We start from the raw sequence: 57178 nt of genomic DNA, 5'->3' as shown, positions 1-57178 counted from the left end.
GACACCTGGGCCTGGCTCCAGGACATCGGCGGCACGGCACCCCGGCGCGCGGACCGGACGGCGAAGGGGCTCGACCCGGAGGTGGAGGCCAAGGTCCTCGCGGGCGGGGGTGTATCTGGCACCACCCCCTGACCGGGGTGTTCGGCCCAGTGCTCCACTTCGCCGGTTCGTCCAGACTGATGCCATGACCATCACAGAGACGACGAGCAGCAGCGGGAGCAGGGCACGGGGCATGGTGCTCGCGGGGGTGCGGGGACTCGGGCTGGCGCTGGTGGTGCTGCCCGGAGCGGTGCTCTGCTTCGTGCTCTCCCTGGTGTCCATCGCGCTGATCCCGATCGGGGTCGGGATCGTCACGACGCCGTGGGTGCTCACGGGCGTGCGGGCGTTCGCGGATTGGCGGCGGGTGCTGGCCGCCCAGTGGGGCGGGGTGCGCATCCCGTCGGCGTACCGCCCGATACCGAAGGACGCCAATCCCTGGGCGCGTACCTTCGGGATGCTCCGCGACCCGGCGACCTGGCGGGACCTGAGGTGGCTGCCGGTCGACATGACGGCGGGGTTCGTCACCGCACTGCTGCCGGCCGTGCTCATCGTGTACCCGCTGGAGGGGTTCGCGCTGGCGGCCGGGCTGTGGCGGACCATGACGGGCGGGCCGTATGTCGAGTACGGCCCGTACTGGTACGGGTTCGTGCCGGTCAGGGACCAGGCGTCCGCACTCGGTGCCGGCGCGCTGGGTGCCGTGCTCCTGATCGTCGCCCACCGGTACGCCGTGCGCGCCTTCCAGCTCCATTTCCAGCTGACCCGCGCCGTCCTCAGCCCCAGCCAGACCGAACTCTCCGAGCGGGTGAGGGTGTTGACGGAAACCCGCCAGGACGCCGTCGACACCTCCGCCGCCGAACTGCGCCGTATCGAACGGGATCTGCACGACGGGGCACAGGCGCGGCTGGTGGCGATGGGTATGGATCTCGGGACCATCGAGATGCTGGTCGACAAGGACCCGGAGAAGGCCAAGCAGCTCGTCGCGCACGCCCGCCGGTCCTCCGCCGACGCCCTCGACGAGCTGCGCGACCTCGTGCGCGGCATCCACCCTCCGGTGCTCGCCGAGCGCGGACTGGGCGACGCCGTACGGGCGTTGGCGCTGCGGCTGCCGGTCGCCACCGAGGTGAACGTGGAGCTGCCCGGGCGGGCCGAGGCGCCCGTGGAGTCGGCGGCGTACTTCGCGGTCAGCGAGGTGCTCACCAACGCCGTCAAGCACGCGGACGCCGACCGGATCTGGATCGACCTGCACCACACGGAGGGCAGGCTGCGCGTCACCGTCACCGACAACGGCAGGGGCGGCGCGGTGATCGGGACCGGTTCGGGGCTCGCCGGAATCGAGCGGCGACTGGGTACATTCGACGGCGTCCTGGCCGTCAGCAGCCCCGCGGGCGGTCCCACCATGGTCACCATGGAGATCCCTTGCGCGTTGTCCTAGCCGAAGACCTGTTCCTGCTGCGCGACGGCCTGGTCCGGCTCCTTGAGGCCTACGACTTCGAGATCGCGGCGGCCGTGGAGACGGGCCCCGAGCTGGCGCGGGCGCTGGCCGAACTGGAGCCGGACGTCGCCGTCGTCGACGTACGCCTGCCGCCGACGCACACCGACGAGGGGCTGCAGTGCGCGCTGGAGGCCCGCCGGAAGAAGCCCGGTCTGCCGGTGCTGGTTCTCTCGCAGCACGTGGAGCAGCTGTACGCGCGCGAGTTGCTCGCCGACGGCAGCGGCGGGGTGGGATATCTGCTGAAGGACCGGGTCTTCGACGCGGACCAGTTCGTGGACGCCGTACGGCGGGTCGCGGCGGGCGGCACGGCGATGGACCCGCAGGTGATCCAGCAGTTGCTGTCCCGGCGCGCGGCCGACGACCAGCCGCTGGCGCGGCTCACGCCCCGTGAGACGGAGGTGCTGGAGCTGATGGCTCAGGGCCGCACGAACGCGGCGATCGCCGAGCGGCTGGTCGTCACGGAGCGGGCGATCGCCAAGCACACCGCCAACATCTTCGCCAAACTGGGCCTGGAGGTGTCGGACGACGACAACCGTCGCGTGCTGGCGGTTCTCGCGTATCTCGACCACGGCCGGTGAAAACGGACGCAACTATTCACCCGCCGTGCGGGATCAACAACTGCCGGTATTTCAGAGGCGGTTGAGCACACAGCGTTCTCACGAATCTCTCAACAATTTCCGGGACGGCTGAACACCCCTGGGACGACCTCCGTATCAAAGGGAGCCGCTTCACTCCTGTCGGGCGCCCTCGATGCCCCCGAAAAAGGAAGTCAGAGGAGTTCCATGGGACGCAACACAAGAAAACGCCGTACGCCGCTGGCCACCAAGGCCATTGCCGCTTCGGCAGCCCTAGCGCTCGGTGGGGGCGGGCTTGTATGGGCCAACTTCTATGCTTCGGCGCACGAGGACAACTCTGGGTGGAACCAGACGAAGTCCGCGAATGCCCGGGTCGCGACGATCAACTGCCCTGATGTCGGCCAGAAGCTGACGAAGGTGCCGAGGAGCGCGCGCAGGGGCGTCGCCAAGGAGCTGGCGCTGCTGGACAGGCAGGTCACGGACGCCTACAAGCGTCTCGCCGAGACGCGGCAGGCCCAGGCGGGGGACGCCAACTACGTCAACAACGCCATCCTCAGCCCGCTGAAGTCCAAGCGCGTGGCCACGCTCGACCGGATCGGTATCAACATCAACCGGGCCGGCGGCCAGCGCCCTCAGAACCTCGACCAGCTCGCCCAGTGCCAGGGCGTCCCGGCCGAGCAGCCTGAGACCAACGACGGCCAGCAGGACGGAGACCAGAACCAGGACGGTCAGGACCAGAACAACGACGGTCAGGACCAGAACCAGGACGGTCAGAACAACGACGGTCAGGACCAGGGCGGACAGGACGGCGGCGGGCAGGACCAGGGCGACAACGGCGGACAGGCCGGCAACGGTCCGTCGGCGGATGACTTCGTCGACATCACGCAGGTCCAGGCCAACGCCCAGCTGGGCGTCGGCGCGAACGGCCTCCCCGCGAACGGGGACAGCGGTTCGACCGGTAGCTTCACCTCGAACTGCGGCGTCAACGAGAACGAGAACCGCAACTCGGACAACGTGATCGTCGCTCCCGGTGTCAGCAACGGTGCGCAGCACCAGCACGACTACGTCGGCAACCAGGCCAACAACGCTTTCGCGAGCGACCAGGACCTGGCGAACGGCGACACCACCTGCCAGAACCAGGGTGACAGGTCGTCGTACTTCTGGCCGGTGCTGCGAGTGCAGGACGGTCAGAACGACATCGACGCGGATGCCCCGGGCGGCGGTCAGGACGGCAACGTCGGCACGATCGTCGAGGCCAGCGAGGCGCAGCTGAAGTTCGTCGGCAACAAGACGAGCGATGTCGTCGCGATGCCGGAGGCCCTGCGCATCATCACCGGTGACGCCAAGTCCTTCGTCAACGGCAACGCCAATGCCAACGCCAACTGGAGCTGCACCGGCTTCGAGGACCAGGTCCAGCTGCACGACAAGCTCCCGATCTGCCCCGAGGGCAGCTCCGTGGTGCGGACGTCCAACTTCCAGAGCTGCTGGGACGGTCAGAACATCGACAGCGCCAACCACCGCACGCACGTGGCGTTCGTCCAGGGCGACGGCACCTGCGCCAACGGTTTCCAGGCGATTCCCCAGCTCCAGGTCCGCCTGGTCTACGACGTTCAGGCCCCGCAGATCCAGGACGGACAGGTCCAGAACGCCTTCGCGGTGGACTCCTTCCCGGACCAGCTGCACAAGGCGATCACCGACCACAACGACTTCATCAACTTCTTCGACGAGAACACGATGAACGAGATGGTCGACTGCATCAACAGCGGCCAGAACTGCCAGTAACAGTCCTGAACCGGTAACGAAAGCCGGCGGTGGGAATTCCCACCGCCGGCTTTCTGTCGTCCGGGTCCGCGCGGTCAGCTGTGGTGGCCGCCCTTGTTGTGACTGCCACCGGGGTTCATGTGCGCGGAACCCTCCTCCATGGTCCCGCCCAGCTTGCTCTGCAGCGTCGTGACCGTGTTCTCCTGGCCCACGGCGACCCACTTGCGGCCGACGAGGTAGTAACCGCCGTAGTCCTTCGCGCCGCTCAGCCACTCGGCCTGGCCGCGGTCCGTGGCGAAGGTGGCGAGGATGTATTTCTCCTTGCCGGTCTTGCAGATGGCCTGGCGGAGCTCGTCCGCGTCGGTCTGCATGTTCGGGTCGCACTTCGCCATGGCCGCCAGATGCTCCAGGCTGCCGGTCGCCGTCTTCGGCACCTCGGCCTCCTTGTCGCCGCCGGAGCCACAGCCGGCCAGCGCGAGCACCGCCACCGCGCCGGTCAGCGCGAGCATCGGTCGGGTCAATGTCATCGGTTCCTCCGGTCCATGCCGCACAGAGCCCCGACGAGGGCCCTCGTCTCCCATACGGCTGTGGTGGGCGATGCGCTCAAATCAGAGGCTCTCACGGGCACGGGTGTGCGAGTGTGACGCGATGAACCAGGACTGGGAAGATCGCGTGACCGCCGCATGGGCAACCTTCGACAGCTACCCCGAGGAGTCGGCCGCCGACTTCCGCGCCGTCATCGACGTCCTCGTCGCCGAGCTGCCGGACGGCAGCCCGCTGGGCCCCTTCGAGCAGGCGTGTGCCTGGGACTCGACGGGCCGTTCCGACAAGGCGGTGCCGCTGTACCGGGAGGCTCTCGCGGGCGGGCTGAGCGGCTACAAGGGCCGGCGTGCCAAGATCCAGATGTCCAGCTCGCTCCGGAACGTCGGCCAGGCGGAGGAGGGCGTCAAGCTGCTGACGCCCGAGCTGGACGCCCCCTCGGACGAACTGGACGACGCGGTACGGGCGACGCTTGCGCTGTGCCTGTCGAGCCTCGGACGTGATCGCGAGGGCCTCTCCCTCGTCCTGGCCGCCCTCGCCCCCCATCTGCCGCGCTACCAGCGCTCCATGGGGAACTACGCCCGCGCCCTGCTGGAGTCCGACGACTGAGCCGACACGGCCTCGCCTCGGCATCGCGCGGGGCGGTGTCGTGCGGCGGTGACCAACCGACGATTCGCTCGTTCTGCTGAACGTGCAGTCACAGGATGTCGCCCCGCGCCCCGCACCCGCCCCGGCCGAGCCGGTCGTCGACGTCGAGCGGGCGGAGGCCGCGCTCGTCGAGCACTATCCGAGGCTCGTCCGACTCGCCTACCTGGTACTGCCGCCGAGCCTCGGCCGCAACCGGCGCGTGGTGACCGCGCACTCCCTCACCCAGCGGGCACTGCCCCGCGGCCGGACGGCGGCGACGCCCGCGATCCCGGCCCAGTCGACGGGCCGCGACAGCGACCCCGGGTACGCCTTCCTTCGGCTCCGGGTCCTGCGTACGGCGCTGGAGGCGGGCCTGCCGCTGCGACGCCCTGCCTGGCCCAAGCGCTCCCAGCTGCCGCCCCTGCTGCCCCAGATCTGGGGCCTGCGCCTCTTCCCCCGGTCGGGCGGCGCCGACGAGCTCGCTCTGGACCAGCAGTTGTCGGCGCTGTCCGGCCCGGCGCGGGCGGCCTATGTGCTGCGCGGCCTGGAGAAGCTCGCGGACGGCGAGGTGCGCGACGTCCTGACGGCGGCCGGCGTCGAGGACGTGGATGACGCGCTGGAGGAGGCCGACACGGTCCCGGCGCAAGCCGCGCTGCTCGACTCCCCCGAGTTCGACCCCTGCTCCCTCCAGGCCCGGCCCACCGACCTGATGCGGCGCAGGCAGCACACGAAGGCCGCGCTCGCCGCCGGGGCCGCCCTCCTCGTCTGCGGGGCACTGCTCGGCCTGCCGGGCGAGGGCTGGGGCCCCGACGGCCCCGCCGCCCCCTCGTATGCGCAGAACCCGGCGGCCGAGGCCGCCCTCGACCCGGCCCAGCTGACGAAGGTTCCGCCGCTGGCGTGGCAGTCGGCCGCCCGCACCGACTTCTCGGTGTGGCCCGCGCGCGGCGATCTCACCGGCGACTCGGCCCTGCTGCGCCGGGCCCTCGCCGTCTGGGCCCGCCCCGGCGAGAAGGTCACGGTCTCGGCGACGCCCGGCACCCCGTCGGGCGGCCCGGCCGGAGCGCCGCAGCTGCTGTACGCGGGGACCGTCGACACCGCGCGCGTGGTGATCCTCTACGACGGTCTGCGCATCGCCCGCTACGCCGAGCCCACGGACGGCATGGCCGGTGCCGCCCTGGACTTCTCCCGCGTCGACAACGCGACCAGGGCGGAGGCGAGCGCGGTGGTGCTGAGCCGCGCCGACGGCAACGTCCGCTATCTGATGGCGCCCTGGGTGAAGGGCACAGCCGAGCGGGACCTGCTGAAGCCGGGCGCGGGAGCGATGGACCTCACCGTGACCGAGGGGGTCACCTCGCCGATGGCGAGCCCCACCGCCCAGCAGGCCGGCGCGTGCTCCTCGTGGAACGCGCTGCAGGTCACCGACAGCGCCGGCACCCGGCTGCTGACCGACCTCGCCGAACTGGTCCCGGCGCGCCTCACCACCGGCCGCCCCGGGGCGACCAGGGACGTGACCGGCGCGCAGGCCCTGCACACCTGGGCGCCGTACTCCTGCTGGCTGGGCGCGCTGCGCTCCGCGGGCGTGCGGACGGTCAACGCCTGGTCGTTCGCGCAGCAGACGCTTCCCGACGGGACCGGCACGGCGGACTGGGTGTGCACGCGTGCCGAGACCTGGCGGGGCGGCGGGGAGCGGGTGCTGGCCCAGTTCCGGACGCCGGGCACACCGCAGGCCGCGGTGGTGGCGAAGGCCCAGAACGTGCCGGCGTGCGGTCAGCGCGATCCCCATGTGCTGGCCGGTGTGTTGTGGAAGGCGCAGGCGGGCGGCTGGTATCTGCTGGCGGCGGGCACCCGGGACACCGAGTCGATCCGGGCCACGGGCGGGGTCCGCGGCAGCGCCGAGGGCAGCCAACTGGCCGTGCGGACCAAGCAGGGTGCGCAGGCCGAGCTGAAGGGCACGCTGGAGAGCGGGCGCTCGATCAACGGGCTTCAGTGAGCTCCCGGTGAGAAGACCCCCGTGCGAACCGCCTTGCTGACAGAAATGTAAATAGGGCCGTGCACAAGGGTTCACCCTGGCCCTACCCGTCAGTACATTGACGCCATGTCCAACACGCAGGACCGGATACCCCTCAAGGCCCGCAAGGTGTCCTTCTCCTGGGAGGCCACCCCGCTGCACTGGGTGCCCGGCGATCCGTTCACCACGCACACCATCAACGTGCTGCATCTGCTCCTGCCCGCCGGTGAGCGGTGGTTCGTGCACGTCTACAAGCAGGTGCTGCCGTACATCCGGGACGAGCGGCTCCGCGAGGACGTCATCGGGTTCATCGGGCAGGAGGCCATGCACTCGCAGGCCCATGACGAGGTGCTGCCGCACCTGCGGGAGCAGGGGCTCGACCCGACGCCGTACACCGCGCAGGTCGACTGGTTCTTCGAGAAGCTGCTCGGCGACCGCATACTGCCGCCGGGCCGCGCACGCCGCTGGTGGCTGATGGAGCGGGTGGCGCTCATCGCGGCCATCGAGCACTACACCGCCTTCCTCGGCGACTGGGTGCTCAACGCCGGGGAACTGGACCGGCGGGGCGCCGACCCGACCATGCTGGACCTGCTGCGCTGGCACGGTGCCGAGGAGGTCGAGCACCGGTCGGTCGCCTTCGACCTGTTCATGCACGTCGACGGGAGCTACCGGCGACGGGTGCGGACCTGGGCGACGGCGTTCACCGCTCTGGTCTTCCTGTGGCAGCGCGGGTCGCGCTTCTTCATGGAGAACGACCCGACGCTGATGGACGGCCGGGCAAGCTTCAAGGACTTCTACGTCGGCGGCAGGCGGGGCACGCTCCCCTCGACCGGGGACATGCTCAGGTCCATCCCCCGCTATCTGAGCCGGACCTACCACCCCTCCCAGGAGGGCTCCACCGAGCAGGCCGTCGCCTATCTGGCCTCCTCCCCGGCCGCGCTGGCCGCCGAGACAGCCGAGAAGTCCGCGAAGGGTGCCGCCTGATGCCGAAGCTCCGTACCCTCGCCGTCGTCGCCGGTGCCGCCCTGCTGGCCCGGCGGGCGATGCGGCGCCGGATCCAGGTCTCGCCGCTGTGGCCGATGCCCGCCCTGGAGGAGCCGACCTCCGGGCGGCCCCGGTCGCGGGCGCTGCGCCTGCTGGTGACCTCGCACGAAGAGGTCGCCGACGGGGTCGTACAACTACGGCTGGAGGGGCACGACTTGCCGCGCTGGGAGCCCGGCGCGCATCTCGACGTCGTGCTGCCGTCGGGGCTCGTGCGGCAGTACTCACTGTGCGGCGACCCGGAGGACACCTCGTCGTACACGGTGGCGACCAGGCTGGTCCCGGACGGGCGGGGCGGCTCGCGCGAGGTCCACGAGCAGGTGCGGGAGGGGATGGAGCTGGAGGTGCGCGGGCCTCGGAACCGCTTCCCGCTGGTGGCCGCCCCGTCGTACGTGTTCGTCGCGGGCGGCATCGGGATCACGCCGATCCTGCCGATGCTGCGGGCGCTGCCCGACGGCGTGGAGTGGCGGCTGCTGTACTGCGGACGGGACCGTGCCTCGATGCCGTTCCTGGAGGAGATCGAGAAGCTGGGCGGCGGGGACCGGGTGACCGTCGTCGAGGGGCCACCGGATCTCGGCGTCGTTCTCGCGGAGGTGCCCGACCGGGCCGCCGTCTACTGCTGTGGTCCGGAGGGGCTGATGGCCGCGGTGGAGGAGCGGTCCCCGGGCGTCCACCTGGAGCGGTTCGCACTCCGCTCCTCGGCGGGCGGTGCCTTCGAGGTCGAACTCCGGCGCAGCGGGCGGACGTTGACCGTGCCCGCCGGCTCGACCGTACTGGCCGCCGTTCGCGCGCAGCTGCCCGACACCGCCTACTCCTGTGAACAGGGCTTCTGCGGGACCTGCCAACAGCGGGTACTGGAGGGTGAGGTGGACCACCGGGACGAGCTGCTGACCGATGCGGAGCGGTCCGACTCCATGCTGATCTGTGTGTCGCGGGCCCGAGGCGACCGGCTCGTACTGGATCTGTGAACGCCGGCGATCGGTCCGGTCCGTTCGGGGCCTGATTCGATCGGTAAGGTGTTCGCATGACTACCGGGGTACGCCGAAGAATGGGAGTCGAGGAGCGACGGCAGCAGTTGATCGGCGTCGCCCTCGAACTGTTCAGCCAGCGCTCGCCCGACGACGTCTCCATCGACGAGATAGCGTCGGCCGCGGGCATCTCGCGCCCGCTGGTCTATCACTACTTTCCCGGCAAACTCAGCTTGTACGAGGCCGCGTTGAAGCGTGCGTCGGACGAACTGGCGGGCCGTTTCGTCGAGCCGCCGGACGGTCCGCTGGGGGCGCGGCTGCTGCGGGTGATGCGCCGGTTCTTCGACTTCGTCGACGAGCACGGACCCGGTTTCTCGGCGCTGATGCGGGGCGGTCCTGCCGTCGGCTCGACGGCGACGAACGCGCTCATCGACTCCGTGCGGCAGGCCGCGTATGTCCAAATCCTTTCGCATCTGCGGGTGGAGGATCCGCCCGCGCGCCTGGAACTGGTCATCCGTTCCTGGATCTCGCTCGCCGAGTCGACGGCGCTGATCTGGCTGGACGGCCGCCGCATCCCGCGCGGCGAGCTGGAGGTCCAGCTCGTGCACGACTTCGCCGCGCTCGCGGCGGTGAGCGCGGCGCACGACGAGGAGATGAGCGGGCTGCTGCGCCGCATGCTCAAGGACGAGCCGGGCGACGGGCCGTTCGGCGACCTGGTGACCCGGCTGATCGCGCTGGCGTCCTGAGCGGATCCCGAGCCGATCTTGAGCGGCGGCTCAGCTCTCGAACTTGCGGTAGGAGGGGTCGAGGTCGCGCACCTCGGCGGACACGTGCAGCGCGAGCCCGTCGGCCGGCTTCAGGTGCTGCCGCACCAACTCCAGCACGGTCTCGGTGAGCCGGGCCTTCGTCTCGTCCGTACGACCGGCCAGCAGGCCGATGGTGACGTGCACGACGCCGTGTCCTTCGATGTCGTCGCCGACCGTGGTGTGCTCGGTCCTGCGGAACTGCGTCTTGCACGCGGGCGGCTTCGCGGCCGCGAGCTCGACCACGGCGGCGTGCAGCCCCCGGGCGAAGCCGGGCCGGTCGAAGTCGTCCGCCAGCTGTTCCGAGTAGTCGACGGTGATCTGCGGCATGAGCACTCCTGTTCTGGGTCGGCAGCGCTCACCCTAACCGCAGTGCCAGCATCGCGATGTCGTCCTCCTGGTCCCGTCCGAAGTGGTCCAGCAGGGTGTCGCAGAGTGCGTCCACGCCGGGCGGGGCGTCGGCGGCGGCCGTGCGGAGCTGCTTCAGGGAGACGTCGAGGTCGGTGCCGCGGGTCTCGACCAGGCCGTCGGTGACCATGAGCAGACGGTCCTCCGCGGTCAGCAGCAACTCGGTGGGCGCCGGCCGCTGAAGGCCGAGGCCGAGCAGTGGGCCGTCCACGGGGACGTACTCGGCGTCGCCTCCGTCCCGCACGAGCAGCGGCGGGATGTGTCCCGCGTTGGCGATACGGCCGCGTCCGGTGCCGGGGTCGACCAGGGCCAGGCAGACCGTGGCGGTGACGTCGGGGTGGTAGTGCACGAGCATCCGGTCGAGCCGTTCGGCGAGCGTGCCCGGGTCGCTCTCCTCGACGCAGTAGGCGCGCAGCGCGTGCCGGATCTCGACCATGACGGTGGCCGCGTCCAGCGAGTGCCCGACGACGTCCCCGACCGCCGTGAGCACCCCCTCCCGGGTGCGCAGGGCGGCGTAGAAGTCCCCGCCGATCTCGGCCTGCCGGGACGCGGGGACGTACCGGACGACGACCTTCACGCCGGGCAGCGCGGGCAGCCGGTACGGCTGGGGCAGGAAGCTGTGCTGCAGGGTGAGCGCGATCTGCCGCTCCGCCTGGTACATCAGCAGCGGCTCGGCGGCGAGCGCGGTGGCCTGGGCGAGCCGGGCGAGGAGGTCGTCGGCGGCGGGGTCCGGGGCGGGGACCGGGGCGGTCGGCGGGCGCCGCGCCGCAAGCGGGTCGTATGCCGGCATCGGTGGGGCGGGTACCCCGTTGTGCGGGCGCCGGGGCGCGAGGAGGTCGTACGCGGGCATCGGCTCGGCCGGCAGTCCGGGCTGCGGGCGATGGTGCGCGAAGGGGACGTACACCGGAAGCGGCTCGGCGAGCACCCCGGCGTGCGGGCGGCGGGCCGACGGTGGGGACGGCGGTACCGGCATGGCCACGCACACCGACGTGCGGCCCTCGTCGGTGAACGCCAGGACCAGGCGGGCGTCCTCCCGGACGCCGGGCCGAAAGAAGCCGGCCGGCCACAGTGAGGCGGGCACGGTCGTGCTGTGCACCCCGGTACGCCCGGTCCGGCCCTCCGCGATCCGGGTGATCAGGCGTGCCGCAGCGACCTGCGGGGCGGTGTCGGGCAGTGCGGTGGGGGTGCCCGCCGGACGGGCGAAGCCGTCGCCGCGGGGCAGGCGCAGCGAACTGCCCCAGTGCGGCTCGCCGCCCGGGCCGATGACGAAGACGACGGCGGGCGTACCGGTGAGCCGGGCCGTGCCCGCGGCGGCGGCGTCGGCCAGCTCCCCCAGGCAGCGCGCGGTCTGCACGGTGACGATCGCCTCCGACAGCAGCGTCAGCCGGTGCGCGAGCACCTCGGCCGCGCTGCGCAGACGCGCCCCGCGTACGGCGGCCCGTACGACGGCCTCGATCTCGCTCGGCTCGGCGGGCACGGTCAGGTAGGCGTCGGCGCCCGCGTCGAGCCCCCGGCACCGGTCTCCCGGGTCCATGGCCATGGCGGAGAAGTGGACGACGGGCAGTACGGCCATGGACGGCCGGGCCTTGACCATGCGGCACAGTTCGAAGCCGCTCATGTCCGGCAGCCCCACGTCGACGAGCGCCACGTCGGGCAGGGTGCCCGCGCGAAGCCGTATGTCGAGTTCGCTCAGGGCCTCCCCCGCGCTCGCGACCGGTACGACGTCGTGGCCCGCGCGGCGCAGCACGGCGCCCATGGCGAAGCGGTTGGTAGAGACGTCGTCGACGACCATCACGGTCGTGCCCGACTGCTTGCCGAAACCGTCCATCGTCGGGAGCCCTTGGATACGCACGAGTGGGGCGGGCCCGTGACCGGGTCCGCCCCACTCAACCTAGTGCGGTATCAAAGGGCCCGTGAGAAGACGGCGACAGTACGACCCGGAACGGCGAACGTGCCGGATTCGCGCTCGTAGGACGAGGACTTGACGATAGGGTCCGCGCCCGAGGCCTGCACCGGATGCAGTCGATAGCCCTCGCCGGCCAGCGAGGCGATCCGCTGCTCCTGCTGCTCGGGGGTCGCGTTGAAGACGACGACGAGGTCACCGAGCCGCATGGTGATCACGCCGGGCGTCTCGTCCTTCCCGGACAGCGGGAAGGACAGCTTCGACTGCACCTGACCGGCCGTGCCGAGGGAGAAGGCACTCTCCGTCGAACGGATGCTCAGCAGGTCCCGGTACGCAGCCGAGGTCCCCTCGATCTGCTCGCACCCCACCTTCACGGTGCTCAGCAGGGGCTTGGCGTAGGGCCACTTGGACTGGTTGTCGGCGGCCGGCGGCAGCCCCCGCCCGAAGCCGTTGCCGTCGGCGCAGTTCCAGTGGATGGCGTTGAACCAGTCGCCGCTGTCGTAGGAGTTGCGGTCCAGCGACTTGGAGCGCAGCAGGTCGGTGCCCGCCTGGGAGAGCGCCGGCCCCTGCGACAGGGTGGCCGTGGCCATGGCGAGGACCTGCATACGGGCCCGGTCGGCGGCCGACGTGTCCTTCGGCAGCTTGAAGGCGAGCGCGTCGAACAGCGACTCGTTGTCGTGCGCGTCCGCGTAGGCGAGGGCGTCACCGGGGGCGTCCGCGTACCCGGCGGGCCGGCCGTTGTAGTCGACCTCGGCGCCGGTGACCTCCTTGCCGGCCGTGTCGGTGAACCGGTACTGGGCGAGGTTGCCGGACAGGCCGACCTTGATCAGGTCCTGGTAGTGCAGCAGCCGGGCCCTCTGCTCCTCGGAAGTGCCGTTGTTCTCCGATGAGTTGGGGTCGGTGAACAAACCGGACGCGAAGCCCTGGACACCGGGGTCCTCGTCGAAGGGCCCGCCGCCGCGTACGGCGTCCCGCGCCCGGTCGGAGAAGGTCGCGATGCCGGTGCCGGCCATGTTCTCCTGGGTGGCCTGCGTGAAGCGGGCGTCGTCGGCGACCTCGCCGAAGTTCCAGCCCTCGCCGTACAGGATGATCTTCTTGCCGTCGACGCCGTCCTTGGCGGGGGTCAGCGCGTCGAGGGCCTTGCGCACGGCCAGGATGTTGGCCTTCGGGTGGTGGCCCATCAGGTCGAAGCGGAAGCCGTCGACCTTGTACTCCTTGGCCCAGGTGACGATCGAGTCGACGACCAGCTTGCCCATCATGGCGTTCTCGGTGGCCGTGTTGGCGCAGCAGGTGCTGTTGGCGACCGAGCCGTCGGCGAGGAGGCGCTGGTAGTAGCCGGGGACGATCCGGTCGAGGACGGAGGTGTCCGCCTGGCCGCTCGCCGCGGTGTGGTTGTAGACGACGTCCATGACGACCCGCAGGCCGTCCTCGTTCAGCGCCTTGACCATCCTGCGGAACTCGACCGTGCGCCCGGTGCCGTCCGGGTCGGTGGCGTACGAGCCCTCGGGGACCGTGTAGTGGTACGGGTCGTAGCCCCAGTTGTAGGCGTCCTTCGCGGCGATCTTCGACACGCACTCCTGCTGCTTGTCGGAGTCGGCCGGGAAGGAGGCGAGGTCGCAGCCGACGGTCGCCTGGTCCTGGCGGCGTTCGGGGATCGTGGCGATGTCGAAGGCCGGCAGCAGGTGGACGTACGACGTGCCCGCCTTCGCCAGCTCACGCAGGTGCTTGGAGCCGTCGCTGTCCTTGTCCGTGAAGGCGAGGTAGGTGCCCCGGTTCTTCGCCGTCCGGTCCTCGACGGAGAAGTCCCGGACGTGCAGCTCCTGGATCTGCGCGTCCTTCAGCGGTACGGCCTTGGGCTTGGTGTACGAGGACCAGCCGCCCGGCGCCAGGGCCTTGTCGTCCAGGTCGACGACGAGGCTGCGCTCGGAGTCGGTGGTCAGGGCGACCGAGTAGGGGTCGGTGACCTTGTTGGTGACGACCTTCTGGACGCTGGGCGCCCAGACCTTGACGACGTACCGGTAGGGCTTGCCCTTCCAGGACTTCGGGCCGGTGACGGACCAGACGCCGGTGCCGGCGTTCCGCTTCATGGCGACGGTGGAGTCGCCGATCTCCAGCTTGACCGACTGTGCCGTGGGCGCCCAGACGGACAGCGTCGGACGGCCCTTGTCGAAGGTCGGCCCGAGGTCGGCCTTCGACGCGGCGGAGTACAGGTCGTCGAGCACGCCGGCGATCTGGACGCCGGTCGCCGCGAGCACGGCGCCTCCCCCAGAGCCGAAAGCCTGGGAGGTGCCCCCAGCGGCCCGCTGCGAGGCGACGACCTGGCCGGCGAGGGCCTCGCGGACCCGGTCGCGGTCGCGCGGGTCGACGGACCAGGCGGGGTAGTCCTTGAGGTGCGGGAACTGCGCCTTCTGGGCGTCGGTGAGGGAGCTCCTGGACAGCCGCAGCCACTTGGCGTCACCGGTCAGCGTGCCGTCCTTGACCGCGATCCCGCCGTCCCGGCTGTAGAGCAGCTGGGTGGAGGCCGCGCCCTCGGAGCCCTTCCAGGCGACGGTGTTCCGGTCGATCCAGACCGCCTTGGAGGTGCTCAGGTCGAGCGCCGCCGCGGAGCCCGCGGGCTGCGGGAGCAGGTACTTCTCCTGGCCGCTCAACAGCCACACCTCATGGCCGTTCGCGGTGAGGTCGAGGGACTGGTCGGTGGGCAGGTCCTTCTCGTCGCCCTTGTGGAGGATGTAGCTGAGGCTGGTGGCACCGTCGGTGAGCGGTACCTCGAAAACCGCACCATAGGCATCAGTCTTGACCGGCTTCAGGGGGTTCGACCACTCGGTGGGGTTCGCGGCACCCGTCCAGGTGTGCAGGCCCCAGCCGTCGTAGTCGCCGTCGGCGCGGTGGTAGTGCAGGACGGCCTTGGACTTGTCCGGCGCCGGATAGTCGGCGGCGGGCTTCTCGGTGCGGACGGCCTCCTTGCCCTGCTCGATCCAGATCTCACCGGTCTTGGTGAGGTCGATCGCGCGGTCGGCGGAGACGTCCTTGTTGCCGTCCTTGTCGATGACGAGGAAGCCGACGTTCGTCGCGCCCGGCTTCAGCTTGACGTAGGCGAAGGCGCCGTACGCGTCACGGCCGACGAAGGGGTGACTGTCCGGCCAGTTCGTGGACTCGCCGTCGGCGAGGTCGCCCCAGGCGTACAGGCCCCAGTTCGCGTAGTCGCCGTCGGTGCGCTTGTAGTGGACGACCGCGTAGTCGCGGGAGGCGGCGCTGGGGATCTCGGGTGCGGGCGGGGTGCCGGTGGTGGAGGCCGCCGTGGCACTGGCGGTGCGGCCGGCCGAGTCGATGACGACGGCCTTGTAGCGCAGGGCCGTTCCGGCGGGTACGTCCTTTCCGATGGCCTGCGTGACCTTGTACGGGGCGTGGTCGGCGGAGCCGAGGGTCCGCCACTTGCCGTTGCCAGTCTGGGCTGCGAACACGACGCGGGCCGGCTGTCCGCCGTCGACGTCCGCGCCGATCTCCACCGTGCCGGTGGCGCCGGCTGCCGGGGCCTTGAGGGTCAGGGTCGGCGCGGTGGCGGGCTTCGCGGGCCTGCCGGTCGCCTTGAGGACGATCGCCGAGCCGGCCGGGACGGTGACGGTGACCTTCTTGCCGGCGTCGCTCCTGACCGAGTCGCGCGTCCCGTAGATCCCCTTGAACGTCATGCCGGCCGAGCCGGTCGCGAAGGTCGCCGTCTTCGCCTCGCCCGCGTTGTTGAACGCGACGACGTACTCCGTGCCCGACTTCGCGGCGGTGCGCGAGAAGGCGTAGATCCCGGCGCCGTCGGCCGCGTACCGCTCGGTCTGGATGCCGTCGGCGAGGGCGGGGTTGGCCTTGCGGAGCGCGGAGAGCTCGGCGATCTGCCGGTAGAGCGGCGCCCGCGTGTCGTAGGCGTCGCTCGCGTGCGTGCGGTCGGTGCCGAGCTGGTCGTCGTCGAGGTAGTCGGCGGTCTTCGAGGCGAACAGGGTCTGGCGGGCGTCCTTGTCGCCGCCGGCACCGGTGAAGCCCTGCTCGTCGCCGTAGTAGACGACCGGGTTGCCGCGGCTGAGGAACATCAGCTCGTTGGCGAGCTCGTCCTTCTTCAGCAGTTCGGCGTCGGTCGCCTTCGGGTTGTCCTGGTTCAGGAAGTACCCGATGCGGCCCATGTCGTGGTTGCCGAGGAAGGTGACCTGCTCGTACGCGTTGGCCTTGTCGGTCGTGTACTTGTAGTCGTCGCCGAAGACGGACGCCAGCTTCTGCGCGGTGCCGCCCTGGGAGGCGTACTGCCGGGCCGCTTCCTGGAAGGGGAAGTCGAGTGTGGAGTCGAGGCGGCCTTCGGTGACGTAGGGCGAGGTGACGTTCGTGTCGGCGGAGTACACCTCGCCGAACATGAAGAAGTCGTCGCGGCCCTGCTTGGCGGCGTAGGAGTCCAGCGCCGTGGCCCACTGGGTCCAGAACTCCATGTTGACGTGCTTCACGGTGTCGATCCGGAAGCCGTCGATGTCGAAGTCCCTGACCCAGCGCTGGTAGATCTTCTCCATGCCGCTGACGACCTCGGGACGCTCGGTCCACAGGTCGTCGAGGCCGCCGAAGTCGCCGTGGGCGGAGCTCTCACCGGCGAAGGTGGAGTCGCCGCGGTTGTGGTACATCGCCGGGTCGTTGAGCCACGACGGGACCTTGACGTTCTTCTTCGCGGCGGGGACGGCCGGGGTGCGCGGGAAGGAGTCGGTACCGACCGCCGGGAACCCGGACTTCCCGTCCGCGTAGTCGGCGTCGTCGAAGGGCTTGCCGTCCTTCGTCAGGTACGGGAAGGCGCCCTTGGAGAGGTAGTCGTACGACTTCTCCTCATAGTCGACGACATCGGCCGTGTGGTTGGTGATGACGTCGAAGAAGACCTTCATGCCCTTGGCGTGCGCCTTGGAGATGAGGGTCTCAAGGTCCTTGTTGGTGCCGAAGTGCGGGTCGACCTGGGTGAAGTCGGTGATCCAGTAGCCGTGGTAGGCGGCCGAGGCATTGGCGCCGGTGCCCTGCACGGGCTGGTTCTTGAAGATCGGCGCCATCCAGATGGCGGTGGTGCCGAGACCCTTGATGTAGTCGAGGCGCTTGGTCAGGCCCTTGAGGTCGCCGCCCTGGTAGAAGCCCTTGTCGGTGGGGTCGTAGCCGGTGGCGAGGCGGGAACCGGTCAGGCCGCCCTTGTCGTTGCTCGCGTCGCCGTTGGCGAACCGGTCCGGCAGGACGAAGTAGAACTGGTCGCGGGTGACGTCGTGCCGGGCGGGCTCGGCCGCGAGCCTGGCGTCGGACGGGGGTGGCGGCGGGGCGTCCGCCCGCGCCGCGAGGGGCTGGACGAGTGCTGCGGCCAACGCGGTCACGGTGACCGCGGCGACCCGTCCGACATGGGTGGTTCGGCGCCTCGACGGCGTCGGCCATCTCGCTATCACAGATGGGCTCCTTGCGATTACGGCTCAGTGGGTCCGACCCCGCGCGACCGTATCGCCGCCGTAAGGTTTACAGCAAGAGGCTTGAAAGCATCGGTAAGAACTTTCAGCTGAGCTGTCGGCAGGGCGAGTTGCCCTGCGTCAGCAGTCCGAGACACCGGGACAGGGCGCATAATCGCTCGCCACGCGCGCCCGGTCCCGCCTACCGTCCCCGCATGGAGCAGGAATCGCCTCTCGTTCGCGAGGTCTTCCCGGAGCTCGTCGACGAGCTGGTCCAACTCCTGGAGGAGGAGGGCAAACGCGAGCTCGCCATATGCGTGTGGGACGCCCGCATGATCGGCGAGTGCGGCTGCGGGGACGACTTCTGCCAGAGCATCCGGACGTCGGATCATCCAGGCGGACAGCCGTACGGCCCGGGCCATCGGTGTGTGCCGCTGTTGCCCTCGTCGGGCGATCTGATTCTCGACGTCGTGAACGGCCGGATCATGTACATCGAGATACTCGGACGGCCACCCCTGCGCCGGCGTGTGCAGGCATGACAGGGGTGGCCGTGCGCGGGGCGTGACGGCTCAGCAGCTCGTCCTGCCGGCGTGGATCGCCAGGGCGGTGTTGGAGCCGAGGGTGGCCGTGAACTGCCCGCTGGAGTTCACCGTCACGCTCGTGTTGTTCTGCACGTTGCAGTACGTGCCCGCCGCGAGGGACGTCTGGTAGGTGCGGGTCAGGCTGCTCGACTCGTGGTTGATGGCGACGTAGCCCTTGCCGCCCCGCCCGAAGGCGATGGCGTCGCCGCCGTTGTCCCACCAGTTGGTCACCGACTCACCGCGTGTGGTGTTGCGGAAGGCGACCATCGACTTGATCTCCGGCCAGGCGTGCTGGCACTTCCAGCCGTCCTGCCAGCAGGCGTTGACCGTACCGCCGTTGGGCGGGCCCGCGTCGTGGTCGGAGAACTCGTAGCCGGAGTTGATGTCGGGGGCGCCGTACGGATAGGCCAGCATGAAGACACTGGCCAGCGTGTAGTTGGCGCCGTCCTTGTAGGTGAGCGTGGAGCCGTTGCGCTCGGTGTCGTGGTTGTCGACGAAGACGCCGGAGACACCGCTGCTCATATAGCCCCAGCCCTCGCCGTAGTTCTTCAGGTAGGCGAGGTTCTCGTTGTTGAAGACGCGCTTGAGGTCGTAGGCGTAGCGGAACTCCTGGACGTCGCCGTTGCCCGTGTACTCGGTGGGCTGGACGGCTTCTCCGCTGCCGTAGATGGCCTCCTGCTTCCAGTAGACCGAGGGGTTGCTCAGGCGCGACTTGATGTTGGCGAGGTCGGCGGCCGGGATGTGCTTGGCCGCGTCGATGCGGAAGCCGTCGACGCCGAGGGAGAGCAGGTCGTTCATGTACCCGGCGATGGCGCCGCGGACGTAGGACTCGCCGGTGTCGAGGTCGGCGAGGCCGACGAGTTCGCAGTTCTGGACGTTCGTACGGTCCGCGTAGTTGGTGATCTGCGCGGTGCAGTCGTCGAAGTCGAAGGAGGAGTACAGACCGGGGTAGTTGTACTTCGTGTACGACGAACCGCCGGTGCCGGTGCCGCTGCCCGCGGACATGTGGTTGATGACGGTGTCCGCGACGACCTTCACCCCCGCCGCGTGGCAGGTGTTCACCATGTTCTGGAAGGCCGTCCGGTCCCCGAGCCGGCCGGCGATCTTGTAGCTGACGGGCTGGTACGACGTCCACCACTGCGAGCCCTGGATGTGCTCGGCGGGCGGCGAGACCTGGACGTAGCCGTAGCCGGCGGGGCCGAGGGTGCTGGTGCACTCCTTGGCGACCGAGGCGAAGTTCCACTCGAACATCACCGCGGTGACGTCCTTGGTGCCGGGCGGGGAGGCGGACGCGGGGGTCGCGGGGGCCATCAGGGCCGCCGAAGTGGCGGCGAGCACGGTCGCGGTCGCGGTCGCGGTGACGGACCATCTCGATATCACAGGCGTAACTCCTTGCGATGACGGCCAGGCGTCTTTGCCGGGCGCCGGCGTGAACGTACCGCCACGAAAGGTTTACAGCAAGAGAGTTGAAAGTCATAGCAAGTACTTTCATCCGCAACCTTGACGCGCCCTCCTCAACTCCCTCACGCCCACCAGGCCTTCCGTGGAACGGCAGAGGGCCCGCTGCCTGAGAAGCAGCGGGCCCTCGCTATGTGATGACGCGTCAGGCCGTCGTCCACCACACCGTCGTGTCGCCCGGCACCTTCGCCTCGCCGTCGGTCTCGCTGATCTCGCCGCTGGCGAGCAGCACGCGGCCGTACGCCGGGGTGGTCACCGACTCCGCTCCGGTGTTGGCGACGCAGACGAACTCGCCGCGCCGGAAGGCGAGGACCCCCTCGGGGGCCTTCAGCCACTCCACCGCGTCGCCCGCGCCCAGGTCGGGCTGCGCGCGGCGCGCGGCCAGCGCGGAGCGGTACAGCTCCAGGGTGGAGTCGGGGTCGCCGGTCTGCGCCTCGATGCTCAGCTCGCCCCACCCCTTCGGCTGTGGCAGCCAGCTGCCACCCGTGCCGAAGCCGTACGACGATCCCGTACGCGTCCACGGGATCGGCACCCGGCAGCCGTCACGGAAGCCGTCCTGGCCCTCGCCGCGGAAGTACGCCGGGTCCTGGCGCACCTCGTCCGGCAGGTCGACGACGTCCGGCAGACCCAGCTCCTCGCCCTGGTAGACGTACGCCGAACCGGGCAGCGCGAGCATCAGCAGCGTCGCCGCCCGTGCCCGCCGCAGCCCCAGCTCGCGGTCGCCCGCCGTACGGATCTGGGTGCCGAGGCCGGGCGGATTGGCGAAGCGGGTGGCGTGGCGGGTGACGTCGTGGTTGGACAGGACCCACGTCGCCGGGGCACCCACCGGGCGCATCGCGTCCAGGGTGCGGTCGACGACCTCGCGGAGCTCCTTGGCGTCCCACTCCGTCGACAGGTACTGGAAGTTGAAGGCCTGGTGGAGCTCGTCCGGGCGCACGTAGTTGGCGGTGCGCTCGACGGTCGGGGTCCATGCCTCCGCCACGAAGATGCGCTCGCCGGCGTACTCGTCGAGGATCGTGCGCCACTGGCGGTAGACGACATGCACGCCGTCCTGGTCGAAGAACGGCATGACATCGTTGCCCAGCAGCTTGAGCTGCTCGTGGGATCCGAGGTCGGGCAGCCCCTCCGCCTTCACCAGGCCGTGGGCCACGTCGATACGGAAGCCGTCGACGCCCATGTCGAGCCAGAAGCGCAGGATGGAGCGGAACTCGTCCCCGACCGCCGGGTGGTCCCAGTTGAAGTCGGGCTGCTCGGGGGCGAAGAGGTGCAGGTACCACTCGCCGGGCGTGCCGTCGGGCTCGGTGACCCGGGTCCACGCCGGGCCGCCGAAGATCGACTCCCAGTCGTTGGGCGGGAGGGCACCGTCCGCGCCCTTGCCGGGGCGGAAGTGGTAGCGGTCCCGCAGCGGGGAGCCCGGCCCCTCCGCGACGGCGCGCTTGAACCACTCGTGCTGGTCGGAGGAGTGGTTGGGGACCAGGTCGACGATGATCCTCAGCCTCAGCTCATGGGCGTCACGGATCAGCGCGTCGGCGTCGAGGAGGTTGCCGAACATCGGGTCGACGGCCCGGTAGTCGGCGACGTCGTAGCCGGCATCGGCCTGCGGGGAGGCGTAGAACGGGCTCAGCCAGACGGCGTCCACGCCGAGGTCGCGCAAATACGGGAGTCGGGAGCGTACGCCTTCCAGGTCGCCCATGCCGTCGCCGTTGCTGTCGGCGAAGCTGCGCGGATAGACCTGGTAGATCACCGCGTCCCGCCACCAGTCGCTGCGCTTGGCTTTGGCGGGGTTCGGTGCCGGGGCGATGGCGGAGTGCTGCTGGCTCATGGCGTCCTTGGTGCGTAACGGGGTCATGGGGTCAGGTGTACGTACAACGGTGATGACGAGGCGGCCGCGGTGACAGCGGGGTCGGATGGCCACCGCGACCGCCTCGGGTTCAGGGGGGTGAGGGGGCAGCGCCCCCTCAGGGCCGCGGGGAACTGCGCGACCAGCCACGACGTAGCCGCAGACAACTGACGACCCATCGCGGCCCTGCCGGGCGCAGCTCACCCCTTGGTGCCACCCGCGGTAAGTCCGGTAACCAGGTTCTTCTGCACGAAGTAGAAGAACGCGGACACGGGTATGGCGATCAGCACAGCCGTGGCGGCCATGAGATTGCGCTGCGCGTCGTGCTCGCTGACGAAGGTCTGGAGACCCACCGCGAACGTGTACTTCGTGTCGGACAGCATGAACGTCGACGCGAACGCGACCTCGCCGAAGGCCGTGAGGAAGCTGTAGAACGCGGCGACCGCCAGACCCGGCTTGGCGAGCGGAAGGATCAGCCGCGCGAAGGTGCCGAACGGGGTCAGCCCGTCGACGCGTCCGGCCTCGTCGATCTCGAACGGGATCGTGTCGAAGTAGCCCTTCATCAGCCAGGCACAGTACGGCACGGTCGTCGTGCAGTAGACGAGGATGAGACCGAGGTAGCTGTCGACGAGCTGGAGCTTGGACAGGATCTGGTACATCGGCACCATGAGGACGGCCACCGGGAACATCTGGGTCACGAGCAGCACCCACATGAACTTCTTGTACCCCGGGAAGCGCATCCGCGAGACCGCGTAGCCGGTGGTGGCGGCGATGACGACGCCGATCAGCGTGGTGCCCAGCGTGACGATCAGGGTGCTCGTCAGCCAGTCGAAGAACTTGGTCTCCTGAAGGACGAACGTGTAGTTGTCCAGCGTCATCTTCCCCCAGATGCCACCGGGGTGGAGGTAGTCGTCCTTGTCCGGGCCGAGGGACAGGAAGACCAGCCAGACGACGGGGAACAGCGCGATCAGGCTCGCCACGATCAGGATGCCGTGGGAGACGACGGACGTCCTGCGGCTGTTCTCGCCCCGGCGGACCCCGCGCGGTCCGCCCGGCGACTTGGGGGGCTGGTCCGCCGCAGCAGTGGTCTTGACGGTCGTGGTGCTCATGGGGACTCCTGCCTCAGATCGCGAGCTGCGGGTCATTGCGGTTCAGCCAGCGGCGGTAGAAGGAGGTGAAGACGATCAGGATGGCCAGCAGCAGAATGCCGTAGGCGGCCGACTGCGCGAAGTCACGCGGCTGCTGTCCGAAGCCGAGGTAGTAGGCCCAGGTGACGAGGATCTGCGCGTCCGGAGCGGTGTCGCCGAACAGCAGGAAGATGATGGCGAACTGGTTGAAGGTCCAGATGATGCCGAGGAGTACGACGGTGGAGCTGACGGACCTCAGGCCCGGCACGGTGACGTACCGGAACTGCTGCCACCTGCTCGCGCCGTCCATCTCGGCGGCCTCGTAGAGCGAGGAGTCGATGGACTGCAGTCCGCCGAGCAGCGAGAGCATCATGAACGGCACACCGCACCAGGTGTTCACCATGATCGCGGCGAACCGCTGCCAGAAGGTGTCCTCGAGCCACAGCGGCGTCGGCAGGTGCAGCGTCTCCAGGAACGAGTTGATGATGCCGCCGTCGGCGAGCATGAACCGCCAGCCGAAGACGGTGACGAAGGTCGGCACGGCCCACGGCAGGATCAGGATCAGCCGGTACAGGGTGCGGCCGCGCAGCTTCTGGTTGAGCAGCAGGGCGAGACCCAGACCGATGGTGTAGTGCAGGGTGACGCAGGCCGCCGTCCAGAAGATCGTCCAGATGAAGTGCGACCAGAAGCGGTCGTAGGCCGTCTCGCCCCACAGGATGTCGGCGTAGTTGTCGAAGCCGATGAACTTGTAGGTGGCCTCGATCTCGTTGACGCCGATCGTGCGGGCCGAATTGAGGCTGTTGGCGTCGGTGAGCGTGAGATAGAAGCCGTACACCAGCGGATACAGCACGAGAACGCCGAGGACGATCACCACCGGGGCGATCATCGCGTAGGCATACCAGTGCTTCTGGTAGCCGTGCTTCAGGCGCTGGCGCAGTCCGGGCCGCGGCGCGCGATCACCGCGGCGCTTGCCGGTCGCGCGGTCGATGGCGACTGTCATGGTTCGACAACCTTCTCGAAGTTCGGCAGATCAGGGGGTGTACGGCGCACAGGCCGGTGGCCGCCGGAACTCTCCCCCCCATGGTCGGGGAGTTCCGGCGGCCACTCGGGGTTACTTACTGAAGTCCGGGACCAGCTTGGCGATGGAGGTCTCGGCGGTGCTCAGACCCTTGTCGAGGGACTCCTTGCCACCGGCGATCTTCAGCAGCTCGGTGTCCAGCGGGCCCCACAGGGAGCTGTACTCGGGCAGCGCGGGACGCGGCTGGGCGGAGGCGAGGACGGTCTGGTAGCCGGCGATGCCCGGGTCGGCCTTCACCTCGGCGGTGTAGGCGTCGTCACGGACCGGCAGCGTGGAGTTCTTGAGTGCGATCGTCTCCTGCGCCTTCTGCGACGTCATGAAGTTCACGAACTTCAGCGCGGCCTTCTGGTGGGCCTCGTCAGAGCCGGCGTACACGGAGAGGTTGTGGCCGCCGGTCGGGGCGCCCGCCTTGCCGGACGAGCCGGCCGGGACGGTGGCGATGCCGAGGTTGGCCTTGTCCTTGAACGCGGAGCCCTTGTAGAAGTTGGTGATCTCCCAGGGGCCCTGCATGATCGCGGCGACCTTGCCGTTGACGAACGCCTCCTGGATGTGGGCGTAGGCGTCGGCGGTGGTGTCGGCCTTGTGCAGGCCCTTGCCGTCGAAGAGGCTCAGCCAGGTGCCGTAGCCCTTCTTGGCCTCGGCGCCGGCGACGGTGATCTTCTTGGCGTCGGCGTCGACCGTGTCGGTGCCCTCGCCGTAGAGGAAGGTCTGGGCGTAGTAGGCCTGGGTGGAGCCCCAGTAGCCGTCGACGCCGGTCTTGTCCTTGATCTTGGCGGCGGCCTTCTTCAGGTCGTCCCAGGTCTTGGGGGCCTCGACGCCGGCCTTCTTGAACAGGTCCTTGTTGTAGACGAAGGCGAGGGTGTCCGTGGTGAACGGAACGCCGTAGACCTTGTCCTCGTACTTGGCCTGCTCGATCAGGCTGGGCTGGAACTTGGCCTGGTCGGCGAGGGCCTCGGTGCCGTCCAGCGGCAGGAAGAAGCCCTTCTTGGCGAAGGCGGGGGTCCAGCCGACCTCGGAGCGCAGGATGTCCGGGGCGCCCTTGGAGCCGGCGGCGGTGTCGAACTTGTTCTGCGCCTGGTCGAACGGCACGTTGACGTACTTGACCTTGACGTCCTTGTTGGCGGCCTCGAACTCCTTGACCAAGGCCTGGTACGTCGGTGCCTCGTTGGTGGCGTTGGAGGTGTCCCACCAGGTGATGGTGACCGGCCCGTCGGCGCTGTCGCCGCTGTCACTTCCGCCGCAGGCCGTCGCCGCGAGGGCGAGGGACGCCACCAGCGCGGTGGCCGCTATGCCACGCCGCATGAGATCTCCTTGAGGGTGAAAGCCCGTGTGATGCAGGGGCGGCCCCGTCTGCCTGCCCTCTGCTGTCTTGCCGACTGCGCCGTTGCGGCCGCCGGGCGACGTGAACGTAACAGCGTTGAAAGACTTACGAAAGACCTTGCAGAAAAAAAGTGCAAGGGAACGCCGAAGTTATCCGGGTGTGACCGCTCGGCGACCACCGTGAGACGCTTCTTTTCAACGGTGGAGCGGCATGGAGGCGGGTTGTGCAAGACTCTGCAAGCTCTTGCCATCACTTTCACGAGGGAGCGCGATGACGCAGCAGCCCGGGCCGCGACGGCCAACAGGTCGCCCACGGCGTCCGATTGGTGTGCAAGGCGACATACGGCCGGTACAGTCCAGTGCCGTGACCACACGGCTTGCCGACATCGCTGCTCAGGCGGGGGTCAGCGAAGCGACCGTCAGCCGCGTCCTCAACGGGAAGCCGGGCGTCGCTTCGACCACCCGCCAGTCCGTGCTGGCCGCACTCGACGTACTCGGCTACGAACGCCCCGTACGCCTGCGCCAGCGCAGCGAGGGCCTCGTCGGCCTGATCACCCCGGAGCTGGAGAACCCGATATTCCCGGCCCTGGCCCAGGTCATCGGCCAAGCCCTCACCAGGCAGGGCTACACCCCGGTGCTGGCCACACAGACGCCGGGCGGCTCGACGGAGGACGAGCTGACGGAGATGCTGGTCGACCGCGGAGTGGCCGGCATCATCTACGTCTCCGGCCTCCACGCCGACACCACCGCCGACATGCAGCGCTACGAGCGCCTGCGCGCCCAGGGTGTCCCCTTCGTCCTGGTCGACGGCTTCTCGCCCAAGGTCCAGGCACCTTTCATCTCCCCCGACGACCGCGCGGCGATGAACCTGGCCGTCACCCACCTCGCCTCGCTGGGCCACGCGCGCATCGGCCTGGCCCTTGGCCCCAAGCGCTTCGTCCCGGTGCAGCGCAAGATCGAGGGCTTCGTCCGTACGATGCAGGACCAGCTGAGCCTGCCGACGGACGTCATCGAGACCGAGCTGATCCAGCACTCGCTCTACACCCTGGAGGGCGGCCAGGCCGCCGCCACCGCTCTGATCGAGCGCGACTGCACCGCGATCGTCTGCGCCAGCGACATGATGGCGCTGGGCGCGATACGGGCGGCCCGGCAGCTCGGCCTCGACGTCCCCAAGGACATCTCGGTGGTCGGCTTCGACGACTCCCCCCTGATCGCCTTCACCGACCCGCCGCTCACCACGGTCCGCAAGCCGGTCCCGGCGATGGGCCAGGCCGCGGTACGCACGCTCCTCGAGGAGATCGGCGGGACTCCCGCCCCCCACAGCGAGTTCGTGTTCATGCCGGAGCTGGTGGTGCGGGGTTCGACCGCTTCGGCTCCCGGTGACAGGAATCGTCCCTAAGTCGTCCGCGAGGCGGAGAATAGACCGGTCCCTCCCCTGCGTTGGTATGAGTATGGAGCTGTACGCCGGCCGTAGAACGTGCGTCCTGAACCCAACCGCGGGATGATCGGTCGGGGAAGTCTTTTCTGGCAGACTCTGTGCCCATGGGTGACACCACCGTGACGACACTGGAAGGCCGGGAAGCGGCCGTTCTGCCCCCCGTCGCGGACGAGACGGGGCGGGGGCCCCTGCGCCGACTGCGCACTCCGCGCCGCCCTCGCCTCTGGTTCGAGGTCCTGCTGATCGCGGTGAGTTACTGGACGTACTCACTGATCCGCAACGCGGTGCCGGAGCAGCGGACCGAGGCCCTGCACAACGCCGACTGGCTCTGGAAGCTGGAGCACCAACTCGGCATCGCCGTCGAGGAGTCGATCAACCACGCCGTGAACTCGGTGACTTGGCTCATCGTCGGCATGAACTACTACTACGCGACGCTGCACTTCATCATCACCCTGGGCGTCCTCATCTGGCTCTACCGCAGCCACCCCGGCCGCTACGCGGCCACCCGCCTGGTCCTCTTCGCCACCACAGGCGTGGCCCTGGTCGGTTACTACCTGTACCCGCTCGCTCCCCCACGGTTGATGACCAACACCGGCTTCATCGACACGGTGCTGGTCCACGACACGTGGGGTTCGATGGCCTCGGGCGACCTGAAGAACATGTCGAACCAGTACGCGGCCATGCCGTCCATGCACATCGGCTGGTCCGTCTGGAGCGGCCTGACGATCTTCGCCCTGGCAAGGATCCCCTGGGTCCGCCTCCTGGGCCTCCTCTACCCGACGGCAACCCTGCTGGTGATCGTCGCAACGGCCAACCACTTCTGGCTGGACGCGGTAGGAGGCCTCATCTGCCTGGCGTTCGGCTACACGGTGGCCCGCCTCTGGTACGGAAAGCTGCCGTACGCACTGCCCAGGCGAGTAGCGCACGCGCCAAGGAGGGCAAGGGGACGTGCCGGGGTATCTCCGCCGGCAGCGGCGGGCGTCAACGCCGAGCAGCCTTCCGGGGAACCGAGCCGCCCGGCCGCGGACGGAGACCCCACGGCACGGCCTCGACCCCAACCACACCGTTAGGCGCTGCGCGCACCCCCACGGGCCGCAGCGCTACCCCCCGTAGAACAGCTCGTCCACCACACCCCGAGCCCGCCGGGCGGTACGCCGATACGCATCGAGCATGTCCCCGACGTGACCGAGTTCGTACCCCAGGTACCGCCCCACAGCGGCCAGCTCCCGCGGATCCGACGGAAACGTGTCGCCGGCCCGCCCCCGCACCAGCATCACGGCATTGCGCACCCGAGTGGCCAGCACCCACGCCTCGTCCAGGATCGCCGTGTCCTCGTCCGAGATGAGCCCGGCGCCGCAAGCGGCGGCGAGGGCCTCCCGGGTCCGGGTGGTCCGCAGTCCCGGCACTGCCGAGCCGTGCTGCATCTGAAGCAGCTGAACCGTCCACTCGACGTCGGAGAGCCCACCAGGCCCGAGCTTGGTGTGCAGCTTGGGGTCGGCACCGCGAGGCAGCCGCTCGGACTCCATGCGTGCCTTCAGCCGCCGGATCTCCCGCACGGCGTCCTCACCGAGCCCACCCGCGGGAAACCGCAGCGGATCGACCATCTCGATGAACCGGCGCCCCAGATCCGCGTCCCCCGCCACCGCCTCGGCCCGCAGCAGGGCCTGCGACTCCCACACCAGCGACCACCGGCGGTAGTACGCCCCGTACGAGTTCAGCGTCCGCACCAGCGGCCCCGACTTGCCCTCCGGCCGCAGATCGGCGTCGATCAGCAGCGGCGGATCCGCGCTCGGGATCTGCAGCAGCCGCCGCATCTCCTCGACGACCCGGTTCGCGGCAACGGCGGCCTCGTGCTCGTCGACGCCGTCCTGCGGCTCGTGCACGAACAGGACGTCCGCGTCACTGCCGTAACCCAGCTCCTGCCCGCCGAAGCGACCCATCCCGATGATCGCGAACCGGGTGGGCAGCGTGTCACCCCAGCCGGCCCGCACCACCGCCCGCAACGTGCCGGCCAGCGTCGCTGCCGTGAGCCCCGAGACCGCCGCCCCGACCCGGTCCACAAGGGCCCCCTGGTCGGCCTCGGGCGGCTTCGTCTCGGTGCCGTAGGAGTCGACGATGTCCGCGGCGGCCGTACGGAACAGCTCCCGCCGGCGCACCCCACGGGCCGCCGTGACCGCCTGGACGTCACCGTCGGCGCGGCGCACCGCGGCGATGATCTCCTGCTCCAGATGGCCGCGCGAGCGAGGCTCCAGCCCGCTGCCGCCGCCCCCGTTCCCGAGCAGCGCGACGGCCTCGGGCGCCCGTAGCAGCAGATCGGGGGCGAGCCGGCCGGCCGACAGCACCCGGGCGAGGTTCTCGGCGGCGGCGCCTTCGTCCCTCAACAGCCTCAGGTACCAGGGGGTCTTGCCGAGCGCGTCCGACACCTTGCGGAAGTTCAGCAGCCCCGCGTCCGGATCGGCCGAGTCGGCGAACCAGCCCAACAGGACGGGCAGCAGCGTGCGTTGGATCGCCGCCTTGCGGCTGACGCCGGAGGCCAGCGCCTCCAGATGGCGCAGGGCGGAGGCCGGATCGGCGTACCCGAGCGCGACGAGCCGCTCGCGCGCCGCCCCGGCGCTCAATCGGGCCTCGCCGGGGGCGAGTTGGGCGACCGCGTCGAGCAGCGGCCGGTAGAAGATCTTCTCGTGCAGACGCCGTACGACGCTCGCGTGCCGTCTCCACTCGCGGTTCAGCTCGGCGACCGGGTCGGCGCGCAGGCCGAGGGAGCGGCCGATGCGCCGCAGGTCGGCGTCGTCCTCGGGCACCAGGTGCGTGCGACGCAGCCGGTAGAGCTGGATACGGTGCTCCATGGAGCGCAGGAAACGGTACGCGGCGTCGAGCTGCGCGGCGTCGGCACGGCCGACGTAGCCGCCCGCGGCGAGGGCCTGCAGGGCATCGAGCGTGGTACCGCTACGCAGGGACACGTCGTCCCGTCCGTGCACCAACTGCAGCAGCTGCACGGCGAATTCGACGTCCCTCAGTCCCCCCGGCCCCAGCTTGAGCTGGCGGTCGAGGTCGGCGACGGGGATGTTCTCCACGACCCGGCGTCGCATCTTCTGCACGTCGGGAACGAAGTTCTCCCGCTCGGCGGCCTTCCAGACCAGGGGCTCCAGCGCGGCGACGTACGCCTCACCGAGCTCGATGTCGCCCGCCACCGGGCGCGCCTTGAGCAGTGCCTGGAACTCCCAGGTCTTGGCCCAGCGTTGGTAGTAGGCGAGGTGGCTGCTGAGCGTGCGCACCAGGGGGCCGTTCCTGCCCTCGGGCCGAAGGTTGGCGTCGACCGGCCAGATGGAGCCCTCGACGGTGGTCTCCGAGCAGATGCGCATCATGTGCGAGGCGATCTTGGTGGCCGACCGCAGGGCCTTGGCCTCGTCGGCGCCGTCCGCGATCTCGCCGACGAAGATGACGTCGACGTCGGAGACGTAGTTCAGCTCGTGGCCCCCGCACTTGCCCATCGCGATCACCGCCAGCCGGCACAGTGCGGCGTCCTCCGGTGCGGCGGCGCGGGCGATGGCGAGTGCGGCGCGCAGGGTCGCGGTGGCGAGGTCGGCGAGCTCGGCGGCCGTCTGGGCCAGATCGGTGGTGCCGCACACGTCACGGGCGGCGATGGACAGCAGACAGCGCCGGTAGGCGACGCGCAGGGACACCGGGTCGGTGGCCCCGGCGAGTCCGCGCTCGAACTCCTCCACGCCGGGATGCAGATCCCGCGGCTCGTACATGGCCAGTTCCTGCCAGTCGCCGGCGTGCTTGGCCAGGTGGTCGGCCAGCGCGGCGGAGGCGCCGAGCACGCCGAGCAGCCGGTCGCGCAGGGGCTTGGCCGCTATTAGCGTGTCCACCAGCTCCCGCTGGGCGGCGGGGCCGGGCTGTGCCTCGAGCAGCCGGACGAGGCCGTGCAGGGCGAGGTCGGGGTCGGCGGTGGCGCCGAGGGCCTCCAGCAGGACCGGGTCGTTCCTGACCGGCGCGAGCTCGTCGCTGTCCAGGAGGCGCTCGGCGTCCGACGGGTCGGTGAAACCGTGCCGCAGCAGCCGCGTGAAGGTACTGCTCCTGCGCCCCGGCGCCGTCATGCTCGCCCTCCCGTCCGATCGGGGTCGTGCGCGCCCGATCAAGGTCGTACCCGGTCGAGCCTAGCCGGAGAGTCCGCCAGTGGCGCCGATGAGTTCGGGTGGTCCGTGGGGTCTTCCTTGTCGAGGGACACGTCCGACGACATATTCCGCCGACACATCTGGAGGCCGTCCGATGACTGACACGCAACCGCAGACCCGGCTGGATGGGCGCTACAGCGACGAGACGGCCACGGCGGTCCCGTGGCCCGAGGCGGAGAAGCTGCTGGCCGAGGCCGAGCTGTTCTGGATCTCCACGGTACGGCCGGACGGGCGCCCGCATGTGACTCCGTTGCCGGCGGTCTGGTCCCAGGGGGCGCTGCACTTCTGCACGGGCCCGGAGGAGCGCAAGGCGCGGAATCTGGCGGCCAACCCGCACCTCGTCCTGACGACCGGCACGAACCGCTGGGACAAGGGCTACGACCTAGTGGTCGAGGGCGAGGCGGTACGGATCACCGACGAGGCCCGTCTACGCGAGCTGGCCGCGGGGTGGGAGGCGAAGTACGGCAGCTTCTGGCACTTCGACGTGGCGGACGGCTGTTTCCGGCACGGCGCGGGGCAGGCCTTCGTCTACTCGGTGGCGCCGAGCACGGTTTTCGGCTTCGGTAAGGGTGAGCCGTTCAGCCAGACTCGTTGGCGTTTTTCCTAGGAGGACCAGGAATGGACTTCACGCTCGAAGTGATCCCGCTGCCCGTGAGCGACATCGACCGGGCCCGCGATTTCTACCGGGACAAGGTCGGCTTCCACGTCGACATCGACCAGGAGGTCATGCCTGGCATGCGCATCGTCCAGCTGACGCCCCCGGGTTCCGGCTGTTCGATCGCCCTCGGCGACAGCATCTGGGACATGACGAAGGGCGAGACCGTCCCCGAGCCCGGCTCCTACCAGGGCCTCCAGCTCTGCGTGGCCGACATCAAGGCGGCCCACGCGGAACTGGTCGAACGCGGCCTCGACATCTCCGAGCCGGTCCAGTACACCCCTGACGACGGCGCCACCTTCATGTACTTCAAGGACCCCGACGGCAACGGCTGGTCGATCCAGGAGTACCGCCAGAGGGCCACGAAGCCACTGCACCAGCTCCTGACGGAACAGGTGAACGAGCGCGGGCAGTAACGCCGTGAGCAGGGCGCGGCGTCGTGAACACGACCCCGCGCCCTGCGCGAAGCCTTAGAGAACCGGCAGGTTCTTCCGCAGCTCGAAGGCCGTGACCTCGCTGCGGTACTCCTCCCACTCCTGCCGCTTGTTGCGCAGGAAGAAGTCGAAGACGTGCTCCCCCAGCGTCTCGGCGACGAGGTCGCTGCGCTCCATCAGGGACAGGGCCTCGCCCAGGTTCTGCGGCAGCGGCTCGATGCCCATCGCGCGGCGCTCGGCGTTGGACAGGGCCCAGACGTCGTCCTCGGCGCCGGGCGGGAGCTCGTAGCCCTCCTCGATGCCCTTGAGGCCGGCGGCCAGCAGGAGGGCGTACGCCAGGTACGGGTTGGCGCCGGAGTCCAGGGACCGGACCTCGACCCGCGCCGAGCCCGTCTTGCCGGGCTTGTACATCGGGACGCGGACCAGGGCCGAGCGGTTGTTGTGGCCCCAGCAGATGTACGAGGGGGCCTCGCCGCCGGCGCCCGCGGTGCGCTCCGAGCCGCCCCAGATGCGCTTGTAGGAGTTCACCCACTGGTTGGTGACCGCGGAGATTTCCGCCGCGTGCCGCAGCAGGCCCGCGATGAAGGAGCGGCCGACCTTGGAGAGCTGGTACTCGGCGCCCGACTCGTAGAACGCGTTGCGGTCGCCCTCGAACAGGGACAGGTGCGTGTGCATGCCGCTGCCCGGGTGCTCGGAGAACGGCTTCGGCATGAAGGTCGCCTGGACGCCCTGCTCCAGCGCCACCTGCTTCATGACCAGGCGGAACGTCATGATGTTGTCCGCCGTGGACAGTGCGTCGGCGTAGCGCAGGTCGATCTCCTGCTGGCCCGGCGCGCCCTCGTGGTGGGAGAACTCGACGGAGATGCCCATCGACTCCAGCATGGTGATCGCCTGGCGGCGGAAGTCCATGCCGATGTTCTGCGGGGTGTGGTCGAAGTACCCCGACTCGTCGGCCGGGGTGGGCCGGGAGCCGTCCAGGGGCTTGTGCTTCAGCAGGAAGAACTCGATCTCGGGGTGCGTGTAGAAGGTGAACCCCAGGTCGGAGGTGCGGGCCAGGGCGCGCTTGAGGACGTAGCGCGGGTCCGCGAAGGACGGGGAGCCGTCCGGCATGAGGATGTCGCAGAACATGCGGGCGGTGCCGGGGGCCTCGGCGCGCCAGGGCAGGATCTGGAAGGTCGACGGGTCCGGCTTGGCGATCATGTCGGACTCGTACACCCGGGCGAATCCCTCGATGGCGGAGCCGTCGAAGCCGATGCCCTCGTCGAAGGCCTGCTCCAGCTCGGCGGGGGCCACGGCCACCGACTTGAGGAAACCCAGCACGTCCGTGAACCACAGGCGTACGAACCGGATGTCGCGCTCCTCCAACGTCCGGAGCACGAACTCCTGCTGCTTGTCCATCTTGCGCTTCCCCATCCTTGCTGGTCAGGCCGCCTGTCTCCGGTGCGGCGGGAGGCGGTCGGGCACCTGAGCATCACACCACAACACCGTTTCAGGCGCGTTGCGCACCTTGATCGCCACAGCGATCTCCGATCGAACGCCCGGCAAACGGCAGGTGTCCCGCCGCGGTGCCCGGTGAACTGCTCTGCCGCCCATAGTGCCTGCTCGGACCGACATCCGTAACGCCCGGTCCCCCAGGACCCACCCCGCTTTAATTTGCATCTCAGATGCAAGTTTTAATGAGGGGCGGGCGGCCGCCCCTGCGCCGCCCGGTCGAGCCCGAGGAGACCCGATGCTGTCCGAGCAGTCCGTCGCCACCGTGCGTGCCACCCTTCCCGTCGTCGGCGGCGCCATCGACGAGATCAGCGAGCGCTTCTACGCCGGGCTGTTCGCGGCCCGCCCCGAGCTGCTGCGCGACCTGTTCAACCGCGGCAACCAGGCGGCCGGCACCCAGCGCCAGGCCCTCGCGGGGTCGATCGCCGCGTTCGCGACGTACCTCGTGGACCACCCCGACGACCGGCCCGACGCGATGCTGGGCCGCATCGCCCACAAGCACGCCTCCCTGGGCGTCACGGCGGAGCAGTACGCGCTCGTCCACGAGCACCTGTTCGCCGCGATCGCCGACGTGCTCGGCGAGGCCGTCACGCCCGCGGTCGCGGCCGCCTGGGACGAGGTCTACTGGCTGATGGCGAACGCCCTGATCGCGATCGAGAAGCGGCTGTACGAGGAGCGCGGCGGCAGCGCATGGCGGGAGTGGGAGGTCGTCGGACGCGTCGAGGAGACCGCGGACGTGGCCACCTTCCGGCTGCGCCCCGCCGACGGCCGCCCGACGGCGGACTTCCGGGCCGGGCAGTACGTCTCCGTCCAGGTCGAGCTGCCGGACGGGGCTCGGCAGATACGCCAGTACAGCCTCTCGGCCGCGCCCGGTTCGCCCCTGCGCCAGATCAGCGTGAAGCGGGTCCGCGGCGGCACGGCTCCCGACGGCGAGGTCTCGAACCACCTCCACGCGCGCGTGCACGTCGGCGACCGGCTGCGCGTGTCGGCGCCGTACGGCGATCTCGTCCTGGCCGGGAACCCGGCCGGCAACGGCACGGCCGCACCACTGCTCCTCGCCTCCGCCGGCATCGGCGTGACCCCGATCGTCGCCATGCTGGGGCAGCTCGCGGACACCGGGCACCAGGGCCCCGTGGTCGTCGTGCACGGCGACCGCTCCCCCGTCGAGCACGCCCTGCGCGCCGACCACGAGGCGTACGCCGGGAAGCTGCCGGACGCGTCGGTCCACTTCTGGTACGAGGAGGGCGCCGACCACTACGAGGGCGGCGCCGACGCCTCCCACCGCGCCGGCCGGGTCGACCTCACCGGCATCGCCGTTCCGAAGGGCACGCGCGCGTACCTGTGCGGTCCGCTGCCCTTCATGCGGGCGGTGCGGGCGCAGCTGATCGGGAAGGGTGTGGCACCGGCCGACATCCACTACGAGGTGTTCGGCCCCGACCTCTGGCTCGCGCAGGAGAGCTGAAGCCGGGCCGGCCTCAGGGTGCCCGGCCGATCTGGAGGAGCAGCGGCCCGGTGGGGTCAGCGGTCACGTCGCCCAGCGTCAGCGGGTCCAGCGAGGCGAAGAAGGCCTCCTGGGCCCGGCGCAGCGCACCGCGCAGCCGGCACCCGGTGTTGAGCGGACAGGGGCTGTCGCCCTCGCACTCGACGACATCGCCGTCCCCCTCGAAGGCGCGCACGACCGCGCCGACCGAGGCGGTACGGCCCCTGTCGCTGAGCGACAGCCCGCCGCCGCGGCCCCGGCGGGCGTCCACCAGGCCCAGGTGCTGCAGCTCGGCGACGACCTTGGCGGCGTGCGTGTACGGCACCTCCATGTCCGCCGCGACCTCGCGGGTCGTCGGCGTGGCACCCTCCAGGACGGCGAGCCGCATGAGGAGTCGCAGGGCCAGGTCGGTGGAGCGCAACAGCCGCATGTACGGCAGCGTAGATAATGCGCATCCGCGGTTCAAAATATTCGGGAAGCGACCCTCGGCCGACCGGCGGGATCATCCCGATCCGGCCTTTCCTCTGTCCTCTCGACATCCTCTCTACGAGATGTCACACCTTCCCCATTACGATCAGCGGACCCGACCGTCCCTTTCCCCAGAAGGACAACACCTCATGGGCTCCGCCAAGAACAAGAGCAACGCGGCTCGCAAGGCGCGAATAGAGGAGATGCGGCGTGCCGAGCATGCCCGTGAGCGCCGTAACCGCTTCCTCACCATCGCGTCCAGCGTGGTGGTCGTCGTCGGTCTCGTGGCCGCCGGTGTCGTCCTGGTCCGGTCGCAGTCCGATGCCGACAAGGACGAGGCGAAGCGGCCGGCCGACAAGATCCCCGGGAAGTTCGTCACGGGGAAGGACGGCGTGAAGACGTGGAGCAAGAAGCTGTCGAGCACCCACGTCGAGACCAGTGTCGGGTACCCGATGGAGCCCCCGGTGGGCGGCGACCACCACCGGGCGTGGATGAACTGCAACGGCGACCTCTACGACAAGGAACTCGCGAAGGAGAACGCCGTGCACTCGCTGGAGCACGGCGCGGTCTGGGTGACCTACACGTCCAAGGCCGCCAAGGCCGACGTCGAGGCGCTGTCGGCGAAGGTCAAGCAGACGCCGTACACGCTGATGAGCCCGGACGAGAAGCAGCAGGACCCGATCATGCTCAGCGCGTGGGGGCACCAGCGCACGGTGACGAGCGCGAGCGACCCGAACGTCGCCAAGTTCTTCGAGAAGTACGTCCAGGGCGAGCAGACGCCCGAGCCCGGCGCGCCGTGCACGGGCGGTCTGTCGGAGTGAGGCAGCACGTCGGCCGGACAGCGGGGACCGCGGCGGCCGTGCTCGTCGCGGTCGGCGCGCTCACCTACGCGGTCGCCGAGGACGGCGGTTCGAGCGGGACGCCGGGCGCCGACTCGGCGGACGCCGGGTTCGCGCGTGACATGGCGGTGCACCACCAGCAGGCCGTGGAGATGTCGTACATCGTGCGCGACCGTACGAAGGACGAGGAGATCCGGCGGCTCGCGTACGACATCGCGCAGACCCAGGCCAACCAGCGCGGCATGCTGCTGGGCTGGCTGGACCTGTGGGAGCTGCCGAAGGTGTCGTCGGACGCGCCGATGACCTGGATGGGCATGGGTGACATGCCCGCCGGCGAGGACGGCGCGCTGATGCCGGGCATGGCGACCAACACGGAGATGAAGCAACTTCAGGGGCTCAGCGGCAAGCAGGCGGAGATCTTCTTCCTCCAGTTGATGACGGCCCATCACAAGGGCGGCATCCACATGGCCGAGGGCTGTGTCGACAAGTGCGCGGTCGGCGTGGAGAAGCGGCTCGCGCAGACCATGGTGAACGGGCAGCAGTCGGAGATCGACCTGATGGCGGACATGCTGAAGGAGCGGGGCGCGAAGCCGCGGCCCTGACGTCGCCAACTGTTTCCGCAGCTGCCGCCGCGGCTGTCGAAATGGCTTTGTCATTAGGTTAGTTGGGACCTTCTTGGTCCGGGTATTCCCCTGGCGTGAACGGTTCGTCGCTTAAGTGGCCACCGTCGGGTGATCCACTCGCACACACGAACCGCACAGGGGGTTCCATGAGATCGAACCGTGCCGCGCTGCGCGCCTCGGTGAGCTTGGCGGCGACACTGCCTCTCCTCACCGGCGCGCTGGCGCTCGGCATACCCGTGGCGCACGCCGCGGACCAGGGCCGCGACACACTCGCCGGCACCAAGCCCGCCTGGGCCACGGCCAGGGCGGACCGGGGCGCGGCGGCGGACAGCGCCCGGGTCTCCGCACGGGTCTACCTGGCGGGCCGGGACGCGGCCGGCCTCGCCGCCTATGCGAAGGCCGTGTCGGACCCGAGCTCGGCGTCGTACGGCAAGTACCTCAGCGCCGGCCTGGCCCAGGACCGTTTCGGCGCGACCAAGGCACAAGTGGCCGCCGTCAGGAGCTGGTTGCAGTCGGCCGGTCTGAAGGTCACGGGTGTCACGCAGCACCATGTCGCCGTCACCGGCCGGGTGGCCGCCGCGGAGAAGGCGTTCGGCACCCAGCTGCACAACTACACCAAGGGTGCGAGGACCTACCGCGCGCCCACGGCGACCGCGTCGGTGCCGGACAGCCTCAAGGGCGCCGTCCTGACGGTCACCGGTCTGGACAATGCGCCGCACCTGGCGAGCCACCAGGACCAACTCCCGCCGCCGGAGACGGTGTTCCGCAATGCCGGGCCCTTCTCGACGTACCACGGCTCGAAGGTGGCGACCACGCTGCCGGACGCGTACGGCGCGAAGATCCCGTACGCCGTCAAGGGCTACACAGGCAAGCAGCTGCGCGCCGCGTACGGCGCGGGCAAGCGGACCGGCAAGGGCGTGCGCATCGCCATCACCGACGCGTACGCCTCCCCGACCATCGCCTACGACGCGGGCACCTACGCGAAGCGCAACGGCGACGCGGCCTGGAAGAGCGGCCAGTTGCGCCAGGTCCTGCCCGCGCAGTACACGCGGACCGAGGAGTGCGGCGCGGCCGGCTGGTACGGCGAGGAGACCCTCGACGTCGAGGCCGTGCACGCGGTCGCGCCCGGCGCGCAGGTCACCTATGTGGGCGCCGCGTCCTGCTACGACGAGGACCTGCTGGACTCGCTCAGCAGAATCGTCGACAACCACCTGGCCGACCTCGTCTCCAACTCCTGGGGCGAGACCGAGGACGCCCAGACGCCGGACCTCGCGGCCGCCTACGACCAGGTCTTCCAGTTCGGCGCGGTCGAGGGTATCGGCTTCTACTACTCCTCCGGCGACGACGGCGACGAGGTCGCGAGCAGCGGCACCAAGCAGGTGGACATCCCGGCGAGTTCGGCGTGGGTGACGGCGGTCGGCGGTACCTCGCTGGCGGTCGGCAAGGGCGACAAGTACCTCTGGGAGACCGGCTGGGGCACCGAGAAGGCGGTCCTGTCGGCCGACGGGAAGAGCTGGACCGGCTTCCCGGGCGCGTTCAACTCGGGCGCGGGCGGCGGCACCAGCAAGACGGTCGCCGAGCCGTACTGGCAGAAGGGCGTCGTGCCGGACGCGCTCGCCAAGGCCAACAGCACCGGCGGCAACCGCGTCGTCCCGGACATCGCGGCGATCGCCGACCCGAACACCGGGTTCCTGGTGGGCCAGACGCAGACCATGCCGGACGGAACGACGCAGGCCTACGACGAGTACCGCCTCGGCGGCACCTCGCTCGCGGCGCCGGTGGTCGCGGCCGTCCAGGCCCTCGCGCAGGAGGCTCGCGGCGGCAAGCCGCTCGGCTTCGCCAACCCGGCGATCTACGCCCGGTACGGCTCGAAGGCGTACCACGACGTCACCGACGACCCGACGGGCTCCGGCCTCGCGGTCGCCCGCGTCGACTACGTCAACGGCTACGACGCGACGGGCGGCCTGACCACGTCCGTGCGCACCCTCGGCAAGGACAGCTCCCTGAAGGCCGTGAAGGGCTACGACGACGTGACGGGCGTGGGGACGCCCGCGGGCGGCTATGTGGAGTCGTACCGGGGTCGCTGAGCGGCGGCAACGCGGCACGAGCAGGGCACGAGCACGGCACAAAAAGGCGCCCCGCCGACGGGGGAAGATCGGCGGGGCGCTGTGGTGCCGCAGTGGTTCAGGGGTGGCCGAGCCCGGCAGGGCTCAGTGGACCGAGTGCTCCTCCAGCGGGAACGTTCCGCCGACCACGTCGTCCGCGAACGCCTTCGCAGCGTTGCCCATGACCTCGCGGAGGTTGGCGTATTGCTTGACGAACTTGGGGACGCGGCCGCCGGTCAGGCCCAGCATGTCCGTCCAGACCAGGACCTGGGCGTCGGTCTCGGCACCGGCGCCGATGCCGACGGTCGGGATGTGGAGTACCCGGGTCACCTCGGCGGCCAGTTCGGCCGGCACCAGCTCCAGGACGACCGCGAACGCGCCCGCGTCCTGGACCGCCTTCGCGTCCCGCAGGAGTTGCGCGGCGGCTTCCTCGCCGCGGCCCTGGACGCGGTAGCCCATGGCGTTGACGGACTGCGGGGTCAGGCCGATGTGGGCCATGACCGGGATGCCGGACTCGACCAGCAGGCGGATCTGCTCGTGCGAGCGCTCGCCGCCCTCCAGCTTGACCGCCCCGACGCCGGCCTCCTTGACCAGCCGGGTCGCCGAGCGCAGCGCCTGCACCGGACCCTCCTGGTACGAGCCGAAGGGCAGGTCGCCGACGATCAGGGCGCGGGAGGTGCCGCGTACGACGGCCGCCGAGAGCATGGTCATCTCGTCGAGCGTCACGGGCACGGTGGTCTCGTAGCCGAGGTGGCAGTTGCCCGCCGAGTCGCCGACGAGCATGACCGGGATGCCGGCCTCGTCGAAGACGGACGCGGTCATCGCGTCGTACGCGGTGAGCATGGGCCACTTCTCGCCCCGCTCCTTGGCGAGGCCGATGTCGCGAACGGTGATACGGCGTGTGCCCTTCCCCCCGTACAGCGCCTTGCTGCTGCCGTCGGAGGTCTTCGCCTGAGGCGTCTGGGCAGCCGAAAGCTGCGTCATTGCAACGGCTCCTTCTGTCATCTCGAGGCGCCCTTACGGCGTCCCCGGATCCCCTCCATGGTGGCACCTCGTGCCAGGGACGGCCAGACCTCCCTGTGTGAGTTCCGCCCTGGTTTCCGCCCGGTGTTCCGTCCCGCGTAAGTACTCGGTAAGAATTTAAGATACGAGACGGTTCCGTATCGTAAAGGCGGTAGCGTCGACGGCATGACTTCTCCCGCCGCCACAGCCCCCCGCATACCGGAAGCCGTGCACCGGCGCCGTTGGGCGATCCTCGCCGTGCTGATGCTGAGCCTGCTGATCGTCGTCCTGGACAACTCGATCCTGAACGTCGCCATCAAGACCATTTCCACCCCGGCCCCGACCGGCCTCGGCGCCACCCAGAGCGAGCTGGAGTGGGCGATCAACGCCTACACCCTCGTCTTCGCGGGCCTGCTGTTCAGCGCGGGCATCCTCGGCGACCGGCTCGGCCGCAAGAAGGTCCTGCTCGGCGGGCTCGCCGTCTTCGGGATCGGCTCCGCCCTCGCCGCGTTCTCCGGCTCGCCCGGCGAGCTCATCACCTTCCGCGCGGTGATGGGCCTCGGCGCCGCCTTCGTCATGCCGGCCACCCTCGCCGTCCTGATGAACGTCTTCGAGCGCGAGGAGCAGCCCAAGGCCATCGGCATCTGGGCGGGCGGTGTCGGGCTCGCCATCGCCATCGGGCCCATCACGGGCGGCGTGCTGCTCGACCACTTCTGGTGGGGGTCCGTCTTCCTCATCAACGTGCCGATCGTGCTGCTCGCGCTCGCGCTGATGCTGTGGCTGGTCCCGGACTCGCGTGACCCGAAGCCCGGCCGTATCGACCCCGTCGGCGTCGTGCTCTCCGTCGTCGGCCTCGTCCTGCTCGTCTACGGCATCATCAAGGGCGGCCAGCTCGCCGACTTCACCAACCCGACGGTCCTCGCGACCATCGGCTCCGGCGTCGCCGTGCTCGCCGCGTTCGTCGTGTTCGAGAAGCGCAGCGACCATCCGTCCATCGACGTCACGTACTTCCGCAACAAGGTCTTCTCGGCCGCGATCGGCGTGATCGCGCTGGTGTTCTTCGCCCTGATGGGCGTGACGTTCTTCTCGGTCTTCTACACCCAGAGCGTGCGCGGCTACTCGCCGTTGGAGACCGGCCTGCTGATGCTGCCGCTCGCCGCCGCCCAGATGATCTTCGCCCCGCGCGCCCGGCTCGTCGTCGACCGGTTCGGCAACCGCGCCACCACCACCGGCGCCATGCTGCTGATCGCCGCCACGCTGGCCGCGTTCGCCACGTTCGAGGCGGACACGCCGATCTGGATCCTGGAGGTGGTCTTCTTCCTCATGGGCACCGCGATGGCGCACATCATGACCCCGGTCAGCGTCGTCATCATGCAGGCCCTGCCCCGCGAGAAGGCCGGCTCCGCCTCCGCGCTCAGCAACACCTTCCGGCAGGTCGGCGGCGCGCTCGGCATCGCCGTGCTGGGCTCGGTCCTGTCGACCGCGTACCGGGGTGACATCGAGGACCGGCTCACGGTGCTGCCGGAGGGCCTGCGGCACACCGCGGGCGAGTCCATCGAGGCCACGCTCGGCGTCGCGGACCGGCTCGGTCCCCGGGGCGACGCGCTCGTCGGAGCGGCCCACGACGCCTTCCTGCACGCCATGCACGTCACCGCCCTGTGGGGCGCGGGCGTCGCGGTGCTCGGTGCGGTGGTCGTCGGGCTGTTCCTGCCGGGGCGGCCGGCGGCACCTCAGGAGGGCGAGACGGAACGGGAGTTGGCGGCAGCGGAGTAGGAGACGGGGGGCACTACAGGTGCCGACGCGCGCCTCGTACCCCGCGGCGTAGTGCACGCCGACGCCGTACACCAGGGAGAATCACCCCAACCCACGGAAAGGACCGAGCCACGTGAGCCTCGCCGACAGCCGGCCCCGGCAGGACGGCCCCACCCGGGGCCGCCCCCGCAGCGAGGCCGTGGAGCGGTCCATCATGGAGGGCGTCCTCAAGCTGCTGGAGGACGGCGTGCCGCTCGCGGAGCTGTCCATCGAGCGCATCGCCCGTACCGCGGGGGTCGGCAAGGCCACCATCTACCGCCGCTGGAGCGGCAAGGAGGAGCTCTTCGTCGAGGTCGTGCGGGCCGCCGAGCCGCCGGACCCCGAACTGCCCGGCACCTCGGTGCGCGACGATCTCGTGGCGCTGCTCGAACAGTTGCGGCAACGCGGTCTGATGACCCGTTCGTCGGTGCTCCTGCACAACGCCATCGCCCAGATGAAGAGCAGCCCGAAGATCTGGGACGCCTATCACGCGACCGTCGTCGAGCCGCGGCGCAGGAAGCAGCACGCGATTCTGCTCCGTGGGCAGGAGAACGGTGAACTGCGCGCGGACATCGACGTCGACGTGATGAACGACATGATCTTCGGACCGATGCTGGTGCGTGCCGTCATGCGCCCGGACGCGGAACTTCCGGAAGGCCTGGCGGAGCAGATGGCCGACACCGTGCTGGAGGGTCTACGGCCCGTCAGTTCACACACCCCGTAGATCGAATGTGCGCGTTTCGTCACAGAGCGCGCTTTCCCCGGGTGCACCCGGAACTCCTGGAGGCGACTTGTACGTCCTCGCCCCCGTACGGCCGTCATGAGTACGGCGGGATCGGAGCCGATCATCCCCTAGGGTTTCTCTGGGCGCGGGGGGACGACGGTGTTGCACGGCAGGTAGTGAGGCGACGGTATGGCGCAGCAGGCGTATGTGACGGAGACGGACAACGGAGGCTCGGGTCCCGAGCGCCGGGAACCCGGGCTTCAGCGCCTGACGAACCGACTGAAGAGCCTGGTCGCGGGCTGGCGCGGAGACCCGCGCGTATGGCGCCGCGGCCTCGTCCTGGCCGCCCTCGCGGTGATCCTCGCCCTGGTGATGCTGCTGCACGCACAGATCCCGAACGCGATCGGCAATCTCGGCAGCCTGACAGAGACGTTCCTGCCCTGGCTGGGCCTTTTCGTGCCGGTGCTGCTCCTGCTGGCCCTCGTCCGCAGGTCCGCGACCGCGCTGATCGCCGTGCTGGTCCCGGCGATCGTGTGGCTGAACCTCTTCGGCGGCCAGCTCACCGACAAGACCGGCGTCGGCGGTGACCTCACGGTGGCCACGCACAACGTCAACGCCGACAACAGCGATCCGGCCGGCACCGCCCGGGACGTGGCCGCGTCGGGCGCGGACGTGGTGGCCCTGGAGGAACTGACGGCCGGGGCGGTCCCGACGTACGAGAAGGCGCTCGCGTCGACGTACAAGTACCACTCGGTGCAGGGCACGGTCGGACTGTGGAGCAAGTACCCGCTGAGCGGCGTCAAGCCCGTCGACATCAAGCTGGGCTGGGTCCGTGCCATGCGGGCCGCGGTGGCCACGCCGTCCGGGCAGGTCGCGGTGTACGTCGCCCATCTGCCGTCGGTGCGGGTGAAGGTGGAGGCGGGGTTCACCGCCCGGCAGCGCGACAAGAGCGCCGACGCGCTGGGCGAGGCCATCAACGACGAGCCGCTCGGCAAGGTCGTCCTGCTCGGCGACCTGAACGGCACGATGAACGACCGCGCGCTCAACGCCGTGACCGCTCAGATGCGCTCGACGCAGGGCGCGTCGGGCAGCGGGATGGGGTTCAGCTGGCCGGCGTCGTTCCCGATGGCCCGGATCGACCAGATCATGGTGCGTGGCCTGGAGCCGTTGAGCTCCTGGACGCTGCCGGAGACCGGGAGCGACCATCTGCCGGTGGCGGCGCGTGTGAAGGTCGACACATCCGCGTCCTGAAAATCCCTGGTCAGCGCCGTCTGGACGGGTCTCGGCAACCGGAGTGTCAGCTGCTGGAATACCGGGCCTGAGAGACTTTGTTCCGTACTTGAACATACGGAACGAACATCACGGAGTACGACGACTCCGCTCTCGACCCTGAAAGGCAAAGGCACTTCATGCCCCTGGCCCTGCTCGCCCTGGCCGTCGGCGCCTTCGGCATAGGTACGACCGAGTTCGTGATGATGGGCCTGCTGCCCGAAGTCGCGAACGACCTGGACATCTCGATTCCCACCGCCGGGCATCTGGTCTCGGCGTACGCCCTCGGCGTCGTCATCGGCGCCCCGCTGCTGGCCGCGGTCACGGCACGCATGCCCCGCCGCACCGTCCTGATCGGCCTGATGGCCCTGTTCGTCGCGGGCAACGCCCTGTCCGCCTTCGCCCCCGACTACCACTGGCTGATGGCCGCCCGCTTCCTCAGCGGTCTGCCGCACGGCGCCTTCTTCGGCGTCGGCGCGGTCGTGGCGACGAGCATGGTCGCGCCGGAGCGCAAGGCCCGCTCCGTGTCGCTGATGTTCCTCGGCCTGACGATGGCGAACGTCGCGGGCGTGCCGGTGGCCACGCTGATGGGCCAGAGCCTGGGCTGGCGGGCCACCTTCCTCGGCGTGAGCACGATCGGCCTGGCCGCGATGGCCGCGCTGGCGCTGCTCATCCCGCGCGCCGAGGCGCACACGGCTCCCCAGTCGGGCCTGCGCGGCGAGCTGGCCGCCCTGCGCTCCCTGCCGGTGTGGCTGGCGCTCGGCACGACGGTCGCGGGCTTCGGGGCGCTCTTCGCCGCGTACAGCTACATCACACCGATGCTCACCGACGCCGCCGGGTACACCGACGCCAGCGTGACGCTGCTGCTGGCGCTGTTCGGTGTCGGCGCGACGGCGGGCAACCTGCTGGGCGGACGCCTGGCGGACCACGCGATGCGGGGGACGCTGTTCGGGGGCATGCTCTCGCTGGTGCTGGTCCTGGCTCTCTTCCCGCTCCTGATGTCGACGGCGTGGAGCGCGGCCCTCGCAGTGATCCTGCTGGGTATGGCGGCCTTCGCCACGGGCTCCCCGCTCCAGCTGATGGTGATGGAGAAGGCGTCCAGCGCCCCGTCGCTGGCCTCCTCGGCCAACCAGGCGGCCTTCAACCTCGCCAACGCGGGCGGTGCCTGGATCGGCGGCCTCGCCCTCGCGGCGGGCCTCGGGGTCACCTCTCCGGCCCTCGCGGGCGCCGCGCTGGCCGTCCTCGGGCTCGGAGTCGCGGGCACCGCGTACGCGGTGGACCGGCGACGGGTCGCTCCGCGGGCTCGGCGACAGCGGGTGGTTGCGGGACAGGTTCCGGAGCGGGCCGAAGCAGTTCGGCACTGAGCGTCGACGTCACGGACGCGTTCCCCTCGCCCCTCGGGTGTCGCCCTGTCGGTGTCTTGTCGGCTCTGTCGGTGAGCTGTCGGTGGTTTGTCGGTGCGGCCTGACAACGTCGTCCCCATGACGCGAATCGACATGAACCCCGGCGGCGCCGGCAGCGCCGTATCCGTGCGGGGGTTGGTCAAGCACTACGGCGAGACCAAAGCTCTGGACGGTGTCGACCTGGATGTGCGCGAGGGCACCGTGATGGGCGTGCTCGGGCCGAACGGGGCCGGCAAGACCACCCTCGTGCGCATCCTGTCCACACTGCTGACGCCGGACGCCGGTGAGGCCACCGTCGCCGGATACGACGTCCTGCGACAGCCCCGGCAGCTGCGGAGGGTGATCGGGCTGACCGGTCAGTACGCCTCCGTCGACGAGAAGCTCCCCGGGTGGGAGAACCTGTACCTCATCGGGCGGCTCCTGGACCTGCCCCGCAAGGAGGCACGCACGCGTGCCGACGAGCTGCTGGAGCGGTTCTCGCTGACCGACGCTGCCAAGCGGCCCGCGGCGACCTACTCCGGCGGCATGCGGCGGCGGCTCGACCTGGCCGCCTCCATGATCGGCCGGCCCACGGTGCTGTTCCTCGACGAGCCGACCACGGGCCTCGACCCGCGGACCCGCAACGAGGTGTGGGCCGAGGTCAAGGCCATGGTCGGGGACGGCGTGACCGTGCTGCTGACCACCCAGTACATGGAGGAGGCCGAGCAGCTCGCCTCCGAGCTGACGGTCGTCGACCGGGGCAAGGTCATCGCGGGCGGGGGCATCGAGGAGCTCAAGGCCAAGGTGGGCGGGCGGACCCTACGGATCCGACCGACCGACGCCCTGCAGCTGCGGCCCCTCGCCGGATACCTCGACGACCTCGGCATCACCGGCCTGGCGACCACCACCGTGGACACCGAGACCGGCACCCTGCTCGTCCCGGTGCTCAGCGACGAGCAGCTCACCGCCATCGTCGGCGCCGTCACCGCGCGAGGCATCACCCTCGCCTCCATCTCCACCGAACTGCCCAGCCTGGACGAGGTGTTCCTGTCCCTCACCGGCCACCGTGCCAGTGCCCCGCAGGACGCCGTGCCCGCCGACGACCGCGAGGAGGTCGCCGTATGAGCGCCGCCACCACAACTCCGAACACGGCGGCCGCCGCCGACGCCCGCATCTCCCTGCGGGCGCATCTGCGGCACACCGGTGCGCTCGTACGCCGCAACCTCCTGTGGATCCGCCAGGACCCGGAGTCGATGTTCGACGCCATCCTGATGCCGATCGTCTTCACGCTGCTGTTCGTGTACGTCTTCGGCGGCTCGATCGGACAGGCGCTCGGCGGCGGCCAGGAGGACTACGTCCAGTACGTGGTGCCCGGCATGATGGCCATGATGGGCATGAGCATGGCCATGTCGGTCGGGACCGGATTCAACCAGGACTTCAACACCGGCGTCATGGACCGCTTCCGGTCCCTGCCGATCGGGCGCGGCTCGGTGCTCTTCGCCAAGATCGCGGTGGAGCTCCTGCGCATGATGATCGCCACCACGATCATGCTGATCGTCGGCGTCCTGGTCGGCTTCGACATCACCAACTGGGGCGGGCTGCTCGCGGCCGTGGCGCTGGCCGCACTGTTCGGGTCGGCGCTGATGTGGGTCTTCCTCACCCTCGGCGTGATCCTGAAGAGCGCGCAGTCCGTACAGGGACTCGGCTTCCTGGTGCTGATGCCGCTCCAGTTCGGCTCGTCGATCTTCGCGCCGACCACGTCGATGCCGGGCTGGCTGCAGTCCTTCACGGACGTCAACCCGCTGTCCTCGCTCGCGGACGCCGCGCGCGGCCTGATGGTGGGCGGCCCGGTTGCGCACGACCTGTGGGTGACCGTCGCCTGGTCGGTGGGCCTTACGGCCATCATGGCGCCGATCGCGATCCACAAGTTCCGCACGAAGAACTGACGTTCCGTACGAAGAACTGACGTTCCGTACGAGGAGCCGACGTCTCCGTCCTACGAACCGGCGGACGTCAGATCAGGGCGGTGGCCTCCCGGGAGGAGAGGCCACCGCCCTCCGTGTACGCGGCCTCGTAGGCCGCGTCGCCGAGCACCGCGCGGGTGCGCTGCGCCGCCCCTTCGTACACCTTGCGCTCGTGTGTCGACGCGACGTACCGGGCCGGCAGCAGCCCGTCGGAGGCGCCGAGGCAGCGGGCGGCGTCGCGGGCGCGGCAGCCGCCGTCGACGCGGGCCAGGGCGAAGGCGGCGGTGCTCAGAAACGCCGAGCGCATGTGCGGGGCGATGGCCTCGGACAGCGGTTCCTCGGCGCGTTCCAGGGCGCGCTTGATCGTGGCCAGGGACCGCTCGTAGCGGGCGTCCGCCGCGTCCAGCCAGGCCTCCGCACCGAGAATGAAGGCATCGAAGACGACAAAGTGGGCGATCTTGAACTGCTCGCGCAACAGCCGGAGTTGCTCACGTGCCTCGGCGATCCGGCCGCTCATGCCGAGCCGGCCGGCCAGGATCAGCCGGGCGAACGGCATCGCCTGGTCGTTCCCGCCGCTCGCCTCGTCGATGACCGCACGCAGCAGCCGCTCGCCCCGCTCGACCTCGCCCGCCTCGATCATGACGCTGCCGAGCCGGGCCCTGAGAACGCCCTTCTGGGCATGGGCGCCGAGCCGTTCGGCCCGCTCGATCGCCGCCTCGTAGTTCGCGGCGGCCCTGTCCCACGCACCCATGCGTTCGCATGCCTCGGCGCGGGCGGCGAGGGCCTCGGCGGTGCCCCACAGGTCGCCGAGACGCTCGTAGATCTCCAGCGACTCCTCGGCATCGCGGATGGCGTCGCCCTCGCCCGCCCAGTCGCTGCGGTTGGCGTACATGTTGGCACGCCACTGCAGGCTCGCCGCGAGCTCCCAGTCGTACCCGGGCGTCTCGCGGGAGGTGCGGACGGTGGCGTCGAGGACGGTGCGCAGCCGCTCCATGTCCCCGGTGAGCATGACGGCGAAGATCCACAGGTAGCCGGGCAGCCGGCAGGTCTGCGGCATGCCCGGCTCGTAGGTGGCGGCGATGGCACGCAGCTTGGCCTGTGCCCCGGGGGTCTGCCAGGCCTCCAACTCGGTGTCCATGCAGGCGAGATGGACGAGATGGACACCGCGCCGCGCCTCTTCGAGGGCCTCCCCGGTCCACGGGGGCGGAGTGTCCGTGCAGCGCTCCCACACCGGCTGCGCGGGGCGGACCGGCTCGGCGAAGGGGTCGGGGCCGAGGGTCTGGACCTCGCGGGACCAGTTGCGGGCCTCGATCCGCAGTTCGCGCATCTGCCAGTACCAGGCCAGCGACAGGATCAGGCACAACGCCTCCTGCTCGTCGCGGCCGGCGACCGCGTGGCGCAGGGCGATGCGCAGATTCTCGTACTCGCGTTCCAGGCGCTCGATGGCGGCGAGCTGGCCGGGGCCGCGCAGCAACGCGTCGGTGATGCGGGCGAGTTCGCGGTAGTACGTCAGATGCGCGCGCTCGGCCTCGGCGCGCCGGCCGGTCTCGTCGAGGCGCTCACCGGCGTACTCGGCGACCGTCTCCAGGAGCCGGTAGCGCATCGCGCCGTCCGCCGAAGGGGCGGCCACCACCAGGGACTTGTCGACGAGGGAGCCGAGCGAATCCAGGGCTGCGGGTCCGCACACGGCCTCGGCGGCGGTGAGGTCGCAGCCGCCCGCGAAGACGGACAGCCGCCGCAGCACGTCGCGTTCGTCCTGGTCGAGCAGTTCCCACGACCAGTCGACGACCGCCCGCAGGGTCTGCTGGCGGGGGCGGACGGTGCGGCTGCCGGAGGTGAGCAGGCGGAAGCGGTCGTCCAGCCGGTCCGCGATCTGGCGTGGGGTGAGCATGCGGAGCCGGGCGGCGGCGAGTTCGATGGCGAGCGGGAGGCCGTCGAGGCGCAGACAGATCTCGGCGCAGGCCGCGGCGGTCTCGTCGTCGGCGTCGACGCGGAAGCCGGGCCGGGCGGCGGCACCCCGGTCGGCGAGCAGCCGCAGCGCGACGGGCTCGGGCAACGGCTCGACCGGCCGCAGCAACTCCCCCGGTACGCCGAGGGGTTCGCGGCTGGTGGCCAGCACCGTCAGCTCCGGGCAGCGCTCCAGCAGTTCCGCGACGAGGCGGGCGGCGGCCTCGACGACGTGCTCGCAGTTGTCGAGGATCAGCAGCATCCGGCGTTTGCCGCAGTGCTCGGCGAGCCGCTCGACGGGGTCGTCGTGCCGGTCGGACCCGGCCCGCATGGCCTCGGCGCCGGCGCCGTACAGCACGGTCTCGCGGGCGCCGACAGCGGTGAGTACGGCCTCCGGTACGGCCTCGGGGTCGTCGACCGGCGCGAGCTCGGCCAGCCACACCCCGTCCGGGGCACCGTCCCGCACGCTCTCGGCGGCCTCCTGCGACAGCCGCGTCTTCCCGGCCCCGCCGGGGCCCAGCAGCGTGACGAGCCGGGCGTTCCTGAGGTCGCCGTGGATGGCCTCGATGTCGGCCTCCCGGCCGACGAAGGAGGTGAGCCGGGCGCGGAGGTTGCCGGGGGGCGGGGTGAGCCGGGGTGCGCCGGGCGGATCGGCGGAGTCGTCCGTTCGGGCGGTGGGGTTGGCGCGGACGGCCGGGGAGTCACGCGTGTGGGTCCGACCGGGCGCGGGGTCGGCGGTACGCGCATCGAGCGCGGCGGAAACGCCGAGGGCGCCAGGGTGGCCGGGAACGTGCGCCTCGCCGGGCGCGGCCGGGCCCGCGTCTGCGGGCCTCGTACTCTGCGTCTCGTGGGCGTCGTGGGCGTCGTGGACGGCGGGGGCGGCGGGCGTCATGCCGTGGCCCGGACCGTGGGCCCCCGCGTCCACGTCGCCGAGCGGGCGGACACCATGCCGACCCTGCGCGGTGCGAGGTCCGCCGTTGCCCGCCTGCGGGCCGGGCCCCCGTCCGCCGCCCCTCGGGCGGAGCAGCTCCGTGTGCAGGGAGCGCAGTTCCGGGCCGGGGTCCGAGCCGAGGCGGTCTGCCAGCAGGCGTCGTACGTCCTCGTAGGCGACCAGTGCCTCTGCCGTGCGGCCCGCGTCACGCAGGGCGCGCAGGCGCAGGGCCTGGAGGGGTTCGTCCAGGGGGTGGGTGTCGCACAGGGCGGTCAGTTCCGGCAGGGACTGTTCGGCGTGGCCGAGGGCGAGGGCGGCGGTGTGGCGGGTGCGCAGCGCGTCGAGGCGCCGGGTCGCCTGGCGGGCCGCCGCGGCGGTGCGGTCGGGGAGGTCGGCGAGGGCAGGCCCGCGCCACAGCGCCAGGGCGTCGTCGAGGACGACGGCGGCCTTGGCCGGGTCGCCGTCGGCCAACGCACGCGTGCCCTCGCCGACGAGCCGCTCGAAGCGGTGCAGGTCGATGTCGTCGGGGGCGGCGGCGAGCCGGTAGCCGCCCTCCGCCGAGACGACCGCGTCCGCCCCGAGGGCCCGCCGCAACCGCCCGACGAGCGCCTGCAGGGCACCCGTGGCGTCAGCGGGCGGTTCCCCCTCCCACACCTCGTCGACCAGCAATCCCGCCGGCACGGTCCGGCCACCCCGCAGCGCGAGCACGGTGAGCAGGGCACGCAAACGGGCCCCGCCGACAGGAACGGGGCTGCCGTCGGGGCGGAGTACCTGGGTGGTGCCGAGGATGCGATAGCGCACGGGGTCCATTGTCTCTGGTGGTCGTCGGGCCGGTCACGGCATTGGGCGGCGAGGCGGGGCGGCTGCGGGGCGGGGTGCGGGAGCCGTCGGGTGCGGTCCGCCCGCCCAGGTGCACCACCCGCCACAACCCATGCCCCCACCTTCCCCGGAACCAAGGGCCCACCGCGAGACGTTTTCCCCGTGCGCCCGGTACGGTCGGGCAGTCCCGCCGTCCCGCCGTCCCAGGAGCCCGTCCTCATGACCACCGCTCTCACCCGCCGCAGCGACCGGCGGATCAGCCCCGTCTTCATGGGGATCCTGGCCGTCACGGCGGTGACGGGCTGGGCCACCTGGACCGGCTTCGCCGAGCTGCCCGGACTGGCCGTGTTCCTGTTCGTGACGGCCGCCTGGATCGTGTCCCTGTGTCTGCATGAGTACGCACACGCGCGTACCGCGCTTCACTCGGGCGACGTCAGCGTCGGAGCCAAGGGCTACTTGACCCTCAATCCTCTCGCCTATACCCACGCCCTGCTCAGCATCGTGCTCCCCGTCGTCTTCGTGATCATGGGCGGCATCGGCCTCCCGGGCGGTGCCGTCTTCATCGAGCGCGGGCGGATCCGGGGGCGCTGGCGGCACAGTCTGATCTCGGCGGCCGGGCCGCTGACGAACGTGCTGTTCGCCGTCGTGTGCACCGCCCCGTTCTGGCTGGGCGCCCTGGACGGCGTCCCCCGCGACTTCCGGTTCGCGCTCGCCTTCCTCGCGCTGCTCCAGGTCACGGCGGCGATCCTGAACTTCCTGCCGGTCCCGGGGCTGGACGGCTACGGCGTGATCGAGCCGTGGCTGTCGCAGAAGATCAGGCGCCAGGTGGAGCCGTTCGCACCGTTCGGCCTGCTGTTCGTGTTCGCGCTGCTGTGGGTCCCCGAGGTCAACGGCGCGTTCTTCGACATGATCGACGCCGTCCTGCGCGGCCTCGGCATCAGCGACTTCGACACCTACTGCGGCTACGACCTGTTCCGCTTCTGGCGGGACTCGAACGAGCTCTGCTCGATCAGCGGATGACCGGTTCGGGCTCAGCCCCTGACCGAGTCCCGCCGCTCGTCCCTGCCCCGCTTCACGTAGTACCAGCACATGTTGCTGGACAGCCCGGCCAGCAGCACCCACACGATCCCCAGCAGGCTGCCCTGCGCGAACGAGACCACGGCCGCGGCCACGGCGAGCACACAGACGATCAGGGCATAGACACCAAGGCGGGGCATTTCACTCGGCTCCTTCGGGGGACACTGCTACGCCGACCAGTGTCCCCCATCCCGTCATACGTCCGTGACGCGGAGCCCCGCGTGCGCCTTGTAGCGCCGGTTCACCGAGATCAGGTTCGCGACCAGCGCCTCGACCTGGTGGGCGTTGCGCAGCCGTCCCGCGAAGATGCCGCGCATACCGGGGATGCGGCCCGCCAGCGCCTGGACGATCTCGACGTCCGCCCGGACCTCGCCGAGGACCATCACGTCGGTGTCGATCTCGTCGATCTCGGGGTCCTCCAGGAGGACCGCCGACAGATGGTGGAAGGCGGCCGTCACCCGGGAGTCCGGCAGCAGGGCGGCGGCCTGCTCGGCGGCGCTGCCCTCCTCCGGCTTCAGCGCGTAGGCGCCCTTCTTGTCGAAGCCGAGCGGGTTGACGCAGTCGACGACCAGCTTGCCCGCCAGCTCCTCGCGCAGGGATTCGAGGGTCTTGCCGTGGCCCTCCCACGGCACAGCGACGATCACGATGTCGCTGCGCCGCGCGCACTCGGCGTTGTCGGCGCCCTCGACGCCGTGCCCGAGCTCCTCGGCGGCGGACTCGGCACGCTCGGCGGCCCGCGAGCCGATGATCACCTTCTGGCCGGCCCGGGCGAGCCGGTAGGCGAGGCCCTTGCCCTGCGGCCCGGTCCCGCCGAGCACGCCGACGACGAGCCCGGAGACGTCCGGGAGGTCCCAGGGGTCCTTGGCCGGGGCCTTCGCGGGGGCCTGGGCGGGCTGCTGTGCACTGTCGCTAGAGGTCATGCGCCGACTTTACGTCCGCCCCGGCCGGCCCAAAGGCTCAGGTGAGCTCCGTCACGGGCACCCGCCGGAAGGCGATGGTCTCGTACGCGCTGAAGTCGCCGGTCTCGTAGAGCAGTCCGACCGTCTCGTCGTCGATCCGTACGAGATCCGAGTACGCGGCGGGCAGTCCGTCCACCGTGTGCGCGGACCGCCAGGTCACGCCGCCGTCGGCGGAGGCGCGGATGGTCATCAGGGCGCGGAAGCCGGGGTCGGCGGGGCCCGCGTAGAGCAGCACGTCGGGGTCGCGCAGCTGCAGGACGCTGCCCTCGCAGACGGGGGCGGCGAGGCCGGCCTGGGGGCGGAAGGGTTTCACCAGCGTCGCGCCGCCGTCCTCGGAGTAGGCGTCGGCGCGGGTGCCGGGGGACGTGGAGTCGTTGCGGGTGTTGAAGTAGACGCGCCCGTCGGGGAGTTCGGCGGCGGTGGTCTCGTTGACGTTGACATAGCCGTCGGTGTTGCCGTCGACGTACCCGATGCGCCAGGTGGCGCCGCGGTCGTCGCTGAGCAGGCAGTGGCCCCCGTTGTACTTGCCCTCCGTGCCGTTGTCCCGTCCGGCCGGGGGCAGGGAGTGGTTGGCGGGGACGACGACCCGGCCGCCGGCCAGCTGGACGGCGTGGCCCGGCGTGGTGGCGTACCAGCGCCACTCCGGCCGCTTCGTGCCCTTGGTGATCTCCGTCGGTGCGGACCAGGTCGCTCCGTCGTCGTCGCTGTGCTGCACCCAGACCCGCCGTCCGTCCGCGGCGCTCACCACACCGCGGCGGATGGCGCTCTCGGTGGCGAGGGCGGCGTTGCGGACGTGGACGAGCAGGATGCGGCCGGTGTCGAGGACGACGGGAGCCGGGTTGCCGGCGAGGTCGTCACCGTTCTTGGCGGCGACCTGGAGCGGGCCCCAGGTTCGGCCGCCGTCGGTGGACCGCTTCAGCACGATGTCGATGTTCCCGAAGTCGTCGTGCGAGCCGACCCGGCCCTCGCAGAAGGCGAGGAGGGTGCCGGTGGAGGTGGCGACGACGGCCGGGATGCGGAAGCTCGCGTAGCCCTCGCGGCCCGCGCGGAAGGGGACGCTGGTCTCTGCCATGGGGGGCTCCTCGGATGGCCGGTCGCCGCGGCTCGGTCGGCGGTGGCCGTGCGGCCGGTGTACGGACGGATGTGCGGGACAACGAGTCCATCTGCCCAAGTCGGGCGAATTCGTGGTGAACTCCGGGTCACGAGTGGTCGATTGCGGCAGGATGCGGTCGCATGGATGCCGTACGTGTCGCGTTGCTGCGCGAAGTACTCGCCGGAACCGAGTGGTTGGGGGCCACCCGGCGGTTCGCGGGTGCGCTGCGGACGTCGGCGGTGGCGCACGGGGGCGGGCTGCTGCTGGTCGGCACGCCGCGGTACGAGCCGTGGCATCTGGCGGCCCATCTGGTCGACGAGGCCGCGTGGTCGGGCACTCCGGAGCTGGCCCCGACACTCGTACGGCATCACACACGGGCCTCGGATCCGGCACATCTGGCGGTCGGGCTCGGACGGTTGGCGGCGGCGCGGCGCGGGGAGACACTGGTGGTGGTGTCGCCGGAGGGGCCGGGCACGCCGCTTCTGGAGCGGGTGCACGACGCCCGGCTGGCCGGCGCGACGGTGCTGGCGCTGGGCGCCGGCGAGGGCGAACTGACGTCGATGGCCCACGAGACGCTGACCGTGCCGGAGGGTGCGGAGCTGGACCTGGACACCGTGCAGCACCTGGTGAGCGCGGCCGCCGGCGAGAACGCGCTGCCCTCTCCGCGGGGGCGTCGGCGCTTCCGGGACCGCCTGTCCCGCCTGGCGGACTCCCTGACGGCGCCGCCGCCCACGGGCTGGTGACCCACTGGCCGGCGCCGGGCGCCTCGCCCGCAAAACCGTTTGCCTCGCAGCACCGCTCCGCCTGAGCATGGCCCATCGTGACCGACGACTCCCCCACTCCCCCCGCGCCGCCTTCCCGCCTCCGGTCCGTACTGCCTGACCTCGCACCTTGGCGGGCCTCCGTCGACTTCCGGAGGCTGTGGCTGGCAGGGCTGGTCTCCTACTTCGGCAGCTTCCTGACCTTCGTCGCGCTGCCCGTGCAGATCAAGGAGCTGACCGGGTCGGCCGCAGCGGTCGGGGCGATCGGGGCCGTGCAGCTTGTGCCGCTGATCGTGTTCGGGCTGTACGGGGGTGCGCTCGCCGACGCGCTCGACAAGCGGAAGCTGATCTGGTGGACGGAGGTCGGGCAGGCGGTCCTCAGCGCGGTGCTGCTGGTCAACGCGCTGCTGCCGAGTCCCGCCATCTGGCCGCTGTATGTCGTCGCCGCCCTGTCCTCCGCCCTCGTGTCGGTCCAGCGCCCGGCCATGGACGCCCTGCTGCCCCGGATCGTGGCCCACGACCACCTCCCGGCCGCCGCCTCGCTCAACGCACTGCGCTGGCAGGTCGGCGGCGTCGCGGGCCCTGCCCTGGCCGGCGTGGTCGTGGCGTACGCGGGCCTCGGCTGGGCGTACGGCGCGGATCTGCTGACCTTCGTCGTATCCGTGCTGCTGGTGCTCGGGCTCGCTCCCTCCCCCGCCGCCCACGAGGCCGCGAAGCCGTCCCTCAAGGCCATCGCCGAGGGCGCCCGTTACGCCTGGAGCCGCAAAGAGCTCCTCGGCACGTACGTCATCGACATCGCGGCGATGCTCTTCGCGATGCCACTCGCCGTACTGCCCTTCCTCGCCGACGAGTTGAACGCGCCCTGGGCGCTGGGCCTGATGTATGCGGCGCTCCCGGCCGGCGGGATGCTGGTGAGCCTGACCAGCGGCTGGACCTCGCGGGTGCACCGGCACGGGCGGGCCGTCGTCGTGGCGGCGGCGCTGTGGGGCACGGCGATCGCGGTGGCCGGTGTCGTCGGGAACGTATGGCTGGTCCTGCTGTTCCTGACCCTCGGCGGCGCGGCCGACATGGTCAGCGGCATCTTCCGCGGGGTGATGTGGAACCAGACGATCCCGGACGAGCTGCGCGGCCGGCTCGCCGGGATCGAGCTGCTGTCGTACTCGGTCGGCCCGCAGCTGGGCCAGACCTACGTGGGCGGTATCGCGGCCTGGCAGGGTGTGCGGGCGTCGATCTGGTCGGGCGGACTGCTGTGTGTGGGCGCGGTGGGGCTGCTGGCGCTGTGCCTGCCGAAGCTGATGACGTACGACGCGCGGACGAGCGAGCACGCGGTGCGGCTTCGGGAGCAGCGGGCGGCGGCTGCCGCCACGCGGACGCCGGCGGCGGAACCCGCTCCGGCGCCCGCGGAGGGCTGATCAGTCGTCGTCCGCCGGGCGACTCGGGGCGTCGTGCCACCGCGGGTCCCCCTCCCACTCCAGGTTGCGCTCACGGGCGAGGTCCATCGCCTGCTGGGCCTCCTGCGGGGTGGCGTACGGTCCGAAACGGTCCTTGGCCGGGCACTCCGGCCCCTCCTCCACCTTCTTGTGGACGAGGCAGTAGTACCACTCCCCAGGCTTGCCGACCGTCCGCTTCTTGAACAAGGCCATGTCCGGCTCCTCTCGCCATCGACATGTTCCCCCATGGCCGCTGGTTAGACTCGCTGGCATGTCTGGCCAGTCGCTGCTCGTCCCAGGGGAGCTCTCCCCCACCCGTTCCGTGCCCGGAAACATCCGCCGCCCCGAGTACGTCGGCAAGCCCGCGCCGACGCCGTACACGGGGCCGGAGGTGCAGACTCCGGAGACCGTCGAGGCGATGCGTGCCGCCGGCCGTATCGCCGCGCGGGCGATGGCCGAGGCGGCGAAGCTGATCGCGCCCGGTGTCACGACGGACGAGCTGGACAAGGCGGCGCACGAGTACATGTGCGACCACGGCGCCTACCCCTCCACGCTCGGCTACCGCGGCTTCCCGAAGTCCCTGTGCACCAGCGTCAACGAGGTCATCTGCCACGGCATCCCGGACTCGACGGTGCTGCGCGACGGCGACATCGTCAACCTCGACGTGACGGCGTACATCGGCGGGGTGCACGGCGACAACAACGCCACGTACCTGGTCGGGGACGTCGACGAGGAGTCCCGGCTGCTGGTGGAGCGGACCCGGGAGGCCCTGAGCCGCGCGATCAAGGCGGTCAAGCCGGGCCGTCAGATCAACATCATCGGGCGGGTCATCGAGTCGTACGCCAAGCGCTTCGGCTACGGCGTGGTGCGTGACTTCACCGGTCACGGCATCAACTCGTCGTTCCACTCCGGCCTGATCGTCCCGCACTACGACAGCCCGCACGCGACGACGGTCATCCAGCCCGGCATGACCTTCACGATCGAGCCGATGCTGACGCTCGGCACGCACGAGTACGACATGTGGGACGACGGCTGGACGGTCGTCACGAAGGACCGCAAGCGCACCGCGCAGTTCGAGCACACGCTGGTGGTGACGGAGACGGGGACGGGGACGGAGATCCTCACACTGCCGTAACAGAGCAGGTCACCGAACCCGTCCTTCGCCCTGCGGAGGGCGGGTTTTCTCGGTACCCTTTTACCGACACAGCGTCGGCAAACCTATTGACTTAGGTAAGCCTAACCTCAGAAAATACTGCCATGGACTCCTTCTCGACAGTCATCCGCACCGCCTCCCACGAGCAGCACGTGGAGGCG

47 protein-coding genes (2 of these 47 cut by a window edge) are annotated in these 57178 nt (G+C 70.5%); 29 read left to right on the top strand and 18 right to left on the bottom strand.

Translation table 11 applies throughout. The features are described 5' to 3' along the window. The 4 genes from ACZ7L5_RS07305 to ACZ7L5_RS07290 all read left to right on the top strand — a co-directional run. Positions 1–132, top strand: partial view of an NAD-dependent epimerase/dehydratase family protein gene (locus ACZ7L5_RS07305; RefSeq protein WP_471017325.1) — the end only. It extends 891 nt beyond the left edge of the window; the window shows 132 of its 1023 coding nt (coding positions 892–1023); its start codon lies off the left edge, out of view; it ends in the stop codon at positions 130–132. Positions 133–184: 52 nt separating this feature from the next. After that, the gene (locus ACZ7L5_RS07300) at positions 185–1471 is read left to right on the top strand and encodes a sensor histidine kinase (RefSeq protein ID WP_471515133.1); all 1287 of its coding nucleotides are present in this window, start codon (positions 185–187) and stop codon (positions 1469–1471) included. Then, on the top strand, positions 1456–2109 hold the full coding sequence (locus tag ACZ7L5_RS07295; protein ID WP_328882111.1) for a response regulator transcription factor: 654 nt from the start codon (positions 1456–1458) through the stop codon (positions 2107–2109). The genes ACZ7L5_RS07300 and ACZ7L5_RS07295 overlap by 16 nt, the downstream gene beginning before the upstream one ends. 204 nt (positions 2110–2313) lie before the next feature. Further along, positions 2314–3888 carry a DUF1996 domain-containing protein gene (locus ACZ7L5_RS07290; RefSeq protein WP_471515131.1) on the top strand — a complete coding sequence of 525 codons (1575 nt, stop codon included), beginning with the start codon at positions 2314–2316 and terminating at the stop codon, positions 3886–3888. 74 nt (positions 3889–3962) lie between these two features. On the opposite strand, the gene ACZ7L5_RS07285 is transcribed toward ACZ7L5_RS07290, so the two are convergent. Then, a complete protein-coding gene (locus ACZ7L5_RS07285) occupies positions 3963–4394 on the bottom strand; it encodes a hypothetical protein (protein WP_328882109.1) in 432 nt (143 codons plus the stop codon). Positions 4395–4515: 121 nt separating this feature from the next. Between ACZ7L5_RS07285 and ACZ7L5_RS07280 the strand changes: the two genes are divergently transcribed. The 5 genes from ACZ7L5_RS07280 (at position 4516) to ACZ7L5_RS07260 (ending at position 9797) form a co-directional block, all read left to right on the top strand. After that, positions 4516–5016: a tetratricopeptide repeat protein gene (locus tag ACZ7L5_RS07280; protein ID WP_471515129.1), complete on the top strand. Its 501-nt coding sequence runs from the start codon at positions 4516–4518 to the stop codon at positions 5014–5016. 82 nt (positions 5017–5098) lie between these two features. Further along, complete coding sequence (locus tag ACZ7L5_RS07275; RefSeq protein WP_471515127.1) at positions 5099–7024, top strand: hypothetical protein; 1926 nt, start codon at positions 5099–5101, stop codon at positions 7022–7024. A gap of 105 nt (positions 7025–7129) precedes the next feature. Next, complete coding sequence (locus tag ACZ7L5_RS07270) at positions 7130–8026, top strand: metal-dependent hydrolase (RefSeq protein WP_471515125.1); 897 nt, start codon at positions 7130–7132, stop codon at positions 8024–8026. Then, positions 8026–9051: a PDR/VanB family oxidoreductase gene (locus tag ACZ7L5_RS07265; protein WP_471515123.1), complete on the top strand. Its 1026-nt coding sequence runs from the start codon at positions 8026–8028 to the stop codon at positions 9049–9051. Before ACZ7L5_RS07270 ends, ACZ7L5_RS07265 begins: the two co-directional genes overlap by 1 nt. Positions 9052–9107: 56 nt before the next feature. Continuing rightward, positions 9108–9797: a TetR/AcrR family transcriptional regulator gene (locus ACZ7L5_RS07260; RefSeq protein ID WP_328882104.1), complete on the top strand. Its 690-nt coding sequence runs from the start codon at positions 9108–9110 to the stop codon at positions 9795–9797. A 30-nt stretch (positions 9798–9827) separates the two neighbouring features. Here the strand turns inward: ACZ7L5_RS07260 and ACZ7L5_RS07255 are convergent, their stop codons facing one another. From ACZ7L5_RS07255 to pulA, 3 genes are all read right to left on the bottom strand, one after another. Continuing rightward, positions 9828–10184 carry a 5-carboxymethyl-2-hydroxymuconate Delta-isomerase gene (locus ACZ7L5_RS07255; RefSeq protein ID WP_471515120.1) on the bottom strand — a complete coding sequence of 119 codons (357 nt, stop codon included), beginning with the start codon at positions 10182–10184 and terminating at the stop codon, positions 9828–9830. 28 nt (positions 10185–10212) lie between these two features. Then, positions 10213–12090, bottom strand: coding sequence for a SpoIIE family protein phosphatase (locus tag ACZ7L5_RS07250; protein ID WP_471515118.1), 1878 nt, complete (start codon positions 12088–12090; stop codon positions 10213–10215). 74 nt (positions 12091–12164) lie between these two features. Continuing rightward, on the bottom strand, positions 12165–17603 hold the full coding sequence (pulA, locus tag ACZ7L5_RS07245; protein ID WP_471515117.1) for a pullulanase-type alpha-1,6-glucosidase: 5439 nt from the start codon (positions 17601–17603) through the stop codon (positions 12165–12167). A 212-nt stretch (positions 17604–17815) separates the two neighbouring features. Here pulA and ACZ7L5_RS07240 point away from each other — a divergent pair, with 212 nt between their 5' ends. After that, positions 17816–18139, top strand: a complete 324-nt coding sequence (locus ACZ7L5_RS07240) for a hypothetical protein (protein ID WP_471515114.1) — start codon at positions 17816–17818, stop codon at positions 18137–18139. A gap of 30 nt (positions 18140–18169) precedes the next feature. Here the strand turns inward: ACZ7L5_RS07240 and ACZ7L5_RS07235 are convergent, their stop codons facing one another. The 5 genes from ACZ7L5_RS07235 to ACZ7L5_RS07215 form a co-directional block, all read right to left on the bottom strand. Continuing rightward, complete coding sequence (locus ACZ7L5_RS07235) at positions 18170–19561, bottom strand: alpha-amylase (protein ID WP_471515112.1); 1392 nt, start codon at positions 19559–19561, stop codon at positions 18170–18172. Between the two features lie 223 nt (positions 19562–19784). Further along, positions 19785–21461 carry a glycoside hydrolase family 13 protein gene (locus tag ACZ7L5_RS07230; RefSeq protein WP_471515844.1) on the bottom strand — a complete coding sequence of 559 codons (1677 nt, stop codon included), beginning with the start codon at positions 21459–21461 and terminating at the stop codon, positions 19785–19787. A 218-nt stretch (positions 21462–21679) separates the two neighbouring features. Further along, positions 21680–22588, bottom strand: coding sequence for a sugar ABC transporter permease (locus ACZ7L5_RS07225; protein WP_471515110.1), 909 nt, complete (start codon positions 22586–22588; stop codon positions 21680–21682). A gap of 13 nt (positions 22589–22601) precedes the next feature. Further along, entirely contained in the window at positions 22602–23606 is a 1005-nt protein-coding gene (locus ACZ7L5_RS07220; protein WP_362378025.1) for a carbohydrate ABC transporter permease, read from the bottom strand. 111 nt (positions 23607–23717) lie between these two features. Next, positions 23718–24986, bottom strand: coding sequence for an extracellular solute-binding protein (locus ACZ7L5_RS07215; RefSeq protein WP_363037530.1), 1269 nt, complete (start codon positions 24984–24986; stop codon positions 23718–23720). 382 nt (positions 24987–25368) lie between these two features. On the opposite strand from ACZ7L5_RS07215, the gene ACZ7L5_RS07210 reads away from it, so the two are divergent. Together ACZ7L5_RS07210 and ACZ7L5_RS07205 are read left to right on the top strand one after the other, a co-directional pair. After that, the gene (locus ACZ7L5_RS07210) at positions 25369–26403 is read left to right on the top strand and encodes a LacI family DNA-binding transcriptional regulator (RefSeq protein ID WP_471515107.1); all 1035 of its coding nucleotides are present in this window, start codon (positions 25369–25371) and stop codon (positions 26401–26403) included. Positions 26404–26546: 143 nt separating this feature from the next. Beyond that, positions 26547–27512 carry a phosphatase PAP2 family protein gene (locus ACZ7L5_RS07205; protein ID WP_471515105.1) on the top strand — a complete coding sequence of 322 codons (966 nt, stop codon included), beginning with the start codon at positions 26547–26549 and terminating at the stop codon, positions 27510–27512. Positions 27513–27542: 30 nt separating this feature from the next. Here the strand turns inward: ACZ7L5_RS07205 and ACZ7L5_RS07200 are convergent, their stop codons facing one another. Continuing rightward, positions 27543–30542, bottom strand: coding sequence for a bifunctional [glutamine synthetase] adenylyltransferase/[glutamine synthetase]-adenylyl-L-tyrosine phosphorylase (locus ACZ7L5_RS07200; RefSeq protein ID WP_471515103.1), 3000 nt, complete (start codon positions 30540–30542; stop codon positions 27543–27545). A 172-nt stretch (positions 30543–30714) separates the two neighbouring features. On the opposite strand from ACZ7L5_RS07200, the gene ACZ7L5_RS07195 reads away from it, so the two are divergent. Both ACZ7L5_RS07195 and ACZ7L5_RS07190 read left to right on the top strand, forming a co-directional pair. Then, positions 30715–31227: a pyridoxamine 5'-phosphate oxidase family protein gene (locus tag ACZ7L5_RS07195; protein ID WP_471515101.1), complete on the top strand. Its 513-nt coding sequence runs from the start codon at positions 30715–30717 to the stop codon at positions 31225–31227. A gap of 11 nt (positions 31228–31238) precedes the next feature. Then, positions 31239–31691 (top strand): VOC family protein, encoded by a 453-nt coding sequence (locus ACZ7L5_RS07190; RefSeq protein ID WP_362378018.1) that lies wholly within the window; start codon positions 31239–31241, stop codon positions 31689–31691. Between the two features lie 54 nt (positions 31692–31745). On the opposite strand, the gene ACZ7L5_RS07185 is transcribed toward ACZ7L5_RS07190, so the two are convergent. Continuing rightward, positions 31746–33107 (bottom strand): glutamine synthetase family protein, encoded by a 1362-nt coding sequence (locus ACZ7L5_RS07185; protein WP_328428208.1) that lies wholly within the window; start codon positions 33105–33107, stop codon positions 31746–31748. A gap of 331 nt (positions 33108–33438) precedes the next feature. Between ACZ7L5_RS07185 and ACZ7L5_RS07180 the strand changes: the two genes are divergently transcribed. Continuing rightward, positions 33439–34662 (top strand): globin domain-containing protein, encoded by a 1224-nt coding sequence (locus ACZ7L5_RS07180; RefSeq protein WP_471515098.1) that lies wholly within the window; start codon positions 33439–33441, stop codon positions 34660–34662. A 13-nt stretch (positions 34663–34675) separates the two neighbouring features. On the opposite strand, the gene ACZ7L5_RS07175 is transcribed toward ACZ7L5_RS07180, so the two are convergent. Next, positions 34676–35110 carry an Rrf2 family transcriptional regulator gene (locus ACZ7L5_RS07175; RefSeq protein WP_471515095.1) on the bottom strand — a complete coding sequence of 145 codons (435 nt, stop codon included), beginning with the start codon at positions 35108–35110 and terminating at the stop codon, positions 34676–34678. A gap of 187 nt (positions 35111–35297) precedes the next feature. On the opposite strand from ACZ7L5_RS07175, the gene ACZ7L5_RS07170 reads away from it, so the two are divergent. The 3 genes from ACZ7L5_RS07170 to ACZ7L5_RS07160 all read left to right on the top strand — a co-directional run bounded on the left by ACZ7L5_RS07170 (position 35298) and on the right by ACZ7L5_RS07160 (position 38697). Continuing rightward, complete coding sequence (locus ACZ7L5_RS07170; protein WP_471515093.1) at positions 35298–35969, top strand: DUF3105 domain-containing protein; 672 nt, start codon at positions 35298–35300, stop codon at positions 35967–35969. Continuing rightward, positions 35966–36589, top strand: a complete 624-nt coding sequence (locus tag ACZ7L5_RS07165; protein ID WP_471515091.1) for a DUF305 domain-containing protein — start codon at positions 35966–35968, stop codon at positions 36587–36589. The genes ACZ7L5_RS07170 and ACZ7L5_RS07165 overlap by 4 nt, the downstream gene beginning before the upstream one ends. Before the next feature lie 167 nt (positions 36590–36756). After that, positions 36757–38697: a S53 family peptidase gene (locus ACZ7L5_RS07160; protein WP_471515089.1), complete on the top strand. Its 1941-nt coding sequence runs from the start codon at positions 36757–36759 to the stop codon at positions 38695–38697. Positions 38698–38820: 123 nt separating this feature from the next. On the opposite strand, the gene panB is transcribed toward ACZ7L5_RS07160, so the two are convergent. After that, the gene (panB, locus tag ACZ7L5_RS07155; protein WP_363037546.1) at positions 38821–39699 is read right to left on the bottom strand and encodes a 3-methyl-2-oxobutanoate hydroxymethyltransferase; all 879 of its coding nucleotides are present in this window, start codon (positions 39697–39699) and stop codon (positions 38821–38823) included. A 204-nt stretch (positions 39700–39903) separates the two neighbouring features. On the opposite strand from panB, the gene ACZ7L5_RS07150 reads away from it, so the two are divergent. From ACZ7L5_RS07150 to ACZ7L5_RS07125, 6 genes are all read left to right on the top strand, one after another. After that, positions 39904–41490 carry an MFS transporter gene (locus tag ACZ7L5_RS07150; RefSeq protein ID WP_328882086.1) on the top strand — a complete coding sequence of 529 codons (1587 nt, stop codon included), beginning with the start codon at positions 39904–39906 and terminating at the stop codon, positions 41488–41490. A gap of 112 nt (positions 41491–41602) precedes the next feature. Continuing rightward, entirely contained in the window at positions 41603–42232 is a 630-nt protein-coding gene (locus ACZ7L5_RS07145) for a TetR/AcrR family transcriptional regulator (protein WP_471515087.1), read from the top strand. Positions 42233–42421: 189 nt separating this feature from the next. After that, positions 42422–43483 carry an endonuclease/exonuclease/phosphatase family protein gene (locus tag ACZ7L5_RS07140; protein ID WP_362378005.1) on the top strand — a complete coding sequence of 354 codons (1062 nt, stop codon included), beginning with the start codon at positions 42422–42424 and terminating at the stop codon, positions 43481–43483. 158 nt (positions 43484–43641) lie between these two features. Beyond that, positions 43642–44865, top strand: coding sequence for an MFS transporter (locus ACZ7L5_RS07135; protein WP_471515085.1), 1224 nt, complete (start codon positions 43642–43644; stop codon positions 44863–44865). Positions 44866–44982: 117 nt separating this feature from the next. Continuing rightward, positions 44983–46008 (top strand): ATP-binding cassette domain-containing protein, encoded by a 1026-nt coding sequence (locus ACZ7L5_RS07130; protein ID WP_471515083.1) that lies wholly within the window; start codon positions 44983–44985, stop codon positions 46006–46008. Further along, entirely contained in the window at positions 46005–46829 is an 825-nt protein-coding gene (locus ACZ7L5_RS07125; RefSeq protein ID WP_467482361.1) for an ABC transporter permease, read from the top strand. Before ACZ7L5_RS07130 ends, ACZ7L5_RS07125 begins: the two co-directional genes overlap by 4 nt. Before the next feature lie 67 nt (positions 46830–46896). Here ACZ7L5_RS07125 and ACZ7L5_RS07120 read toward each other — a convergent pair whose 3' ends face one another. Continuing rightward, a complete protein-coding gene (locus ACZ7L5_RS07120) occupies positions 46897–50535 on the bottom strand; it encodes an AfsR/SARP family transcriptional regulator (protein ID WP_471515081.1) in 3639 nt (1212 codons plus the stop codon). Between the two features lie 228 nt (positions 50536–50763). Between ACZ7L5_RS07120 and ACZ7L5_RS07115 the strand changes: the two genes are divergently transcribed. Further along, positions 50764–51564 (top strand): site-2 protease family protein, encoded by an 801-nt coding sequence (locus ACZ7L5_RS07115; RefSeq protein ID WP_471515079.1) that lies wholly within the window; start codon positions 50764–50766, stop codon positions 51562–51564. Positions 51565–51575: 11 nt separating this feature from the next. Here ACZ7L5_RS07115 and ACZ7L5_RS07110 read toward each other — a convergent pair whose 3' ends face one another. The 3 genes from ACZ7L5_RS07110 to ACZ7L5_RS07100 are packed head-to-tail and all read right to left on the bottom strand — an operon-like array spanning position 51576 to position 53652. After that, a complete protein-coding gene (locus tag ACZ7L5_RS07110; RefSeq protein WP_328882077.1) occupies positions 51576–51761 on the bottom strand; it encodes a hypothetical protein in 186 nt (61 codons plus the stop codon). Between the two features lie 54 nt (positions 51762–51815). Then, positions 51816–52541 (bottom strand): NADPH-dependent F420 reductase, encoded by a 726-nt coding sequence (npdG, locus tag ACZ7L5_RS07105; RefSeq protein WP_471515077.1) that lies wholly within the window; start codon positions 52539–52541, stop codon positions 51816–51818. A gap of 37 nt (positions 52542–52578) precedes the next feature. Further along, a complete protein-coding gene (locus tag ACZ7L5_RS07100) occupies positions 52579–53652 on the bottom strand; it encodes a sialidase family protein (protein ID WP_471515076.1) in 1074 nt (357 codons plus the stop codon). A 161-nt stretch (positions 53653–53813) separates the two neighbouring features. Between ACZ7L5_RS07100 and ACZ7L5_RS07095 the strand changes: the two genes are divergently transcribed. After that, positions 53814–54416: a hypothetical protein gene (locus ACZ7L5_RS07095; protein ID WP_471515074.1), complete on the top strand. Its 603-nt coding sequence runs from the start codon at positions 53814–53816 to the stop codon at positions 54414–54416. Between the two features lie 77 nt (positions 54417–54493). Beyond that, positions 54494–55846, top strand: a complete 1353-nt coding sequence (locus tag ACZ7L5_RS07090; RefSeq protein WP_471515072.1) for an MFS transporter — start codon at positions 54494–54496, stop codon at positions 55844–55846. Here the strand turns inward: ACZ7L5_RS07090 and ACZ7L5_RS07085 are convergent, their stop codons facing one another. Further along, positions 55847–56077 (bottom strand): hypothetical protein, encoded by a 231-nt coding sequence (locus ACZ7L5_RS07085; protein ID WP_383596141.1) that lies wholly within the window; start codon positions 56075–56077, stop codon positions 55847–55849. It lies immediately after the preceding gene. Between the two features lie 58 nt (positions 56078–56135). On the opposite strand from ACZ7L5_RS07085, the gene map reads away from it, so the two are divergent. Together map and ACZ7L5_RS07075 are read left to right on the top strand one after the other, a co-directional pair. After that, positions 56136–56999, top strand: a complete 864-nt coding sequence (map, locus tag ACZ7L5_RS07080; RefSeq protein WP_471515069.1) for a type I methionyl aminopeptidase — start codon at positions 56136–56138, stop codon at positions 56997–56999. 122 nt (positions 57000–57121) lie between these two features. Continuing rightward, positions 57122–57178: the start of a biliverdin-producing heme oxygenase gene (locus tag ACZ7L5_RS07075; RefSeq protein WP_369270645.1), read on the top strand. 591 nt of this gene lie beyond the right edge of the window; 57 of the gene's 648 nt are visible here — the first part of the coding sequence; the start codon lies at positions 57122–57124; the stop codon falls past the right edge of the window.

The sequence above is a fragment of the Streptomyces sp. NPDC107528 genome, assembly GCF_055639295.1.
This window is presented reverse-complemented; position numbering and strand designations above follow the sequence as displayed.

Coding starts and splice junctions, on each gene's coding strand:
- ACZ7L5_RS07300 (WP_471515133.1), top strand. CDS start 185: ATGACCATCACAGAGACGACGAGCAGCAGCGGGAGCAGGGCACGGGGC.
- ACZ7L5_RS07290 (WP_471515131.1), top strand. CDS start 2,314: ATGGGACGCAACACAAGAAAACGCCGTACGCCGCTGGCCACCAAGGCC.
- ACZ7L5_RS07285 (WP_328882109.1), bottom strand. CDS start 4,394: ATGACATTGACCCGACCGATGCTCGCGCTGACCGGCGCGGTGGCGGTG.
- ACZ7L5_RS07280 (WP_471515129.1), top strand. CDS start 4,516: ATGAACCAGGACTGGGAAGATCGCGTGACCGCCGCATGGGCAACCTTC.
- ACZ7L5_RS07270 (WP_471515125.1), top strand. CDS start 7,130: ATGTCCAACACGCAGGACCGGATACCCCTCAAGGCCCGCAAGGTGTCC.
- ACZ7L5_RS07265 (WP_471515123.1), top strand. CDS start 8,026: ATGCCGAAGCTCCGTACCCTCGCCGTCGTCGCCGGTGCCGCCCTGCTG.
- ACZ7L5_RS07260 (WP_328882104.1), top strand. CDS start 9,108: ATGACTACCGGGGTACGCCGAAGAATGGGAGTCGAGGAGCGACGGCAG.
- ACZ7L5_RS07255 (WP_471515120.1), bottom strand. CDS start 10,184: ATGCCGCAGATCACCGTCGACTACTCGGAACAGCTGGCGGACGACTTC.
- ACZ7L5_RS07250 (WP_471515118.1), bottom strand. CDS start 12,090: ATGGACGGTTTCGGCAAGCAGTCGGGCACGACCGTGATGGTCGTCGAC.
- ACZ7L5_RS07240 (WP_471515114.1), top strand. CDS start 17,816: ATGGAGCAGGAATCGCCTCTCGTTCGCGAGGTCTTCCCGGAGCTCGTC.
- ACZ7L5_RS07230 (WP_471515844.1), bottom strand. CDS start 21,461: ATGAGCCAGCAGCACTCCGCCATCGCCCCGGCACCGAACCCCGCCAAA.
- ACZ7L5_RS07225 (WP_471515110.1), bottom strand. CDS start 22,588: ATGAGCACCACGACCGTCAAGACCACTGCTGCGGCGGACCAGCCCCCC.
- ACZ7L5_RS07220 (WP_362378025.1), bottom strand. CDS start 23,606: ATGACAGTCGCCATCGACCGCGCGACCGGCAAGCGCCGCGGTGATCGC.
- ACZ7L5_RS07215 (WP_363037530.1), bottom strand. CDS start 24,986: ATGCGGCGTGGCATAGCGGCCACCGCGCTGGTGGCGTCCCTCGCCCTC.
- ACZ7L5_RS07205 (WP_471515105.1), top strand. CDS start 26,547: ATGGGTGACACCACCGTGACGACACTGGAAGGCCGGGAAGCGGCCGTT.
- ACZ7L5_RS07200 (WP_471515103.1), bottom strand. CDS start 30,542: ATGACGGCGCCGGGGCGCAGGAGCAGTACCTTCACGCGGCTGCTGCGG.
- ACZ7L5_RS07195 (WP_471515101.1), top strand. CDS start 30,715: ATGACTGACACGCAACCGCAGACCCGGCTGGATGGGCGCTACAGCGAC.
- ACZ7L5_RS07190 (WP_362378018.1), top strand. CDS start 31,239: ATGGACTTCACGCTCGAAGTGATCCCGCTGCCCGTGAGCGACATCGAC.
- ACZ7L5_RS07185 (WP_328428208.1), bottom strand. CDS start 33,107: ATGGACAAGCAGCAGGAGTTCGTGCTCCGGACGTTGGAGGAGCGCGAC.
- ACZ7L5_RS07180 (WP_471515098.1), top strand. CDS start 33,439: ATGCTGTCCGAGCAGTCCGTCGCCACCGTGCGTGCCACCCTTCCCGTC.
- ACZ7L5_RS07175 (WP_471515095.1), bottom strand. CDS start 35,110: ATGCGGCTGTTGCGCTCCACCGACCTGGCCCTGCGACTCCTCATGCGG.
- ACZ7L5_RS07170 (WP_471515093.1), top strand. CDS start 35,298: ATGGGCTCCGCCAAGAACAAGAGCAACGCGGCTCGCAAGGCGCGAATA.
- ACZ7L5_RS07160 (WP_471515089.1), top strand. CDS start 36,757: ATGAGATCGAACCGTGCCGCGCTGCGCGCCTCGGTGAGCTTGGCGGCG.
- panB (WP_363037546.1), bottom strand. CDS start 39,699: ATGACGCAGCTTTCGGCTGCCCAGACGCCTCAGGCGAAGACCTCCGAC.
- ACZ7L5_RS07150 (WP_328882086.1), top strand. CDS start 39,904: ATGACTTCTCCCGCCGCCACAGCCCCCCGCATACCGGAAGCCGTGCAC.
- ACZ7L5_RS07140 (WP_362378005.1), top strand. CDS start 42,422: ATGGCGCAGCAGGCGTATGTGACGGAGACGGACAACGGAGGCTCGGGT.
- ACZ7L5_RS07135 (WP_471515085.1), top strand. CDS start 43,642: ATGCCCCTGGCCCTGCTCGCCCTGGCCGTCGGCGCCTTCGGCATAGGT.
- ACZ7L5_RS07130 (WP_471515083.1), top strand. CDS start 44,983: ATGACGCGAATCGACATGAACCCCGGCGGCGCCGGCAGCGCCGTATCC.
- ACZ7L5_RS07125 (WP_467482361.1), top strand. CDS start 46,005: ATGAGCGCCGCCACCACAACTCCGAACACGGCGGCCGCCGCCGACGCC.
- ACZ7L5_RS07120 (WP_471515081.1), bottom strand. CDS start 50,535: ATGGACCCCGTGCGCTATCGCATCCTCGGCACCACCCAGGTACTCCGC.
- ACZ7L5_RS07115 (WP_471515079.1), top strand. CDS start 50,764: ATGACCACCGCTCTCACCCGCCGCAGCGACCGGCGGATCAGCCCCGTC.
- ACZ7L5_RS07110 (WP_328882077.1), bottom strand. CDS start 51,761: ATGCCCCGCCTTGGTGTCTATGCCCTGATCGTCTGTGTGCTCGCCGTG.
- npdG (WP_471515077.1), bottom strand. CDS start 52,541: ATGACCTCTAGCGACAGTGCACAGCAGCCCGCCCAGGCCCCCGCGAAG.
- ACZ7L5_RS07100 (WP_471515076.1), bottom strand. CDS start 53,652: ATGGCAGAGACCAGCGTCCCCTTCCGCGCGGGCCGCGAGGGCTACGCG.
- ACZ7L5_RS07095 (WP_471515074.1), top strand. CDS start 53,814: ATGGATGCCGTACGTGTCGCGTTGCTGCGCGAAGTACTCGCCGGAACC.
- ACZ7L5_RS07085 (WP_383596141.1), bottom strand. CDS start 56,077: ATGGCCTTGTTCAAGAAGCGGACGGTCGGCAAGCCTGGGGAGTGGTAC.
- map (WP_471515069.1), top strand. CDS start 56,136: ATGTCTGGCCAGTCGCTGCTCGTCCCAGGGGAGCTCTCCCCCACCCGT.